Raw genomic sequence first — 57,671 nt, 5'->3', positions numbered from 1 at the left:
GGGACCGTTGCCGACCGGCTTCAGGCCGAAGGCCTTCGGGTCGTCGTAGAAGACCTTGGGAAGCGGGGCGAACGTGGTGTAGCCCAGCTTGTAGTTGAAGTACGGGACCTTGGTCTTCAGCTCGATGGTGAAGGTGCTGTCATCGAGGACCTTGAGGCCCGACATGGCCTCGGCCTTCGGGTCGCCCTTCTCGGGGTTCAGGTCGTCGTAGCCCTTGATGTCCGAGAACCAGTAGGCGTTCTTCTGCTTGTTCTTGGCGTTGGCGTACCAGTTCCAGGCGTCGACGTACGACTTGGCCGTGACGGCCTCGCCGTTGTGGAACTTCCAGCCGTCCTTCAGCTTGACGGTCCACAGCTTCGAGTCCTTGGTCTCCACGGACTCGGCGTTGGTGAGGACGATCTCGCCCTTGTCGTCGAACGACAGCAGCTGCGTGAAGAGCGCACGAATCGCGTAGCCACCGTTGGACTCGTTCGTGTCGGCCGGGATGAGCGGGTTCTGCGGCTCGCCGACGTCGATGGAGACGTAGCCCTCGGGCTTGCCCGCGGCCTTGCTGTCCTTCTTGGTCCCGCCGTCGCTCCCGCCACAGGCGGTCGCAGCCAGGGCGACGATGATCGCGCCCGTTACCCACTTGGCGCTCTTGGCACCGCGCATGGGTTTCCTCCTCATGAGTCCACTTGTCACTACGAGAAGGGCACTTCGAGACCTGCCGACACCCCTGACGGCGCTGATCCCCCGGTACCCCGAGTGTGCTCGTGAGTCGGCACTCCCCACAGTGCGTGACCCATTGACCCGAGCTCAATGCAGCCAACTATTAAGTACGTCCGGGCCGTAAACCACACTTAAGTGGTCTCGTTTTGACAACATCACCAAGGCCCCGGATACCGAAATCCGGACAAACTGAGCACAGACAGACACCCCCGAAACGGACCGTTAACACACGTACCGGAGAGCGATGACCGGAATCCGGACACATGGTCGAGGCAATGCGTTTGACGAAAAGGGCCTGGCCACTCGCACATGATGCGAGTGGCCAGGCCCTTGGTGTGAGATGCGGCTCAGCCGTTTTTCAGCCGTCGCTCAGCCGCTTTCCGGCCTTCGCCGGCGGCGCGTCAGCTGTTCTTGGCGCGCGAGGCGGAGCGGCTGCGCTCCTTCTGGTCCAGGACGACCTTGCGGATGCGGACGGCCTCCGGGGTCACCTCGACGCACTCGTCGTCGCGGCAGAACTCCAGGGACTGCTCCAGGGAGAGCTTGCGCGGCGGGACGATCGCCTCGAACGAGTCGGCCGAGGAGGACCGCATGTTCGTGAGCTTCTTCTCCTTGGTGATGTTCACGTCCATGTCGTCGGAGCGGGAGTTCTCGCCGACGATCATGCCCTCGTACACCTCGGTGCCGGGGTCGGTGAACAGGACGCCGCGCTCCTGGAGGTTGGTCATCGCGAACGCGGTGACCGCGCCGGCGCGGTCGGCGACCAGGGAGCCGTTGTTACGGGTCTGGAGCTGGCCGAACCACGGCTCGTGGCCCTCGTGGATGGAGTGGGCGATGCCGGTGCCGCGGGTGTTGGTGAGGAACTCCGTACGGAAGCCGATGAGGCCGCGGGACGGGACGACGAACTCCATGCGGACCCAGCCGGAGCCGTGGTTCGACATGTTGTCCATCCGGCCCTTGCGGACGCCCATGAGCTGGGTGACGGCGCCCATGTGCTCCTCGGGCACGTCGACCGTGAGGCGCTCGACGGGCTCGTGGATCTTGCCGTCGACCTCCTTGGTGACGACCTGGGGCTTGCCGATGGTGAGCTCGAAGCCCTCGCGGCGCATCTGCTCGACCAGGATGGCGAGCGCGAGCTCACCGCGGCCCTGGACCTCCCAGGCGTCCGGGCGCTCGGTGTCGAGGACGCGGAGCGAGACGTTGCCGATGAGCTCGCGGTCGAGGCGGTCCTTCACCTGGCGGGCGGTGACCTTGCGGTCCTTGACCGCGGACTTGGCCTCCGCGCCCTTGCCGGTGCCGCCGCGGCCGACGAGCGGCGAGGTGTTGGTGCCGATGGTCATGGAGATGGCCGGCTGGTCGACCGTGATCAGCGGAAGCGCGATCGGGTTCTCCGGGTCGGCCAGGGTCTCGCCGATCATGATGTCGGGGATACCGGCGACGGCGCAGATGTCGCCGGGGCCGGCGACCTCGGCGGGCTTGCGGGTGAGCGCCTCGGTCATCATCAGCTCGGTGATGCGGACGTTGGAGACGGAGCCGTCCCGCTTGATCCACGCGACCGTCTGGCCCTTGCGCAGCTCGCCCTGCTCGACGCGGAGCAGCGCGATGCGGCCGAGGAAGTTGTCGGCGTCCAGGTTGGTGACGTGGGCCTGGAGCGGGGCCTCCTCGTCGTACACCGGGGCCGGGACGTGCTCCAGGATCGTGGAGAAGAACGGCTCCAGGTTCTCGGAGTCCTGCGGGACCGTGCCGTCCTCCGGCTTGGTCAGCGAGGCGATGCCGTCGCGGCCGCAGGCGTAGACGATCGGGAACTCGATCTGGTCCTCGTCGGCGTCCAGGTCGAGGAAGAGGTCGTAGGTCTCGTTGACGACCTCGTCGATCCGGGAGTCCGGGCGGTCCGTCTTGTTGATGCAGAGGATGACGGGCTTGCGCTGCTGGAGGGCCTTGCGCAGCACGAAGCGGGTCTGCGGGAGCGGGCCCTCGGAGGCGTCCACCAGGAGGACGACCGCGTCCACCATCGACAGACCGCGCTCGACCTCGCCGCCGAAGTCGGCGTGGCCGGGGGTGTCGATGATGTTGATCGTGATCGGGGCCCCGCCGTCCTTGGGGTGGTACTTCACCGCCGTGTTCTTGGCGAGGATCGTGATGCCCTTCTCACGTTCCAGGTCGTTCGAGTCCATCATGCGGTCGTCGAGCTGCTGGTGGGCGGCGAAGGCACCGGCCTGCTTGAGCATGGCGTCGACGATGGTCGTCTTGCCGTGGTCGACGTGGGCGACGATGGCGACGTTACGGATGTCGTGGCGCGTGGGCATGGGTGGCTTGCGCTTCTCTCGGATCGTGGGAATCGGCGTCAGTTCCTCTTACGCCCGCCGGGCGGACGCGCCACGGCTATGTCCTATGGTACGGGGCTGCCGTGCAGGGGGCTTCCCCGGATCGATCCGAGAGGGTCTACTGGGACGTTTCAGGGTGGGTCACAGGGTGTGGGGAAGGTCATGCGGTCCGGGTCAAGGGGCCGACGCGATCCTGCCCGCCGGGGTCACCGGCGGGCAAGGAACTTGAGCTGGTTCTGAGGTTGTGACCTGTGGTTTCAGCGGTTCGACGGGCTACCCTTGGTCGTTTCGCTCTTCTTGAAACCGATGTCCTGGTACTGGGGGGCGGCGAAGCCCCAGGCGCCGGCGTTCACCACGTCCTCCCTGGCGGCCACCAGCTGGGGGCGCTGGTAGAGCGGGATGGAACCGGCCGCGGCCCAGATCCGGGCGTCGGCCTGGCGGATCAGATCGCCCGCCTCCTCCTCGTCGAGGGTGCCCGCGGCCTGGTCGAAGAGCTGGTCGATCCGGTCCGTGCCGACCCGTGAGTAGTTCTGCTCGACCAGCAGGGAGCCGTCCGAGGCGGGCTCGGGCTTGGCGAAGATCGGCCGGGCGTCGGTCGCCGGGTAGGCCGAGGCCGGCCAGGAGTAGAGGGCCAGGTCGTAGTCGCCGGAAGCGATGTGGTCCTTGAAGAAGCTCTCGTCGGAGACCTTGGTGACCTCGGTGCGGATGCCGACCGCGTCGAGCATCCGGACGATCTTGTCGCCGACCGCCCGCAGCGTCTCGGAGCCCGGCCCCGAGGGCAGGACGAAGCGGAGGCTGAGGGCCTTGCCGTCCTTGCCGAGGCCCTGGGGGACCGCGGGGGCGGCGGCCGGGGCGGCGCTGCCCAGGGGGGCGTAGGCGCCGGCGACACCCCGGTCCGGCTTGGTGTTGCCGGGGCGGGCGGCCCGGGCGCCGGTGTCGAGGGCCTCGGCGCGGGCGAGGAGGGCGGCGCTCTCCCGGGCGGCGGCGGGAGCCGGGGCGAGCACCCGGGTGCCGCTCTCGGGGCCGCCGGGGCCGATCCCGGGGGCGGCGGGGAGTTCGCCGGGCTTGTCGTCGCCGACGATGTAGAGGCCCTCGTCGGACGCCTTGTCCTCGGTGCCCGCGGTCTTCTTCGCGGTGCCGGCCGGCTTCTCGGCCGCCGCGTCCTCCTCCGGCTTCTGCTTCTCGGTCCCGGAGCCGGTCTTCTTCTCCGCCTCCGAGCCGGCCTTCTCCTCGGCCTCGGAGCCGGCCTTCTCCTCCGCCTCGGAGCCCGCCTTGGTGCCGGCCGGCTTCTTCTGGGCGCCGCCGGGGACCCAGCCGGCGTCGGCGAGGAGCGCGCGGGCCTCCTTGGTGTCCTGGTCGCCGAGGGCGTCGCTGCTGTCGGCGTAGGCGGCCTGTCCGACCAGGGCGAGGTGGCTGCCGGGCGGCTCGGCCGGGAGCCCGAGCGGCTTGAGCACCGACTCGGCCAGTTCTCTGCGGTCGAGGGCGCGGGCGACCGCGCGCCGGACCCGCTCGTCGGCGAGCGGCCCGGACTCGCCGTTCAGGGAGAGCTGGGTGTAGGCGGGCTCCAGGGACTTGCGGACGACGTAGTCGGCGAGGGTGTCCTGGTCCTTGGCGTAGCGGGCGGCGGCGGCCTTGTTCTCGGCGCGGGCGGCCCGGACCTCCTCGGCCAGTTCCTCGTCCTCGCCGTGGGCCAGCGCCCAGGAGCCGAGCGCCTTGCCCGGGGTGATCGACGAGCCGGGGCCGTGCAGCCGGGCGGCCTCGGCGCCGCTGCGGCCGGCGGCGGCGTCCTTGACGGCGAGGGCGATGCGCTCGGCGGTGGAGCGGTCGATCTCGGCGAGGTCGAGCTTCCCGCCGGCCAGGGCGGCCTCGCGGCCGGCGCGGGGCACGGCCCGCAGGACGAGGCTGTCGAGCTTGGCGGTCCGGCCCCACCAGCGGGGGTTGCGGGTGAGGGTGAGGTCGCCGGTCTTCGTGTCCGTCCTGCCGAGGAGGAACGGTCCCGCGGTGGCCTTGAGGGTGGTGCGGGCCCCGTCGTTGAAGGAGTTCGGGGAGCCCATCACCTGCTTCGGGTAGAGCGGGGTGAAGAGCGAGCGCCAGTCGGCGTAGGGCTTGGCGAAGGTGACCCGCACCTCCAGGTCGTTCTTGCCCTTCTCGATCTTCTCGATCCGCTCGTACCCGGCGTTCCTGGCGGTCCAGTAGGCGGTGTCCCGCCCGCTGAGGGCCCGCCACTGGGCGACGAAGTCGGCGGCGCCGATCTCGCGCCCGTCGCTCCACACGGCCTGCTGGTTGAGCTTGTAGAGGACGACCTGCCGGGGCTCGGTCTCGACGACCTCGGCGGTCTCCAGGTAGTCGGGGTTGATCCGGGGCCTGCCGCGCTCGTCCAGGGTGTAGAGGGCGGGCAGGACGGCGCCCGCGACGCGGCCGGTGCCGGCGTCGGCGTCGGCCTGGAAGGCGTTGAGGGTGGAGGGCAGCGCGTCCACCGCCCAGCGCAGGGTGCCGCCGTCGCCGACCAGGGCGCGCGCGGTGGGCGCGTTGTCCTGGGCGGCGGCCGGGGCGGCGTCGTCCTCGTCGGAGCTGCACCCGGCGAGGACGGTGACGGCGAGGACCGCGCTGGTGAGGGTGGCGACGGAGCGGAGTGTCCGGGAGCGGGGACTCCTGGACGGACCGGCCCATGTCCTCCCCCGGGGGGCGCCGACCTGGGACATGACTTTTACCCCTTCGTCCGGTTCGTGCCATGTGGGGATGATCAGACTCTCTTACTCATCCCACTGAACGGCACCCGGCGGACGCGGCCCCTCCGACACGGCGGCGGGCCCGGCAAACCCACTCGTGCGGCGCAACGGATCGGCGCCGGGACGGGGTTACGCGGCTCCCGCGCTCCACCGCCCGAGCACCGGCTCGGCCAGGGTGCGGGCGGGCCGGCACAGGGTCTGCCCGTACCGGTCGAAGAGCTCGTCGCGGGAGGCGAAGCGGCCCAGGTCGGCGCGGAGGTGCGCGGAGAGGTCGCAGGCGCCCGAGGCGCCGTCGCAGGCGGCCGGGGCGTCCCAGTCGACCCCGGTGCGGGCCACCGCCTCGAAGAGGGTCTCGGCGCCGCTGTTGGCGAAGCCGCCGGTGGGGGCGAAGCCGCCGCTCTTGGCGGAGCCGCCGGTGGGGGCGGAGCCGCCGGTGGGGGCGGAGCCGCCGGCGTCCTGCCGTGCCGGGTCCGGGCGGTCGAAGAGGTCCGCGATCGGGACCCAGGCCCCGTCGAGCCGGAACTCGGGCCAGGCGAGCAGCACCTCGGCGGGGACGAAGGGCCGCAGGCGCGGGAAGCGCGGGTACCAGAAGGAGCCGTCGACCAGCAGCCCGCGCACGCGCGTGGCGGTGCCCAGCGACCGGGCGACGGCCTCCAGGACCGCCATCCGCTGGCTGCACGAGCCGCGGCCGAGCCGCAGGGTGCGGGAGGTCCGGCGGCGGTCCTCCACCGAGTAGACGGGCCGCACCCCGGCGACGAGCAGCCGGTGGGCGGTCCTGAGCCGGCCCCGGTCGGTGCGGTCGCCCCGGGCCGCGGCCTCGTCCCGTACCCGCGCGGTGAAGGCCTCGACGAGCGGGTGTCCGAGGTCGAGGATCGCGGTCGGCCGGGTCGAGCCGGAGGTCGGGTCGGCGTCGGGGCCGACGGCGGGGCCGGACGCGGCGGGTCCGGCGGCCCCTCGGCTCCGGACGGGCATGAGCAGGCGACTCGTCATGGCGGCTTTCCCCCCTGGGCCGGCGGACGCCCGCCCGGGGCCATCCTCCTCCCCCGCCCCACGCGCCCGCGTACGCGGGGTCTCCCCCGCCCCACGCGCGCGTACGCGGGGGTCAGGCCGCCTCCCCGACGGTCACCCGCGCGGGCGCGTCAGCCGGTACGGGCCCAGCCGGCGCGGTAGGCGGCCCAGTCGCCCGGCTCCTCCGCGAAGTCCACGTACAGGGCGACGCCGAAGCGCTCCCGGCCCGGATCGGTCCGGCCGAGGCCGAGCCGGACGCCCCGCACGCCCGCGGCGACGGTCTCGGCGCTCTCGTGGTGGCCCAGGTCGTCCTCGTGGAAGAAGGGCAGCCCCATGAGCAGGTCGGTGCTCTCCGGGGTCACCTCCAGGGCGAGCGCGGTCTGCTGGGCGACGTACCCGCCGTACAGGGACTCCAGCGGCATCCAGGTGTCGTACGACATCACGGCGATCTGGTCCACCCGCCGGGCCACCTCGCCGAAGTACTCCTGCGACCACCACTTGCCGTTGTCCCCGAAGAGACGCAGCGCGGAGTGGGCCCCCGGGAGCGGGTCGATCTGGTGGGCCGCGACGGAGAGCAGGGCCTCGCGGGCCTTCGTGGTGCGCCGCAGGTCGTCGAGGAGGGTCAGGTGGTCGGCGTCGCCGGACTGGAGCGGCTCCAGGTCGAAGTGGACCCCGTCGAAGCCGGCGTCGAGGATCTGTCCGGCGGAGGCCGTGACGGCCGCGCGGGAGGCGCCGTCGGAGAGCCGGAGGCCGACCGGCCCGTCGTTGGCGAGGATGTCGCCGAGCCACGCCTGGACCCGGACCCCGGGCAGGGTCCGGTGGACGCCGTCGATCAGCCACTTCGCGCGCGGGTACCGGGCGGCCGGCAGGGTGCCGTCGTGTTCGAGTGGGCCCGCGTGGACGTAGAGGTCCTTGATCCCGGTGCCCTTCAGCCGCTCGGCGAGGGCCTTCAGATCCGCGTCCCGCTTCCTGCCGTCCACCCACGCGTGCCCGATCCAGTACGCGTCCTTGCCGCGCGTGCGGGCGTCGTCGCGGAGGTCGCCCGCGTAGCTGACGCGCAGGGCGAGCGCGCCGAAGAGCGGCGGCACGATCAGCAGCAGCACCGGCCCCAGCACCCACCAGCGCCTCTTGCGCCACATCCGTTTCAGTCGTCCGTCCACCCGTGCCCCCGAGGCGTCGCGGGTCTCCCCGTCTTCCGGAGACCACCGTAGAGATCAGCTCCGACAGGGACGCCCGCACCTCGACGGTCGGTTTCCGAAGCGGCTCGGCGCGGACGCGGGGGGGCGTCCGGTCGCGGAGGCGTTCCGTCGGCTCGCGGAGGCGTTCCGTCGGGTCGCGCAGGGGTCCGTCCGGTCGCGGGGGCTGTTCCGTCCGGTCGCGGGGGTGCGGACCAGTACATAACCTCCCCTTTGTGACCCGAAGAGCCACCCGAGCCCTGCTCGTGATGCTGGTGGCGGCGTGGTGGCTCGTGGCGCCCGCCGCGGCCGGCGCCCGCGCCGACGACCCCGTCGTCCTCCCCTCCGACGGGCAGATCCTCGACCGCGTGGGCGCCCTGCGCGACCGCAGGCCCGAGGTCGAGGCGGCCCTCGACCGGCTCTACGACGACCGGCGGATCCAGCTCTTCGTGGTCTACGTACGGGACTTCTCCGGCCGGGACGGACAGGACTGGGCCGACGCGACCGCCGAGCGGAACGGGCTCGGGCTGGACGACGTGCTGCTCGCGGTCGCCACGCACGACCGGCGGTACGGCTACTCCGCCGACCCCGACTCCCGCCTCTCCCAGGCCCAGCTCGACGACGTGGCCCGGACGGCGATCGAGCCGGCGCTCCGGGAGGACGACTGGGCCGGAGCGGCGATCGGCGCCGCCGACGGCTACTCCGCCGTCCTCGCCGGGCTGCCCGTCCCCGTCCCCTCGCTCACCCCGGGACCGGCCGACCCGGGCGGCCCCGGCGCCGTCTCCGGGACCGACCTGATCCTCCCCGTGGCGCTCGTCGGCGGAGCCGGGGCGGCGGCGGTGTGGGCGTACACCCGCCGGCGCCGGCGGACCGCCGGCCGCACCGCGCCCGACGGCGGCCAGGGCTGGGGGCGGCCGGCGCCGCCCTCCCTGGAGGAGCTCGACGGCGAGGCCCGGCGCACGCTGGTCGCCACCGACGACGCCGTCCGCACCAGCCGGGAGGAACTGGGCTTCGCCACCGCCCAGTTCGGCGAGGAGGCGACCCGGCCCTTCGAGGAGGCGGTGGCCTTCGCCGAGGAACGGCTGACCGCCTCCTTCCGGCTGCGGCAGAAGCTCGACGACGCCTTCCCCGAGGACGACGCCACCCGGCGCGCGATGCTCGACGAGATCCTGCGCCACTGCGCCGAGGCCGACGCCCGGCTGGACGCGGAGACGGAGGCCTTCGACCGGCTGCGGGCGCTGGAGCGGACCGCTCCGGAGGCGCTGGCCGCGGTGGAGACCGCCTTCCGCGAGCAGACCGGCCGGGTCTCCGGCGCCGAGGCGGCGCTGGCGGAGATGCGCGAGCGGTACGCCGGCACGGCGGCCTCGCCGGTCGCCGGCGACGTCGAGCAGGCCAAGGACCGGCTGCTCTTCGCCACCACCCACATCGGCCAGGCCCGCCGGTCCCTCGACACCGGCGACACCGGCCCGGCGGCCGTGCACGTGCGGGCCGCCGAGGGCGCGGTGGACCAGGCGGCCCGGCTGATCGAGGCGGTGGACCGGCGGGCCCGGGAGCTGGCAGAGGCCGCGGGCAGGCTGCCGGGAGCGCTCACCGAGACCGACGCCGACCTGGCCGAGGCGCGCGGACTCCTGGAAGGCGCCGCCGAGGGCGCCTCGACGGGTGAGCTGCGCGGCCGGATCGCCCGTGCGGAGACGGTGGCGGCGGAGGTGCGGCGGGCCGTGGAGGCGGGGCGGTACGACCCGCTGGACGCGCTGCGCCGGGTCGAGGAGGCGGACACGGCGCTCGACGCTGCGCTGGCGGGCGCCCGGGAGCGGGAGTCCGGCGACCGGCGCGCCCGGGACCTCCTCGGCCAGGCGCTGCTGAGGGCGCGTTCGGAGCTGGGGGCGGCCTCCGACTACGTCCAGACCCATCGGGGCGCGGTGGGCAGCGAGGCCAGGACTCGGCTGGCGGAGGCCGGGCGGCACCTGGAGCGGGCGGAGGCGTCCGCCGCGGACGGGCCGCAGGAGGCGCTGGCGGAGGCGCAGCGCGCGGACGGGCTCGCGCGGCGCGCGCAGGAGCTCGCGGAGCAGGACGTGCGGCGTTACGGGAACCCGGACGGGCTGGGCGGTGTATCAGGGAGGGGAGGGGGCGGTGGCGGCGGGCTCGGCGGGGCCGTGCTCGGCGGCATCATCCTCGGCGGGCTGTTCGGCGGGGGTTCCGGCGGAGGAGGGGGCGGGCGTGGGGGCGGATTCGGGGGTGGCTTCGGGGGCGGAGGTTTCGGCGGCGGGCCGGGCAGCTTCGGCGGCAGCGGCACGCGCGGCCGGCGGGGCGGCGGTGGCCGCTTCTGAGTTCCACGTCCACGACACCCTGCAAGGAGCGGTGCATGAGCAAGCAGACCATCCTCGGTCGCGTCACCCAGCTGGCGAAGGCGAACATCAACGCCCTGATCGACCAGGCGGAGGACCCGCAGAAGATGCTGGACCAGCTGATCCGCGACTACTCGGGCAACATCTCGGAGGCCGAGGAGGCGGTGGCGGCGACCATCGGCAATCTGCGGCTGATGGAGCAGGACCACGCGGAGGACGTGGCCGCGGCGGCCGAGTGGGGCGGGAAGGCGCTGGCGGCCAGCCGGAAGGCGGACGAGCTGCGGACCGGCGGGCGGGCGGAGGAGGCGGACCGCTTCGACAACCTGGCGAAGGTCGCGCTGGGCCGCCAGCTCCAGTCGGAGAAGGAGGCGCGGACGGCCGAGCCGACCATCGCCGCGCAGACGGAGGTGGTGGACAAGCTGACCTCCGGCCTGGACCGGATGAAGGCCAAGCTGGTCGAGCTCCAGGCCAAGCGGGACGAGCTGGTGGCGCGCTCCCGCTCGGCGCGGGCGCAGAACACGATGATGGACGCGGTCGAGAGCATCGACGTGCTGGACCCGACGAGCGAGCTGAGCCGCTTCGAGGACAAGGTGCGCAGGGAGGAGGCGCGGGCGCTGGGCAAGCAGGAGCTGGCCGCGTCCTCGCTGGACACCCAGTTCGAGCAGCTGGACGCGCTCGGGGACGAGGCGGAGATCGCGGCCCGGCTGGCCGCGCTCAAGGCGGCCTGACGGGCCCGGGCGCGGCGTCCGGGACCACGCGCGCGGGCCCAATCCCCGCTCAGAACATGCTGAGGAGCTGGTCCACGGTGGGCTCCGCCGCGGGCCCGCCGTCGGGCAGGGGCAGTTCGAACCAGACGGTCTTGCCGCGCGGGGTGCGCCGTGATCCCCAGGACGCGGAGAGCAGCCCGACGAGCTGGAGGCCGCGGCCGCCCTCGTCGGTGTCCTTGGCGCGGCGGCGCCGGGGCTGGACGAGTCCGGCGTCCCACACCTCGCAGACGAGGGTCCGGTCGCGCAGCAGGCGGAGCCGTATCTCGCCCTCGCCGTACCGCAGGGCGTTGGTGACGAGTTCGCTGACGAGGAGTTCGACGGTGTCGACGAGGGCGTCGAGGCCCCAGGCGACGAGCCGGCCGCGGGCGAGCTCCCTGGCCCGGCCGACGGAGCGGGGCTCGCGGGGCAGCCGCCAGTCCCCCACCGCCTCGGCGGGCAGTCCCCGGATACGGGCCATCAGGAGAGCGATGTCGTCCTCGCCGTGGCCGGTGTCGAGGGTGGTGAGGACCCGGTCGCAGACGTCCTCCAGGGGGCGCTCCCGGTCGGCGAGGGCCCGCCGGAAGGCGCTGAGGCCCTCGTCGAGGGGGTGGTCGCGGGATTCGACGAGTCCGTCGGTGTAGAGGGCGAGGAGGGAGCCCTCGGGGAGCTCGACCTCGACCTCCTCGAAGGGCTCGCCGCCGACGCCGAGCGGCATCCCGGGCGGCACGTCGAGGAGCAGCGCCTCTTCGCCGGGTTCGACGAGGACGGGCGGGAGGTGGCCGGCGTTGGCGAAGGTGCAGCGCCGGGTCACCGGGTCGTAGACGGCGTAGACGCAGGTGGCGAGGTAGACCTCGGCGAGCTCGGGGCCGCGGTTCTTGTGGGCGCGGGACTGCTGGGCGCCGATGGGGGCGCCGAGGCCGCGGGCGATCTCGTCGAGGTGCGAGAGGACCTCGGCGGGTTCGAGGTCGAGCTGGGCGAGGGTGCGGACGGCGGTGCGCAGTTCGCCCATGGCGACGGCGGCGCGCAGGCCGCGGCCCATGACGTCGCCGATGACGAGGGCGGTGCGGTGGCCGGGGAGTTCGATGACGTCGAACCAGTCGCCGCCGACCTCGGCGGCGTCGGTGCCGGGGAGGTAGCGACAGGCGATGTCGAGTCCGGCGGCCTCGGGGTCGCCGGGCGGGAGGAGGCTGCGCTGGAGGATGAGGGCCCGCTCGTGCTCGCGCCGGTAGAGGCGGGCGTTGTCGATGCAGACGGCGGCGCGGGCGGCGAGTTCGACGGCGAGGGCCCGGTCGCGTTCGCCGAAGGGTTCGCTGCCCTTGGTGCGGGAGAACTGGGCGAGGCCGACGACGGTGTCGTGGGCGAGCATCGGGACGACGAGGGTGGAGCGGACGAGGTCGCCCTCGCCGCCGGGCACGGTCCGGACGCGGCCCGTGCGCAGCGCTCCGGCGCTGGGCGAATTGAAGGGGTAGCGGTGGACGGCGCCGACCTCGACGGGGGCCGATCCGCCGATGTCGCCGGCCGGTCCATGGCCCTCGTCGGTCCTGAGCGGGGTGTCGGAGACGGCGCTGGCGAAGGCGACCCGGCGGAGTTCGGCGCTGCCGGCGCCGTAGCCCACGTCGTGGGAGCTGCCCCAGCGGCCGGGCGGGGCCTCGTCGCCGGTGAGGAGGCCCTGGTAGAGGTCGACGGAGGCGAGGTCGCAGAAGCCGGGGACGGCGACGTCGAGGAGTTCGCGGGCGGTGGCCTCCAGGTCGAGGGAGTTCCCTATGCGGGCTCCGGCCTCGTTGAGGAGGGCGAGGTTGCGGCGGGCGCTGGCGGCCTCGCGGGCGGCGTTCTGCCGGCGGGTGACGTCGACGCCGAGGCCGGCGACGCCGATGGGGCGGCCGGAGCCGCTGTGCACCCGGTAGAGGTTGATGGACCAGTGGCGGCGGATCCGGGCGCCGGGGGCGGCGCCGGTGATCCGGAGGTCGGTGACGGACTCGCCGGTCTCCAGGACGCGCCGGAGGGCGGTGGTCATCCGGTCGGCCTCGGGCTTGGCGAGGTAGTCGTGGACGCTCCGGCCGCGGTGGTCGTCGGCCTCGCCGCCGAAGACGGCGGCGAAGCGCTGGTTGGCGCGCTTGACGGTGAGGTCGGTGCCGAAGAGGAGGAAGCCGAAGGGGGATTGGCCGAAAATCGCCTGGGAAGCGGCGAGGTCGGTCTCGATCCGCCGCAGCGCGCGGACGTCGACGACGATGCAGAGGGCGGCCCGCTCACCGGTGCCGGTCTCGCTCGGCATCACGTACATCTCGGCGATGCCGTGCGGCCGGTCCCGCCCGGGGGTGCCGGTGGGGTTCGGGATGCCGGAGGCGGCGGGGATACGGAAGGGGACCAGGCCGGTCCATTCACGCCCGTCCAGGACCTCCTTGACCCGCTGGTGGCCGCGGTCGCGCAGCTCGGCGGGCATGAACGCCTCGACGGGGTCCTTGCCGCGGGCCTCCTGCGCGGACACCCCGAAGAGGTCGGCCGCCCGGCGGCTCCACTGGTCGACGCGCCCGTCGGGCCCGAGGGAGAAGGAGGCGACCCGGATGTAGTCGTAGATCGAACCGGGCGGGCTGCTCTGCCACACGACGCCGCCCGTCGTCTCGGATATCTCGCTCACGCGACCGTCCCCTCCAGCTCACCGCACCGGACCGGCCATGCTCGCAGTATTCAGCACGGCGGGCTCCGGCGGCACGACGTCCACGATCACAGGGTGGTCTCGGTCGGCTCGTGACCCGCTCCCGTGATCGTCGTCCCTCTCTCTTTACTCACCAGGGAGAGCCAGCTCGAACCATACGGTTTTCCCGGCGCCGCCCTGCCGGGTCCCCCAGCGGCGTGCGGAGCAGGCCACGAGACCGAGCCCGCGGCCCCCTTCGTCGTCGGGTCCCGCGGGCCGCTCGGTGGGCGGATCCGGAAGCGGATCGGAGACCTCCACGAGGAGGGCGGAGTGCCGGGGCGGGTCGGCGGAGGCACCCTCGGACCGCAGGATCCGCACGCCGATCGGCCCGGAGGCGTACCGCAGCGAGTTGGTGACCAGCTCGCTGACCAGCAGGACGGCCACGTCCCCCACCGCCGGGTCGATCTCCCAGGAGCGGAGGGTCTCGCGGACGGCGTGGCGGGCGGTGCGCACGGCGTCGGCCTCCGCCGGGAAGTTCCACTCGGCGCGGAGGCCGTCGGTGTCGATCACGCGCGATCACTTCCCCAACCGTGGTGCAGCAGGAAGAGGATCACCCTCTCCCGAGGGGCCAATGGGGACATACCCGTAATAAGGGACGAAATATCCCTCTGGGGGCGGCTACCGGCGCACGGTGGCACGAACGGCGTAGGCGGCGGCCCGCATACCGGGATCAGGGGCGCTCGGCGGGGAGCCTGAGCGCCGCCTCCGCGACCGCGGGGCGGTCCTGGTCGAGCCAGTCCACGGCGTCGAGTTCGTGGCGGGCGAGCCAGCGCAGCGCGTCGTGGTCCTCCAGCGGGCGGGGCTCGCCGGAGAGGAGCCGGGCGGTCCAGACCCTCAGGACGTAGCCGGGCTTGAGGGGCCATTCGCCGGGGATCCGCTCGCCGGGCTCGGCCTCGACGCCGAGTTCCTCGCGCAGTTCGCGGACGAGGGCGTCCTCCGGGCGCTCGCCGGGCTCGACCTTGCCGCCGGGCAGCTCCCAGCGTCCGGCGAGGTCGGCGGGGGCGCTGCGGCGGGCGGCGAGCAGCCGGCCCCGGTCGAGGAGGGCGGCCGCGACGACGACCACGGCACCGGTCCCGCGTTCGGGTCCGGTGCCGTGGTGTGTGGTGCTTTCGGTCATGCCCGCGAGGGTAGCCGGGGCATCAGGGGGTGGGCGCGACGCGTTCGACCCAGTAGATCTGCTTGTGGCCGCGGGAGTCGAGCGTGTCCGCGATCTTCTGGGCTTCGTCCTGGGTGGCGTACCGCCCCACCCGGTAGCGGTTGCCGTTGTCGTCCTGCCGTATCACGAGCCACGGTTGGACGACGCCGCTGTCGGTCATCAGGCTTCTCCCTCCGCCGGGCCAGACAACACCATGGATCTCCCGGAAACCTCGATCCGCATATGCCTGAGCTTACGCCTGACCTTCACACAGCGGATACGGATTTTCACCAAGAGATACGGATCGGCCGGGAACCGCCCCATGGCGGCCGAAGCGTCCGCGCCGGGCACGGGGAACGGCCCGGGAACACGCCGCCGCCCCGGCCGGTGTCGGCGGGGGCGGCAGGCGGCAGGCGGCGAACAGAAAGCAGGGAGCGGGGAGCCGGGAGCGGGCGGGGCTAGCGGACCGGGAGGTGGTACGCCAGGCGGAAGCGGTCGGCGGGGACGACGACGTCGGCGGTCTCGACGGCGCGGCCCGAGGCGTAGAAGGTGCGCTCGACGACCATCACCACATGGCCGGGCACGCCGCCGAGGACGAGCAGTTCCTCGGCGAGGCCGGGACGGGCGCCGACCTCCTCGACCACGTTGTCCACGACGACGTCGATCGCGGCCATCCGCTCGACCACGCCGCAGCCGCCGAGCGGCCCCTCCTCGGGGAGCATGACGGGGGTGCGGCCGGTGACGGCGAGCGGCTCCCAGGAGGTGGCGATCATCATGGCCTCGCCGCCGTCCCGGTAGACGTACCGGGTGCGCATCACCCGGTCGCCGGGCTCGATGGACAGCCGGGCGGCGATCTCCCGGCCGGCCTCCTCCTGCTCGCTGCGCGCGTCCCAGGTGCCGCGCGCGCCCTCGGCGGCCTGCTCCTGCCGGAAGGGGGTGGCGCCGGAGGCGGGGCGGTAGCCGGAGCGGGCGACGCGGCGGGGCACGGGGCGCTCCCGGACGTACGTCCCCGAGCCGGAGCGGCCCTCGACGAGCCCCTCGGCCATGAGCACCTTGCGGGCCTCCAGCGCGACGGTGTCCGACACCCCGTACTCCTCGCGGATGCGTGCCTGCGAGGGGAGGCGGGTATGCGGCGGGAGCGAGCCGTTCGCGATCTTCTCCCGCAGATCGCTCGCCACGCGCAGATAGGCGGGCTGCTCACCGAACGTCACTGGACACTCCCCTCAGGTTGACGGACAGCTACAGCCTGACAACCGAGTGTCGCCATCCGCAAGCATGGGCCAGAGTTTCACTCGAAGTGATGAAGCTGAATCCCCACCCCCCAACCCCTTGACCCCTATTGGTCTGGACCAATAACTTCCTGCCTGCGCGTCCACGCTCCATCCCGCCTCGCACAGGAACGAGCCCATGCGTCCCAGAGTCCTGACCAAGCTGACCCTCGGCACGGCCGCGGCCGCCGCCCTCGGCCTCCTCGCCACACTGGCCCCCGCCGCCGACGCCCACCCGCACCACCCCACCCCCCGGCCGCCCGCCGCCGAACACGCCCTCAAGCGGATCGGCTACTTCACCCAATGGGGCATCTACGGGCGGAACTTCCAGGTCAAGGACCTGGACACGAGCGGCTCCGCGGCCAAGCTGAGCCACATCAACTACGCCTTCGGCATCGTCGACAAGGCCGGCAAGTGCGTCATCGGGCCGGTGCCCGGCTCCGACCCCTGGGCCGACTACGTGCGCCCGGTCGACGCGGCCACGTCGGTGGACGGCGCCGCCGACACCGCCGAGCAGCCGCTCGCCGGCAACTTCAACCAGCTGCGCGAGCTGAAGGCGAAGCACCCGAAGCTCAAGGTCATGATCTCACTGGGCGGTTGGAGCGGATCGGCGTACTTCTCCGACGCCGTGCGCACCCCGGCCTCCCGCAAGGCGCTGGTCTCCTCCTGCATCGACCTGTACATCAAGGGCAACCTCCCGCAGGACGGCGCCCGCGGCGGCGCCGGTGCGGCCGCCGGCGTCTTCGACGGCATCGACCTCGACTGGGAGTGGCCGGGCTCCGAGGGCAACCCGGGCAACATCATCCGGCCCGAGGACAAGGTCAACTTCACCGCGCTGGTGCGGGAGTTCCGCAACCAGCTGGACGCGTACGGGCGTTCGCTGCCGAAGCGGAAGCACTACGAGCTCAGCGCTTACGTGCCCACCGCCCCCGCGAAGATCGACGCGGGCTTCGAAGTCGCCAAGATCATGCGGGACTTCGACTTCGTGAACCTCCAGGGCTACGACTTCCACGTCTCCGGCGAGACGACCGCCAACCAGCAGTCCGCGCTCTTCGCGCGGAACGACTGGAGCGTCGAGGGGACCGTCAAGTCCTGGCTGCGGCGCGGCGCCCCGGCGCACAAGCTGGTGGTCGGCATGCCGTTCTACGGCCAGGGCTGGACCGGTGTGACCGGCGGCGGCGACGGCCTCGGCCAGCCCGCGGCGGGCCCCGCCCCGGCGACCTGGGCGCCCGGCTCCGAGGACTACAAGAACCTCAAGAAGCTGGCGGAGTCGGGGACGTACAAGCTCTACCGGGGCGAGCGCAACGGGCACGCCTGGCTCTTCGACGGCACCACCCTGTGGACCTACGACGACCCGTCCGTGCTGCGCACCAAGTCCGCGTGGGTCCGCACCCACGGACTCGGCGGCGCGATGATCTGGTCGCTCGACGGCGACACCGCCGACGGCGAGCTGATCAGCGCCATCGACCGCGGCCTCACCCGCCGCTGAACCACCCCGCTCCCCCGGGAGCCGCCCGCGGGCGGCTCCCGCGGGGCCGCGGACCGGTCCGCCGCCGAAGGCGTCGCCGGGGCACGGGACGGCGGCTGGTCACGGGCCGCCGTCCCCGCCCCGGCGCCGCGTCCCGGCGCCGGGCCGGTCCGCGCACACGACGGGGCCGGGCCCCTCGCGCGGGGACCCGGCCCCGTCCGCGTACGTCCGAGTCCGCGGGCCGGGCGGGCGGAGGCGCGTATGCCCCGGGCCACCGACCGGTCGGGCGGAGCCGCGTACGCCCGGGGCCGCGGGCCTGCCGGGCGGAGCCGCGTACACCCGGAGCCACCGACCGGTCAGGCGGAGCCGTGGCCGCCCGGGGCCGCCGGGCGCTCCGCCGTGAGGCCCAGGGCCTCGCGGACCTCCGCGCCGCCGTCCTCCGGCAGCAGCTCCACGGCGCGGTCGTACTGCCCCCAGAACGCGTCCGCGTCCTTCGCCGCGGCCAGCTTCGCCCACTGCCGCGAGGCGGCGTCCAGGCTCGTCACGTACGCGGCCATGGGGGCGCGCGCGGACTGAGGCCAGGTACGGGCCTTCAGCCCGGTGCGGGCCCGGTCGATCGCCTCGCGCACGTCGGCCGCCCAGGCGCGGTCCGTCTCGACCCCGTCCTCGGGGCCGGTGTCCGGCTCCGCGAGGAGGGCGCCCTCGACGGGGTTGACCTGGGTCAGGAAGGCCAGCTGGTCGGGGGTGAGGGTCGTGCGGTCGGAGCGCAGCGAGCCCTTCGTCCGCTCCTCGCCGCCGAGGGCGCAGGCGATGCGGTGCTCGCCCTCGGTCCACGACCGCCGGTCCGGGAAGTAGGAGAGGCTCCACACCTCCTCGCCGAGCGTCCAGGTGTCGAGGGCGTACGCGGCGCCCATGGTGTCGCAGCGCTCCTGGCCGATCCGCTCCAGCTCCTTCTCGCCGGGCCAGCGGTCGAAGCCGGTGACCTCGAAGCGGCCGGTGATCTCGCCGTCGTGGGGCGCGGCGCAGTCGACGACCCGGACGCCGAGGGTGTACTCGCCCTCCTCGGCGTCGTCGAGGAAGCACTGCCCGGTGCGCAGGTCCATGGGCATGCGGGCGGTCGCGGCCTCCCTCATGCCCTCGTTGAAGGCCCTGAAGGCCTCCTGTATCTGGCCGGTGAGCAGGCCGAGGAGGACGAGCAGGGTGCTGAGGGAGGAGAGGACGATGCCGGCGACGGCGAGGCCCTTGCCGTTCTGTCCGCGCTTCCTGATCTGCCGCAGCGACAGGACGCCGAGGACGAGGCCGAGCGGCGGGAGGCAGCAGACGATGCCGCTGACGAGCGAGCCGATCGCGAGGCCGTTGGTGGTCGCCGGAGCCTGTCCGTACGGCCCGTAGGGGCCGGGGAGGCCGGCGTAGGGCATGCCCGGCGAGGTGTACGGGCCGGGGGCCGCGTACGGGCCGGGGGCGGGGTACGGGCCGGGGGCCGGCTGGGCGGCCGGAGCGGGGGCGCCGGGCGGCACCGGCTCGGACGGCTGGGGCGGCGGGGTCGGCTCCACGGACACGTGCTCCTGTTGGGGCGGGACGAACAGACGATCGGGCGCGCGCATCGTACGTGGTCGGGTCGGACCGGCCGCGACGCGGGGCACGGCGAAGGGGCGGCCACCGGGTGGTGGCCGCCCCTCGTGAGGGTGCCGCTCAGGGACTCATGTCCGGGCGGAGGCGCGGGCCCGGGCGGGCCCGCGTGCCCGGGTCAGAACTGGAGCGCCCAGGAGTCGATCTTGCCGGTGTCCGCGTTCGCGTTGTCGGTGACGCGGAGCTTCCACGTGCCGTTGGCGACCTCGGAGGAGGCGTTCACGGTGTAGGTGGTGTTGATGTTGTCCGCGCTGCCGCCGGTGCCGAAGGCCTTCAGCGTGTAGGCGGTGCCGTCGGGGGCGATCAGCTGGACCTGGAGGTCACCGATGTAGGTGTGGACGATGCTCACCGGGACCTGGAGGGCGGACGGGGCGTTGCCGGTGACGCCGCTGACGGTGACCGGGGACTCGACGGTCGCGTTGTCGGCGATGGCGTAGTCGGCGGTGTTCTCGAACTTCTTGCCGGGCGGCGGGGTGGTGCCGCCGCCGCCGACGAAGAGCAGGCGGTTCGGGGAGCCGGTGCCCGGGTTGGTCACCACGTTGGGCGTGGCGGAGTTCACCAGGGCGGTCCCGACCTGGGCCGGGGTGGCCGTCGGGTTGTCCCCGAGGTAGAGCGCGGCGGCGCCGGCGACGTGCGGGGACGCCATCGACGTGCCGGAGATCGTGTTGGTGGCGCTGTCGCCGGTGTGCCAGGCCGAGGTGATGGAGGAGCCCGGGGCGAAGATGTCCACGACGGAGCCGTAGTTCGAGAAGCTGGAGCGGGCGTCCGTGTTGGTCGTGGAGCCGACCGTGAGGGCCTCCGACACGCGGGCCGGGGAGTAGTTCGACGCGTTGGCGTTGCTGTTGCCGGCGGCGACGGCGTAGGTGACGCCGGACGCGATCGAGTTGCGGACGGCCGCGTCGAGGGTGGCGTCGGCGCCGCCGCCGAGGCTCATGTTGGCGACGGCCGGCTTGACGGCGTTGCGGGTCACCCAGTCGATGCCCGCGACGACGCCGGCGGTGGTGCCGGAACCGTTGTTGTCGAGCACCCGGACGCCGACGATCTTGGCCTTCTTGGCCACGCCGTAGGCGGAGCCCGCGACGGTGCCGGCGACGTGGGTGCCGTGGCCGTTGCCGTCCTGGGAGACGTTGTCGTTGTCCACGGCGTCGAAGCCGTTGAAGGCGCGCCCGCCGAAGTCGGCGTGGGAGATCCGTACACCGGTGTCGATGATGTAGGCGGTGACGCCCTGGCCCGCGGTGTCCGGGTAGGTGTAGCTCTGGTTCAGCGGGAGGGCCCGCTGGTCGATCCGGTCCAGACCCCAGGACGGCGGGTTGGGCTGGGTGGCGTTGATCTTGAAGACGCGGTTCTGCGCCACGGACTTCACGGCGGGGTCCGCCGCGAGCTTCCTGGCCTGCGCCTCGGACAGCTCGACGCTGTAGCCGTTGAGGGCGGAGGTGTACGTCTTCTTGATCTTCGCGCCGTACTCGGCGGCGACGGCGCGCCCCTCGGCGGTCTCGGCCTGCGCCGACTCCTCCAGGGTGACGATGTAGCTGCCGGCGATGGCGCCTTCGGCCCCGGCGTTCTGGATGACGCCCTCCGGCGCCGCCGGCGCGGCGACGGCCGGGAGGGCGGAGAGGGATCCGAGGGCGACGGCGGCGACGGCTATGGCCGCGGCGGTGGAGATTCTGCGGCGCGAGTCACGCATCACTGACATGCGAGGTGTCCTCCTCGTGGGGGGTGCTCCTGTGGGGGTGGAGCCCGAGTGACCTTCACTCAAGACAGGGACATGACAAGGCCGTACGGGGGACCGACACGAACCCCGCGGCTTCCGGCAGCCCTGCCGTCGACCGAAAGATTGACCGATCCATAGGAATCACACAAGGGCGCGCACACGACCGCAACACCCGTGCCACAGAGCAGACATGATTGATCGTCAGTTCGCTCATGGGCGACTCGCCGCGCTCACCTGCGAGGTTCCGCGTCGGCCCGACTCCCCGCGCCTCCCGCCCGGCCCGCGCGAATTCACAGCCCGGAAACGCGGCGGCGGGCCCGTCCCCGATCCCCCGGAGACGGACCCGCCGATGCGGAAGGGCTCAGAACTCGTCCGCCCTGTTGCGGAGTTCGGGCGTCCAGTAGCCGGTCTTCGCGACCTTCTCGTCGACGGCGATCCCGCCCGCCGGAGCCGCGACCACGACGCTGCCCTCGGCCGGGCCGTCGGCGGCGAAGAGGTTCACGGTGAACTCCTTCACCACCTTGTTGTCCTCGTGGACACCGCCGAGGGAGACCCGCACGTTGGCGTAGGCGGGGGCGCCCGGGTCCAGCACCACCGGGGCCGCCGGCCTGCTCTTGGCGACCGGGGGCACGTCCTTCGCCGTCTGGATCTCGCCGAAGGCGATCAGCGGGTGGTCGAGGAGCAGGCAGGCGCGGCCGGAGGTGTTGGTGGCGGTCAGCACGATGTGCTCGGTGGGCACCTCGTCGGCCTTCGCCGCGGTGACCTTCACGTCGCCGTGGACGCAGACCGGCACCTTGGCGTCGGCGCCCGTACCGCCCGCCCCCTCGCCCTTCGCGGCGGCCGGGGCGGCGGACGCGGTCGCGGACCCGCCCCCGGACCCGCCCGTGGTGCCGGACCCGCCGGTGGAGCCCGAGGCGTCCGTGGAGCCCTTGGCGTCCGTCGTGCCCGTGGCGCTCTCCCCGGAGCCGGGGGTGGCCGAGGCGGCCGGAGCGGCGGTCGTTGTCCGCGGCGCCACCGACCCGGTCGTCGTCGCGCTGCCGGCGTCCTTCGCGCCGGTGTCCCCTCCCCCGCAGGCCGTCAGCGAGAGCGAGGCCGCGGCGAGGGCGGCGAGGAGCAGGGTCGTCCTGGTCGGGCGGTGAGTCGTACGCATGCGGTGTTCCCCCGTGAGGCGTGAAGCGGTCGGTCGTTGCCGAGTACAGACTCCGCCCCGGCCCTGCCGTTCCGCTTGCGTACCGCTAACGCCCCGCCGCCAGCCGCGCAAGCTGCTCCGCCGCCCGCGCCGAACCTTCCGTGAAGCCGGCCGCCTCGGAGTCGGCGGCGGCGCGTTCCAGCTGGTGGGCCGCCTCTTCGAGCCGTCCGATGCCGGCCAGCGCCTCGCCCCGCACGATCCGCAGCTGGGCCTGGACGACCACCGCGTCGGGCGCGACGAGTTCCCCGGCGCGAAGGACGTGCGCCAGCGCCTGCTCGTACTCCTCCGCGCCCAGGCAGTGCGCGGCCAGGTGCTGGAGGGTCAGCACCTGCGTCGACGGGTGCCCGATCCGGTCGGCGAGCGCGACCGCCTCCGTCATCAGGGCGCGGGCCCGCGCGCACTCCCCCGTCGCGTCGAGGACGGCCGCGTGGTTGACGACGGCGATGGCCTCGCTGATCGGATCACCGGCCAGCGCGGCGAGCCCCGGCGCCAGCTCCAGGTGGACCAGCGCCTCCGCGTGCCGCTCCTCCTGGTGCAGGATCCAGCCGAGCAGCGCCCGCGTCCTGGACTCCGCGTCGGGGTCGCCGGCCGCGACCGCCGAGGCCAGTCCCGCCTCCAGGAGCGGGGTCCAGCCGTCCTGGAGCCGCATCAGCATCAGCGGCCAGGCCACCAGGGCCAGCCGCCAGGCCCGGTCGTGCAGCCCGAGGGCGGCGGAGGCGGCCACCGCCCCCTCCAGGGCGGGGCGCTCGGCCGCGTACCAGTCGAGCGCCGCCGACCGGCCCTCGAACTCCGGGACCGCGGCGGGCCGGCGCACGTCGGCGGGCAGCGCGTAGCAGGGCTGCGAGCCGGGTTCGGCCGCCGCGTCGGCCGCGAGCCCCGCGTACAGGTAGTGGTCGACGAGCCGGCGCAGCCCCTCGGGGTCGGCCTGCGGCGCGAGGCCGCGGGCGTAGAGGCGTACGAGGTCGTGCGGGGTCCAGCGGCCGGGCACCGCCTCCGTCAGCAGGTGCGCGGCGGCCAGCCGCTCCAGGTCGGCCGTGGCGCGCGCCGGGGTGGTGCCGGTGAGCGCGGCGGCGGCGAAGTGGTCCAGGTCGGAGCCGGTGTGCAGGCCGAGGGCGCGGAAGGCGCGGGCGGCGGACTCCGGGAGCTGCTGCACGGTGAGCCGCAGCGCGGCGGAGACGCCGACGTCCTCGACGTCGAGGAGGGCCAGCCGGCCCTGCTCGTCGGCGAGTTCGCCGGCCATCGCGCCGAGGAGCCGGCCCGGCCGCTCGGCCAGCCGGGCGGCCGTCACCCGCAGCGCGAGCGGCAGCCCGTCGCAGAGTCCGGCGAGCCGGGCGGCGGCGACCGGCTCCGCGGCGACCCGCGCCTCGCCGAGCACGGTCGCGAGGAGCGCCGTCGCCGCGTCCGGCGGCAGCTGGCCGAGCGGCACCGGGCGGGCCGCGTCGGAGGCGATGAGACCGCCGAGCCGGTCCCGGCTGGTCACCACGGTCACACATGCCTCGCCACCCGGCAGCAGCGGCCTGACCTGCTCCGACGAGCGGGCGTTGTCGAGGACGACGAGCATCCGGCGGCCCGCGGTGAGGCTGCGGAAGAGCGCCCCGCGGCCCATCGCGGTCTCCGGCACCCGCTGCTGCGGCACGCCGAGCGCGAGCAGGAACTCGCGCAGCACGACGCCCGCCTCGGGCGCCGGGGTGTCGCTGAAACCGCGCAGGTCGGCGAAGAGCCGCCCGTCGGGGAAGTCGTCCGTCCGCCGGTGCGCCCAGTGCACGGCGAAGGCCGTCTTGCCGACCCCGGCGGGACCGGTCACCAGGCAGACGGGTCCCTCGCCCGCGCCGGCCGCCCGGTCGAGCAGCCGGGTCTCCGCCTCCCGTCCGGTGAACCCGCGCGGCGCCCTCGGCAGCAGTTCGGGCACGACGGAGGACTCCGGGGCGGGCGGCTCGGGAAGCGGCTCCGGCACCGGGGCGAGGACCGCCCCCTGATCGCGCAGCAGCCCCGCGTACGTCTCGCTCAGCGCCCCGCCCGGGTCGACGCCCAGCTCCTCGGCGAGCAGCCGGCGGGTGCGGTGGTACCAGTCGAGCGCGTCGGAGCGGCGGCCCGCCCGGGCCAGCGACGTCATCAGCGCGGCGGCCAGCGACTCGCGCAGCGGGTGCGCGACGGCCTCGGTCCGCAGCACGGCGGCGGCCCTGCCGTGCTCGCCCAGCTTCCCGTACGCCTCCGCCAGCGCCTCCACCGAGGAGAGCCGCAGCTCCTCCAGGGCGGTGGCGGCCGCCTCCAGCGGCCCGCTCGGCACGGTGCCGGTGAGCGCGGGGCCCTGCCAGTACGACAGCGCCTCGCGCAGCATCCGTACGCTGTCGGCGGCGTGCCGCTGCGCGCCCGCGAGGCCCACCAGCTCCTCGAACCGGTGCGCGTCGACCAGCGATTCCGGCATCCGCAGGAGATACGCGGAGCCCTGCGTGGTGAGTTCGACCCCGTACGCCTCCGCCCCGTGCGCGGCGAGCAGCGCCCGCAGCCGCGAGACGTGGCCCTGGAGCACCGTCTTGGCGTGCGTCGGGGGCTCGTCCTCCCACAGCGCGTCCATCAGCGCCGTCACGTGCACGGACGTGTTGGGGCGCAGCAGCAGCGCGGCCAGCAGGCTGGTCCGCTTCGCGGGCCCCGGGGCGACGTCGCCGCCCTCCGTCACGACCCCGACGGATCCGAGCAGCCGGAACTCCACCCGTACCTCCGCGTTCCCTGTCCGCCGCCACCGGCAGTCGAGAATACGCGTCGCGTCCGCCCCGACCTGCACCGATCCCGCCGCCGTCTCGGGATTCGGCCGAAACGGGACGTTCGGTCAGCCGGCGTCGGGGGGCGCCGCCCGGCTCAGCTCGCGCTCCAGGGCGCGCTCCACCTCCGTCAGGGGGACCTCGGGGCAGAGGCGTTCGGGGTGGCCGTCGGGCGGCGGGCGCAGGGGCTCGGGCGGCGGGGACGGGGGCGGGAGCCAGGGCGGCGGCGGGCCCGTCCCCGCGAGCCCGAGCCACATCCAGCCCGCCGCGGACAGGGCCCGGCCGACCGCGGCGAGCAGACGGCGGACAGCGGTCACGCGGGGACCGCCAGGGTCGCGGGCGTGCGTGCCCGGTCGGCGGACCAGCTCCACAGGCCGGACACCGCGCGCATGTCCAGGTCGTGTCCCTCGGTCCAGACGCGGGCCGCCGCCGTGAGGACCGACTGGCGGTCGGCCTCCTGCGTGCCCGGGCGGGCGGGCAGCAGCGGGGTCGCGGCACTGGCGCCGAGGCGCACCGCGCGGTGGCGGCGGGCGAAGGCGGTGAGGGTCTGCCGGGGGCCCGCCTCGATCAGCAGGACGTCCTCGATCGCGAGGAGTTCCTCCAGGGCCTCCTTGAAGCGGACGGTGTCGGTGATCTGTCGGGCCCAGAAGCGCGGGTCGAGCGCCTGCTCCGCGCCCATCAGGGTCCCGGTGTAGCCGGAGTAGAGGGGCAGGACGGGCTCGCGCAGCGGGATGCGGCGGTAGTCGGCCTCGACCCGCTCGGCGGCCGGTGCCATGGCGGGCGAGTGGAACGGGCTGGAGGCGGGGACCTCGACGACGGTGTGCCCGTCGGTCCTGAGCCGGCCGCGGACCTCGGCCAGCGGCGCCGCCGGGCCGGCGAGCATGACCTGCTGGGCGGTGTTGACCGCGGCGACGACCACGTCGCCGGTCAGATAGGGCGCCACCCGCTCCTCGCTCGCGGCGACCGCGAGCATGCCGCCCTCGGGGATCCTGACCGCCTCGCGGACCCGGGACATCACCATGGAGACGGCGTCGCCCAGGGAGACCACCCCTGCGAGCGTCGCGGCGACCAGCTCACCCGCGCTGTGTCCGAGCAGCGCGGCCGGGCGCACCCCCCAGCTCAGCACGAGCCTGCCGAGGGCGTAGTCGACGGCGAACAGCAGCGGCTGGGCGCGCCGTACGTCGTCCACGGGGATCCGGGGGCGGCCGGGGGTCAGCCAGTCCTCGCGCACCCGTCGGCCCTCGTCCCCCATGTGGGCGAAGACGGCGTCGACGGCGGCGGTGAAGACCGGGTCGCGGCCGTACAGGCCGGTGGCCATGCCGGTGTGCTGGGATCCCTGGCCGGGGAAGAGGAGGGCGACCGGGCGGGGCCGGCCCGCCCGCCCGGCCCGCGCCTTGTGGACGCTCGCGGCGGCCAGCGCGGAGACGGTCACGGCGGCCCCGCGCACCGGGCCCACCGGGACACCGCAGGGCACGGCGGTGGGCAGGGCGGGAAAGGCCTCGCTGTGCGATCCGTCCAGCAGGGCGAGCAGTTCGCCGCGCACCCGGGCCTCGTCCTCCTCGTCGCGGCCCGACCACAGGAGCAGGCGGTGGCGCTCGGGTCCGGTCTCGCGGCGGCCGTGGACGAGGGGGCGGACGGGCGGGAGGTCGTCCTCGGCGTCCGCCGTCAGGTCGAGCACGCCGACGATCCGCTCGGAGTCGGCGACCGCCTCGGCGGCGCGGCGGACGGCGTGGACGGTGACGGTGCCGGGGTCGGGTTCGCCGAAGCCCGCGACGACGGCGAGGTCGGTGGTCCCGTCGTGCAGTTCGCGTGCCGCGCGGCGCAGGGCGCGACCCGCGCTCGGCTCGGTGCGGACGGTGAAGCCCTCGTGCACGGAGGGCAGTTCGCCGAGGGGGCAGCCGATGTAGACGGTGGTGCGCACCGGCAGCCGGTCGAGCGGGCGGCCGAAGGCGCGCAGCACGGCGGAGAGGGCGGCGGGAGTGGCGACGAGCCGCTGCGGCTCGGCTTGCGGGTGGGTGTGACCGGTGCTGACGATCAGCCTCCGGACGACCGCGCTGGACGAGGTGAGCGACATGGTCCCTCCTGCGGGCGCATGGTCCTGGTGAACGGGGAGGTGCGGCGGCCGGCCCGCCCGAGGGGGGATGCCCGGGCGGGCCGGCCGGATCGGGGGCCGGTCAGGCCGCGGCGGCCTGCCCGGCGTTGACGAGGGCGAGGAGCGCCCTCGGGGTCTCGGCGTCGACCACGGCGTCGTCCGGTATCTCGATGCCGTAGTCGCGCTGGATCTGGCCGATCACCTGGAGCAGGGCAAGCGAGTCGTAGCCGAGCTCCATGAACGGGGTGTCGATGACGTCGCCGTCCAGGTCGACGCCCTCCTCCTCGCCCGCGCTCTCCCGCAGCATGCGGGTCAGGTCGGCGAGGGTGACGGCCGTGGTGGTCGTGGAGGCGCTCATGGTGGGTCCTTTCGTCTGATGGTCGGCGTGCCGGGTGTGCGGTGCGGTGGGTGCGGGTTCCGGGGTGGGGGTCGGGTGCGGGGTGGGGGGCGGGTGGCGGGTCGGGGCGGTCAGGGCCGGCGTACGACGAGCGCCGAGTTGAATCCGCCGTGGCCCCGGGCGAGCACCAGGGCGGTGCGCAGCGGGGCCTCGCGGGCCTCGGTGACCAGGTCGACCCCGTGCTCGGGGGCGGCCTCCGTGACGTTGGCGGTCGGCGGGACGACCCCGTCGCGCAGGGCGAGGAGGGCCGTGGCGACGTCGAGGGCCGCGCCGCCGGCCAGGAGACGGCCCGTCATCGTCTTGGGGGCGGTGACGGGTACGGCTCCGGGGCCGAAGATCCCGGCGAGGGCCGCCGACTCCGCGCGGTCGGCGGCCGGGTCGCCCGAGGCGTCGGCGAAGACCACGTCGACGTCCTCGGGGCGGACGCCCGCGTCGGCGAGGGCGCTCTCCGCGGCGCGGCGCAGCCCCGGAGGGCGGCCCGAGCCCGGGGCCGGGTCGAGGGTGGCGGCGTATCCGGCGATCTCGCCGTACACCTGGGGCACTCCGCGTCCGCGGGCCGAGCCGGCCTCCTCGATCAGCAGGATCGCCCCGCCCTCGCCGGGGACGTATCCGGCCGCCCGCGAGGAGAACGGCAGGTAGGCGCGGTCCGGGTCGTGCACCGTGCTCATGAGGCCGGAGGCGATCTGCGGCACCCAGCCCCAGGGGCAGAGCGGTGCGTCGACCCCGCCGGCGATGGCCGCGGGGAAGCCCTTGCGGATGTAGCGGCGGGCCTGGCCGATCGAGTCGATGCCGCCGGCCTGTTCGGTCAGCAGGACGCCGCTGGGGCCGCGCAGCTTGTTGCGGATGGAGATCTGGCCGGTGTTGACCGCGTAGAACCAGGCGAAGGACTGGTAGGCGCTGACGTACTCCTTGCCCTTGCTCCACAGGTTCTGGAGCTCGCGCTGGCCGAACTCGACCGCGCCCCCGGAGGCCGAGGTGACGCATCCGACGCCGTACTCGGGGAGTTCGGCGGGGTCCATGCCGGCGTCGGCGAGCGCCCAGTCCGCGGCGGTCAGCGCGAGCCGCGTCATGTGGTCGGTCTGCGGGATGAGCCGGCTGGGGATGTGCTCCTCGGCGACGTATCCGGGGACCTCCCCGGCGATCCGGGAGGGATAGCCGGAGGCGTCGAAGCGGGTGACGGGGCCGAGCCCGGACTCGCCCGCCAGCGTGGCCTTCCAGTACTCCTCGGTGCCGAGGCCGTTGGGCGCGGTGATGCCGAGGCCGGTCACCACGGCGGGGCCGCTCATACGTTTCTCCTCTCCGGGCGGGCGAGCACCATGGCGCTCTGGAAGCCGCCGAAGCCGCTGCCGACGCTGAGCACCGCGTCGGGACGCGCCTCACGTGCCGTCAGCGGGATGTAGTCGAGGTCGAGTTCGGGGTCCGGCTCGTGGAGGTTCGCGGTGGGCGGCAGGATTCCGTGCTCCATCGCGAGGGCGCAGGCGGCGATCTCCAGGGCGCCGATCGCGCCGAGCGAGTGCCCGATCATCGACTTGATGGAGCTGATGGGGGTGCGGTACGCGTGGTCCCCGAGGCTCCGCTTGAAGGCGCCGGTCTCGTGGCGGTCGTTCATCTTGGTGCCGGAGCCGTGCGCGTTGATGTAGCCGATGGCGTCCGGCGCGAGCCGGGACTCGCGCAGCGCCACGTCGATGGCCTCGGACATCTCGCGCCCGTCGGGCTTCAGCCCGGTCATGTGGTACGCGTTGCAGCGCGAGGCGAAGCCCGCGATCTCGGCGTAGATGTGCGCGCCGCGCCGGCGCGCGCTCTCCAGCTCCTCCAGGACCAGGACGGCCGCGCCCTCGCCGAGCACCAGACCGCTGCGGGTCCGGTCGAACGGGCGGCAGGCGCTCTCCGGGGTGTCGTTGCGGGGGGTGGTGGCGTGGATGGCGTCGAAGCAGGCGGAGGTGATGGGCGAGATGGGCGCCTCCGTGGCGCCCGCGATCATCACGTCGGCGGTGCCCTCGCGGATGAGTTCGACGGCGTGGCCGAGGGCGTCGAGGCCGGAGGTGCAGCCGGTGGACACGACGGCGGCGGGACCCTCGGCGCCCGCGGCGCGTCCGACCTCGGCGGCCATGGAGCTAGGCACGAAGTGCCGGTAGAGCTCGGGCACGGCGTAGGTGTGGTCGACCGTCCAGTCGCGGCCGCCGTTGCTGACGACGACGTACTCCCGCTCCAGGCTGGTGGTGCAGCCGACCGCGCTGCCGAGCGAGGTGCCGATGCGCCCGGGGTCGAGCGCGGAGGTGTCGAGACCGCTGTCGGCGAGGGCCTCGCGGGTGGAGACCACCGCGAACTGCGCCGCCCGGTCGAGCCGGCGGATCTCCTGCGGGGTGAGCCCCGCGGCGGCGGGGTCGAAGTCGCATTCCGCGGCGACCTGGGAGCGGAAGGGCGAGGGGTCGTAGAAGGAGATCCTGCGGGTGGCGGTGCGTCCCGAGGTGAGCAGGTCCCAGTACTCCTTGACACCCACCCCGCCCGGCGCCACGGCGCCCAGGCCGGTGATGGCGACTCTGCGCACGGCTACCTCGCCTCCGACGGGGCCGGGTGCGCCGCTGCGCACCGGCCGAATGGAACTGTGGGGGTCACTGTCGATCCCTTCGTCCGTGACACTCCTGAATCGATGCGGCGACCGGGATGGTTCAGGGTCAGGGCCTCCCCGTCCCGGCCGGCCGGTACCGGTCCGGCCGTGCGCTCGTGGCGCGCCGCCGTCCCCGGTGCAGTCATGGAACGGCGGGGCTCTCGACCGAGGCTCGCGTGCGCGTGGACCTGTCGGGACCCGGTGCCGCCGAGCCGCTTCCACGGCCTACGTGGGGACGTTGCCGTGCTTGCGGGCGGGCACCTCGGCCTTCTTCGTCCGCAGCATCGCCAGGGAGCGGATGAGCACGCTTCTCGTCTCGCCCGGTTCCACGACGTCGTCCACGAGTCCGCGCTCGGCCGCGTGGTACGGGTGCATGAGTTCGCTGCGGTACTCCTTGATGCGCTGCTCGCGCACCGCCCCGGGGTCGTCCGCGGCGGCGATCTCGCGGCGGAAGATGACGTTGGCGGCGCCCTCCGCGCCCATCACCGCGATCTCGTTGGTGGGCCAGGCGAAGGAGAGGTCGGCTCCGATGGACCGGGAGTCCATGACGATGTACGCGCCGCCGTAGGCCTTGCGCAGCACGAGGGAGACGCGGGGCACGGTCGCGTTGCAGTAGGCGTAGAGCAGCTTGGCCCCGTGCCGGATGATGCCGTTGTGCTCCTGGTCGACGCCGGGGAGGAAGCCCGGGACGTCGACGAGGGTGACGAGCGGGATGTTGAAGGAGTCGCAGGTGGAGACGAAGCGGGCGGCCTTCTCCGAGGCGTTGATGTCGAGGACGCCGGCGAGCGAGGCGGGCTGGTTGGCGACGATGCCGACGGGCTGCCCGTCGAGGCGGGCGAGCGCGCACACCACGTTCGTCGCCCAGGCCTCGTGGATCTCCAGGTACTCGCCGTCGTCCACGATCTCCTCGATCACCCCGCGGATGTCGTAGGAGCGGCCCGGGTCGGCCGGGACGAGGGCGGTGAGCGCGTCGGTGCGCCGGTCGGCGGGGTCGTCGCCGCGGGCGGTGGGGGGCAGTTCCCTGTTGTTGGCGGGCAGCAGCGCCAGCAGGAAGCGCACGTCCTCCAGGCAGGACGCCTCGTCGTCGTGGACGAAGTGGCTGACGCCGGAGGTCGTCGCGTGCACGTCGGCGCCGCCGAGGCCGTTGTGGGTGATCCGCTCGCCGGTGACGGCCTGGACGACGTCGGGGCCGGTGATGAACATCTGCGCCGTGTCGCGCACCATGAAGACGAAGTCGGTCAGGGCGGGCGAGTAGGCGGCGCCGCCGGCGCAGGGGCCGAGCATGACGCTGATCTGGGGGATCACGCCGGAGGCCGCCACGTTGCGCCGGAAGATGCCGCCGTATCCGGCGAGCGCCGTGACACCCTCCTGGATCCGGGCGCCCGCGCCGTCGTTGAGGCTGACCAGGGGGGCGCCGGACGCCTCGGCGAGGTCCATGATCTTGTGCACCTTGGCGGCGTGCGCCTCTCCCAGCGCTCCGGCGAAGACCCGGAAGTCATGGGCGTACGCGAAGACCGTCCGTCCGTGGACCAGGCCCCAGCCGATGACGACGCCGTCCCCGTGCGGCTTGCGCTCCTCCAGGCCGAAGCCGGTGGCGCGGTGCCGCCGCAGGGGTTCGATCTCGGTGAACGTCCCCTCGTCGAAGAGGAGTTCGAGGCGTTCGTGGGCGGTCAGCTTGTTCTTGGCGTGCTGCCGGACGGTGGCCGCGGGGTCGGGCCCGCGGCTCACCTCCTCCTTGAGGCGGCGCAGTTCGTCCGAGGCGCGCGCCAGGTCGGGGGCGGCCGGGGTCACCGTGAGCTCGTCGAGGATCGTCATTGACCGAACGTAGGAACGTCACCTCAAGGCACGGTGGAGCACTCCGCCGCCCCCGGGCGGCGGCTCGCGCGGCTCCGGGCGGCGGCTCGCGCGGAGCGCGGGGGCTCCGGGCGGCGCCGAGGACGCCGGGCGGCTCCGGGCGCTCCGGGCGCTCCGGGGTTCAGCCGGCGGTGACCTCCAGGTCGAGCGCGGGGTCCGCGGCGAGGACGGCCTGGTGCAGGCGCTGGAGGCGCGGCGAGGGCTCCAGGCCCAGCTCGTCGATGAGCGTGGTGCGCAGCCGCTGGAAGGACTCCAGGGCCCGCCAGGAACTGCCCGCGCGGTGCTGGGCGGTCATGAGGTGGGCGCAGAAGTTCTCGTGCATGGGGTTCCTGGCCACCAGGACCCGGAGCTCGGGGACGATCTCGCGGTGCCGGCCGAGATGCAGGTCCGCGTCGATGCGCCGCTCCAGCGCGGCCATCCGGTCCTCCTCCAGGCCCAGCACCTCCAGTTCGAGGACCCGGCCGACGCGGACGTCGACCAGCGCCGGTCCCTGCCACAGTTCGATCGACCGCCGCAGCAGTTCGGAGGCGGTGCGGTAGTCGCCGGCCTCGTGGGCGTCGCGTCCCGAGGCGGCGAGCCGGAGGAACTCCTGGGCGTCGACCCGGCCGGGCTGCACCTGGAGCAGGTAGCCTCCGTGCTGGGTGACGAGCACCTCCTTGGCCTGCCGGTGCGGGTCCTCCGCGAGGGCGGTGGCCAGCTTGCGCCGCAGTTGCAGGATGTACGTCTGCAGGGTGGTCGCCGCGCTGCGCGGGATCTCCTCGCCCCAGATCTCCTCCATGAGCGTGGGCACGGTCACGACCCGGTCCGCCTGAAGGGCCAGCAGCGCGAGGATCTGGCGAGGCTTGCCCGCTGTGGGGACCACGGAGACTCCGTGCTCCGTGGCGGTGAGCGGCCCCAGTACATTGATCTCCATCGTCCGTCATCTCCTCCGCGTCGGCTCCCCGTCGCACGAGCGCCTGGCATGTGGCGCTCAGCGTCCTACGAGCCTCGCATCCCCGGTGCCCCGCGCCCCAGTGAGCGGATCACGAAGGGGAACGTGAAAATGTCATGCCGGGTTGATGAACACGGCACTGGGCCTCGCCGGGAGCGCATCGCAGAATCCTGTCTCACGCAACGTCGAACGCGGACGTGGAGGGGCCGCCGGCCAAGACCGGCCCATGACGCCCCGGGACACAGTGTCCGACCGGCTCAGGAGGGGAACCCGTGATCGGCTCGACCACCATCGCTCCCGCACCTCACCAGCACCCCGGCACCGCGGACCCGCAGCGGACCGCCGAACGGCTCGCCCTGCTCACCGCCCGCACGGGCCTGGAGCCCGAGCTGGCGCAGCGCTACATCAGCAACCCGATGTCCGTCCTCGTCGAGTTCGGACTGGCCGCCGAGCCGGTCTACATGGAGATGACGGCCGGCGGGCCCGCGGGCCTGTCCCTGGAGGACCTGGACGGCGCGACGGCCGTCGAGGCCTCGTTCTGCAACTTCACCCACTCGCCGGCCGCGGCGGCGTCGTTCTGCCACTTCACCCACTCACCGGCCGCGGCGGCCTCCTTCTGCCACTTCACCCACGTGCCGGACGCCGTGGCGGGGCGCTCGTGACGGTCACCGATCGGGCGCCCGCCGCGCTCCCGGTGGGGTTCAAGCGCCATCTGCGGGTCGAGACGGTCAGCGGGGAGGCGGTCTACCTCCTGTCGGAGCGCGGGACGACCGCCCTGCGGGGCACTCAGGTGGAGATGCTGGCCCCGCTCCTGGACGGCACGCGGACGCTGTCCGCGGTGATCTCCGAGGCGGCCTCGATGGTGTCGGCCACCGACGCGGGGCAGCTCATCGCCGCTCTCGCCCGCGCCGGTCTGGTCGGCTACCGCGACCCGCGGGCGGACTCCGCCGCGGCGGCGTACTGGGAGCTCGCGGGTCTCGGCAGCACCGACGTCGACGCCGCGCTGGGGGCGACGCCGGTGCACGTGGTGGCGCTGGGCCGTACCGACGGCGGCGCGGCCCGGGCCGAGTGCGCCGCGGCGGGCCTCGCGCTCGCGCCGGACGTGGAGAGCGCCGGCTTCGGCCTGGTGCTGTGCGACGACTACCTGGAGCCCGGCCTCGCCGCGACGGACGCCCGGTTCAGGGCCGCCGGACTGCCCTGGCTGCTGGCCCGGCCGGGTGGGCCCGAGGTGTGGGTGGGGCCGGTGTTCGGCACCCCGGACGGGCCCTGCTGGTCGTGTCTGGCGCAGCGGATGCGCGGCCACCGCTCGTCCCAGGCCCCCGTGCGCCACGCGCTGGGGCTGCGGGGGCCGGTGCCGCTGCCGGAGGCGTCGCTGACGGCGGTCCGCATGATGGGGCTGCACTCGGCGGTCCTGGAGACCCTCAAGTGGGTGGCCGCGCTGCGGTACGAGGGGCAGGGCGCCGTGTGCAGGCTCGACACCTGGACGCTGCGCAGCACCCATCATCCGGTGACGCGGCGGCCCCAGTGCCCGCAGTGCGGCGATCCGGGGCTGGTGGCCGCGCGGGGCCGGCGGCCCGTGGTGCCGGAGTCGCGGCCCAAGGCCGCGGCGGAGGGCGGCAACCACCGGGCGCTGCCCGCGGCCGAGGTGCTCGCCCGGTACCGGCACCTGGTCGATCCCGTGACCGGCATCGTCGCCGGGCTGAGCCCGGCCCCGGGCACTCCCGACGGCCTCGACCGCTGGGTGTCGGGGCGGAACCTCGCCTGGCGGGGCCACGCGGCCGAGGGACTGCGGAGTCACAGCGGCGGCAAGGGCGTCACTCCGCAGGAGGCCGAGGCGGGCGCCCTCTGCGAGGCGGTGGAACGTTACTGCGGCACCCGGCAGGGCGATGAGGCGGTGGTCGAGGAGTCGTTCACCGGACTCGGGGACGCCGCCGTGCACCCCGACACCGTGCAGCTCTTCGCCGACCGGCAGTACCGCGACCGCAACGCCTGGAACGCCACCCACGGGGCGATGCACGCGGTGCCGCCGCGCTTCGACGGGCGGGCGACGCGCGAATGGACCCCGCTGTGGTCGCTGACCGGACAGCGGGAGCGGCTGCTGCCCACGTCGATGCTGTACTTCGGCCAGGGTCCGGACGGCGTCGAGCGCGCGCCCTGGGCCGACTCCAACGGCAACGCGGCCGGCTCCAGCCGGGAGGACGCCATCGTGCAGGGCTTCCTGGAGCTGGTGGAGCGGGACGCGGTGGCGCTGTGGTGGTACAACCGGCTGCGCCGCCCGGGGCTCGACCTGGACGCCTTCGACGAGCCGTGGCTGGCGCGGACCAGGACGGTGTACGAGAGGAACGGGCGGTCCCTGTGGGCCCTCGACCTGACCTCGGACCTCGGCATCCCGGTGGTGGCCGCGATCTCCCGGGTCGAGGGGGACGGCGAACAGCGGATCTCTTTCGGATTCGGGGCGCATTTCGATCCCCGTCTGGCGCTGCGCCGCGCGGTCACGGAGATGGCCCAGCTTCTTCCGCCCCCCACGCCATCAGGAGAATCCCTGGATGCGCGGGCGGAACTGCCGGCGGAACTGCGGAACTGGTGGTGCGAACGGACCGTGCAGAATCAGCCATATCTCCTTCCCGACCCCTCGGAGTCGGGACGGGTCCCGTCGAGCCATCACTACATTCCGCGCCCGGACCTCAAGGCGGACGTGGAGGCGGCGGAGGCGGTGGTCCGTGCTCACGGCATGGAAATGCTCGTGCTGGACCAGACGCGTCCCGATGTGGAGCTACCGGTCGTGAAGGTCGTCGTGCCGGGGCTCCGGCATTTTTGGGCCAGATTCGGCGAGGGGCGTCTCTTCGATGTTCCGGTGCGCATGGGATGGCTGCGGAAACCGACGCCCTACGCCGAGTTGAATCCGGTGTTCCTCTTTGTCTGATTCTCGGATTCTCACCGTCATCTGTGGTTAGCGGTGGTCTGCGGCCATTAGCATGCTGATTCCCGCAGATACTGGGCCAGGAGACTCGATGCCGGACCGGATCCGTACCGCGCCCGATCCCTCCATCGCGGAGGGGAGCCGCCAGACCGACCTGCCGGCCCCCCTGCTGGCCCGGGCGATCACGGTCACCGCGCTCGTCTGCTACGCCGCGGTGACGATCCTCAACGTGCTGCGGTGGGGCGAGGCGAGCACCGTGCGCCTCGCCGTCTGCATCGGACTCGTCCTGCTGGTCTTCAGCGTCCAGTACGCGGTCTCCGCGCCCTCCGCCCGGTCCTGGGGGACGCGGCGGCGGATGGGGGTGCTGGGGCTCCAGGTCGCGCTCACCTACCTGCCCCTGTTCTGGTACGGGATCTCCTGGGGCAGCATGGAGGGGCCGCTGGCGGCCTCGGTGCTGCTGACCCTGAAGCCCGCCGTGGCGTGGCCGGTGTACGCGCTGGTGGTGTCGAGCATCCCGGCGTACTCGCTCGCGCTCGGCCACCCGGTCGCCCAGGCGGCCTACTTCCTGATCGCGGGCATGCTCTGCGGCATCGTGATCTACGGGCTCAGCCGGCTGACGGACCTGGTCCACGAGGTCCACGAGACCCGCGAGAACCTGGCCCGGATGGCGGTCGGCCGGGAGCGGCTGCGGTTCGCCCGCGATCTGCACGACCTGCTCGGCTACAGCCTCTCGGCCATCGCGCTGAAGGGCGAGCTGGTCCACCGCCTCATCGACGCGCGCCCCGAGCGCGCCCGGACCGAGACCGAGGAGCTGCTGGTGGTGGCGCGTCAGGCGCTCGCCGACGTACGGCTGGTGTCCAGCGGATACCGGGACATGTCCCTGCGGGACGAGGCGACGTCGGCGGCGGCGATCCTGGCGGCGGCCGACATCCAGGCCGACGTGGCCATCGACTGCGGCCGGCTGCACCCGGTCGTCGACACGGTGCTCGCCACGGCGCTGCGCGAGGGCGTGACGAACATCCTGCGCCACAGCAAGGTCCGACGGTGCAGCATCTCCGCGACCGTCGACGAGGAAACGGTCCTGCTGAGCATGGTCAACGACGGTGCCGGCCGGCCCGGCCCCAGACCCGCCGGCCGGACCACGCGCAGCAGCGGGCTGCACAACCTGGAGGCGCGTTTCACGGAGATCGGCGGTGGACTCACCGTCGGCCTGCGGGAGACGGGCCGTTTTCATCTCGAGGCGTACGCTCCCCTCAGACCGCCGACGGTCGAGGCCGGTGCGCACGACGGCTTCCGCACCGACCACAGGGTCGCCCGTCGGAGCCGACCCATCCGACAGAAGTGAAGAGCCCGGGGGAACACGTTGGCGCGCTTGAAGGTGCTCATCGCCGAGGACATGCACATGATCCGGGGAGCGCTCGTGGCGCTGCTCGAACTGGAGCCCGACTTCGAGGTCGTGGCGTCCGTGGACCGGGGGGACACCATCGTGAAGGCGGCACTCGCCACCCCGCCGGACGTGGCGATCATCGACATCGACCTGCCCGGCACGGACGGGCTCACCGCGGCCGTCGACCTGCATGAGCAGCTGCCCAGCTGCCGCACCCTCATCCTCACCAGCCTCGGCCGCCCCGGCACGCTGCGGCGCGCGCTGTCCGCGCAGGTCACCGGCTTCCTGCTGAAGGACTCGCCCCCGCAGCAGCTCGCGGACGCCGTGCGGGCGGTGGCGGCGGGCCGCCGGGTGATCGACCCCCAGCTCGCGCTCAGCGCCTGGGACTCGCCGCAGAACCCGCTCTCGCCCCGGGAGCTGGAGGTCCTCAGACTCGCGGCCCAGGGGGCCGACGCCGCGGAGATCGCCGGCTGCCTCTTCCTGTCACAGGGGACCGTCCGCAACTACCTCACCGCCATCGTGGCCAAGCTCGGCGCGCGCAACCGGATCGACGCCATCCGGATCTCCGAGGAGGCCGGCTGGATCCCCTGACGGAGTCCGGTGCCGGGGCCGCCCCGGGCGACCCGCCGCGCCGGCGAGCAGGGTGTCCAGCAGTCCCTCGTCGAACATGGTCGTCACCGACACGTCCGCGAGACCCCCGAACCCGGTGTCCTGGACCGCCGCGCTGACCACGTAGCGCTCCCCCACCGCGAACGTGCCGAACGTCCAGTCGCCCGCCGCGGCGGGCGAGCCGTCGGGACGGACCAGCCGCGCCGCCGCGCCGTCCAGGTCGAACCCGAACTCGGTGAACCGGAAGCGCAGTCCCTGTCCGCACGCCTTCGTGTACGCCTCCTTCAGCGTCCACAGCCGCACCATCGAACTGTTCCGCGCCGCCTCGCCGCCCGCGTCCAGCCGCTCCTTCTCGTACGGGGTGCAGGCCTGGAGCTCGGAGCCGGTGCGGGCGATCCTGCGGTCCGCCCGCTCCACGTCGACACCGATCCGGCCGCGCCGGGTGACCGCGACGACCATCATCTCCTCGGTGTGGCTCAGGCTCACGTCGATCTGGTCGCAGCCCCGGACGTAGGGCCGGCCGCCCGGCTGGTACGAGAGGTCCACCAGGTCCGGGGTGGTGTCCAGGACGGCGGCCGCCGTGTAGCGCAGGAACAGCCGGGACGCGACGAACCGGTCCCGCATCCGGGGGCGGTCCAGGCTCTCGTAACGCCCCCAGTCGCGGCCGAGCAGCCGGCGCACCACGTCCAGGTCGCTCCGGGGCAGCCAGCCCGGCATCGTGCCGTACACCAGGACGCTGCCGGTGGCGGCGAGGGCGCTCCCGACCGGGTCCCACGGTCCCCCGGGCCCCAGCGCGGGCACCGGCCGGCCGATCGCGGCGGCCACTCAGGCCCCCGCCGGCTCGGCGGCGAGCGGGCCGGCGTCCAGGGCGGAGATGACACCCGCCAGGTCCACCGCGTCGCAGTCCGCCCGCGGGCACACCGGGATGCAGCGGGGACTGCCGAGACGGCGCAGGTACGGGGTGAGCACCGGCCGCGGGCCGACCTCGACGACATGGGTCGGTTCCTGCTGGCCCAGCATGGCGCGCACCGCGTCGGCGAAGCGGATGGGCGAGGTGAGCTGCCGCGACCAGTGCGGGGCGTACAAGGGTCCGCTGACGAGGCCGCCGTCCACGGTGGAGTACAGGGGCAGTCGCGGGCTGCCGCCCGGCACCCGGCGCGCGGCCGCCTCGAACTTCGGCACCACCGGGGCCATCTGCGGGGAGTTGAAGGCATGGGTCACCGGGAGGTGGCGGCAGCTGATGCCCCGGGCCGCCAGGTCCGCCTCGATCCGGTGGAGTCCGGCGATGTCGCCCGAGAGCACGGTGGACCGGGCGGCGTTGAGCACGCCGACGTCCACGCCCGGCTCCCTGGCCACCAGGGGCGCCACCTCGTCCGGCGAGGCGCAGGCCGCCATCATCCCGCCGCCGGGCGGCAGGTACTCCGTGAACGCGGCGCGCAGGGCGATCAGCCGGGCCGCGTCGGACAGCGCCAGCGCCCCGGCCACCGTCGCCGCGGCGAACTCGCCGATGCCGTGCCCGAGGACCGCCACCGGCACCACGCCGGAGGCCTCCAGGGTGCGGGCGAGCGCGTACTCGACGGCGAACAGCGACACCTGGGCGTACGCGGTGTCGTGGATCCGCGGGTCCTCGCGCAGGATCAGGTCGACGACCGAGGTCTTCAGCAGCGGGAGCAGGGCGTCGCTCACCTCGTCCAGGTGGCCCCGGTAGGTCGCCGAGTCCAGGTAGAGCCCCGCCGTCATGCCCGGGTACTGGCAGCCCTGGCCGGTGAACACGAAGGCGGCCCGCACCTGGCGGGGGAAGCGCCGCATGTCCCGGTAGGCCATGTGCCGGGCCAGGTCGCCGATCGTCCGGTGCGACCAGATGTCGTCCAGGTCGATGATCGGCCCGAACTCCTCCTCGATGTCGCCGTACAGGCTGAGCGCGGCCACCGAGTCCAGCTCGCAGCCGACGAGCGGGTCCGTCGCCTCCACCGCCCGGCCGAGGTAGTGGGCGAGCCGCTCCAGCAGCCATTCCCGGTGGGCCGCACCCTGACGGCCGGGTCCTTCAGCGGACATGAGTTGTTCTCCTTCGGAGGGAACCGCGGCGAGCGGGGGCTCTCAGGCGAGGGGGGACGCGTACAGGTCGTAGCTGCGCCGGCCGCGCAGGCGGGCGAGCACCTCGGCGAGGGCGCGCTGCTCGGCGGCGGCCGGTCGGTCCGGGAGCGCCAGGCCCAGCCTCCGGCCCAGCCGGTAGAGGACCGCCGAGGGCCACGCGGTGTCGGAGAGGAACGGGTCGGCGAAGGCCCCCGCGTTCTGCTGCTCCCGCCACACGCCGAGGCAGGCGGCGGCCGCGAGGACCAGGGTGTAGCGGTCGGCGAGGCCGAGGCTGTGCGGGCTGGCGAGCCACCGGCGGTCGCTGAAGCCCACGTCGCCGAACGCCTTGCGCAGGTCGTCCAGTTCGATGGTGAACGCGCGGATGAGGAAGCGCAGGACGTGCGCGTCGCGGCCCCGGCGGGGCAGGCCGGTCTCCTCGAACAGGTCGGTGCTGGCCACCAGCGTCGCCGCGAGCGGGTCGCCGTCCCCGAGGAGGGCGGGCTGCGACAGGTCGAGCGGGGGCAGTCCGTCGTGCAGCCGGAAGAGCTCGGCGGGCGCCTCCGGGTCGGCGAACCAGGCGTGCTGGGCGAAGAACGGCAGCTGCGGCAGGATGCTGACCTGCCGGCCGGCGCTGCCGGAGTGCCCGAGCGAGGTGACCGGCAGGTCCCGGAGCTGCTTCTGGAACATCCCGTACGCGCCCTCCTCGGCGAAGGTCGCCTCGCCGAGCACCGCCGACATCTCGTCCATCGCCTCGGCGGTGAGCTTGGGCGCGAGATAGGCGGCCGCGGCCGCGTACACGCTCATCTGCCGGGGCAGCAGGTGCAGGGCCCTGGTCGCCACCAGCGCCAGGCAGTCGATGATCAGCAGGTCGAGCAGGGCCCCGGTCAGCACGTCCCGCACGTGCTGGACGTCGAGGGAGGAGCGGCCGCCCGGGCGGGGCCTCGCGGCGAACGCGGCGACGGTCCGCAGCGCCGTGTCCGCGCCGGCGAGCACGATCGAGGGGATGAGGCCGCGGATGACCAGGGAGGAACGCAGGGACAGCTCGTAGCCGTCGCCCTCCGCTCCGACCAGGGCGCTGTCCGGGACCGGGCACGCGCGCAGGCGCAGACCGCCGAACTCCGCGCTGCGCATCCCGCTGGTGGCGCGCCGGTCCAGGTCGCTCACCCGGTCCGGCGGGAGGGCCGCCCGGTCGAGCAGGAGCACGCTGTGGGCGCGGGGGTGGCCGGGCTCGCCCGTGCGCGCGAAGACGACGAGTCCGCGGGCCCGGGAGGCGTTGGCGATGCCCGTCTTGCTGCCGTCGAGCAGCAGGCCGCCGCCCGGCGCGGCCGTGGCGGTGAACTCGTCGCGGACGAAGTCGTTGCCGTGCGCGACGCCGTGGCGGGCGACGGCGACGCGGTCCCCGCCGAGCAGCAGGCCGGCGGCGAGCCGGCGCTGCCGCTCGTCGCCGGCGGTCCACACGGGGGTCGCGGCGAAGAAGCAGTTGAGCCCGTACCCGAAGCCGAGGGAGGCGTCGCGGCGGAAGACCGGACGCAGCAGACGGCCGAGTTCGTCCATGCGGCGCAGCCGTCCGCCGAGCTCCGCGGGGACGAACTCGGCGTTCAGCGCGTGGGCGTCGAGCACCCCCTCGGCGGCGGGCAGCACCTCCCCGGCCGTGTCGGCGGCGACGAACGCTCCGCCGCCCAGCGGGTTGGCCGGGTCGTCGAGCGGTCCGAAGGCGCTCTCCAGCGCGTCGATGCGGTCGGCCACGGTGGTCATGCACGGACCCCCGCGGTCAGGAGCCGCTCGACCTCGGCGTCGAGGCGCTGGTACAGGGGGCGCAGTTCGCCGTTCAGGAACATCCGGCGCATCGCGGCGCGCTCCACCTTTCCGCTGGTCGTCCGGCGGACCGTGCCGGGGCTGACGAACAGGAGGCCGGCGGTGTGCACCTCGTGCTCGTCGCCGACGCGGGCCGCGACCTCGGCCGCGAGCGCGGCGAAGTCGACCTGGTAGTGGCTGCGGGCCCGGACCTCCTGGACGAGCACGACGTGCTCCCGCTCCCCCGGTACGGCGAAGACGGACGCGGGGCCGAACATGCCGCTGACCTGCTGGACGGTCCGTTCGACGTCGTGCGGGTGGACGTTGCGGCCGGCGATCACCATGACGTCCTTGAGGCGTCCGGTGATCCGCAGGCGGCCCGCCCCGTCGAGCGTGCCGAGGTCGCCGGTGCGCAGGAAGCCGGAGGGCCCGCCGGTGACCCGGGCGTTGAAGGCGGCGGCGGTCTCGGCGGGGCGGCGCCAGTAGCCGCGGGCGACGCTGTCGCCGCGCACCCAGACCTCCCCGGTCCGCCCCGGGGCGCACTCGGTCCCCTCGTCCGGGTCGACGATCCGCACCTCGGCGTCCACGGGCGCGCCGCAGGCTCCCGGGGCGCCGGGGTCGTCCGGGCGGGCGGCGGAGACCAGCAGGGTGGCCTCCGCCAGTCCGTAGGCGGGGACGAGGGCGCCGGGGCGCAGGCCCGCGGCGGCGAAGCGGTCGGCGAAGGCGGTGGCGGTGGCGGGGTCGACGGGCTCGCCGCCGTCGACGGCGGTGCGCCAGGCGGTGAGGTCGAGGCCGGCGATCTGGAGGTCGTTGACGCGGCGCAGGCACAGCTCGTAGCCGAAGTGCGGGCCCCCGCTGACCGTCAGGCCGTAGCGGGAGACCGTGTCGAGCCAGCGCAGGGGCGCTCTGACGAACGCCTGCGGGGTCAGCATCACCGTGGTGGCGCCGAGCCAGAGCGGGTGCAGGAGCTGGCCCACCAGGCCCATGTCGTGGTGGAGGGGCAGCCAGCCGCCGAAGCGGGAGGCGGGGCCGGTGTCCAGGGCGCGGTGGATCGCCGTCTGGTTGGCGACGAGGTTGCGCTGGGTCACCATCACGCCGCGGGGCTCGCGGGTGGAGCCGGAGGTGTACTGGAGGTAGGCGACGTCGTCGGGTCCGACCGGGGCGGGCTCCGGGCCGGCCGCGTCCGCCGGCTCCGGCGCGTGGTCGGCGAGCAGGCAGGTGACGTCCGTGAAGCCGGCGCCGGCCAGGAGCCGGGACGCCTCGGCGGCGTGCGCGCCGCCGGTGAGGACGCAGCTCGCCGCGGCGTCCTTGACGATGCCCGCGATCCGCTCGTCGTGGTGTCCGCGCCCGCCCGGGGGCGCCACGGGGACGGCGACGCGCCCGGCGTGGAGGCACGCCAGGAACGAGGCCGCGAACAGCCGGCGGGAGGACTGGAGGACGAGGACCCGGTCGCCGGGGGCGGTGTAGGCGCCGATGCGCCCGGCGAGCCGCCGTACCTGGCCGGCGAGCTCGCCGTAGCCGACGGCCTCGGGGACGAGGCGGCCCTCGCTCTCGGACAGCAGCACGAGCGCGTCGCGTTCCGGTGCCTCGGCGGCCCTGGTGTGGAAGGTGTCGATGAACGCGCGGAAGCCTGTCACTGCGGTCCCCTCCCGGGTCGGGCGGACCAGGACACCGGGCCCCGGCCGCCGGTGTCCTTGACGATCCAGTCGGCGCGTGCGGCCGGCGCGGGGGTGTCGGGGGGCGCGCCCCGGTCGCGGAGGAGCGCCATCAGCACGGCGGTCACCGCCGCGATCTCCACCGCGTCCGGCCGGCCGCGCACCACGGTGATGCCAGTCTCGTCTGCCATGTGGGTAGCGTGCGCCCCTCCGCTCGAGGGCCCCTGGGTCCCTCTCTCGGATCGCGCTCGACCCGGGAGGAGGGGCCCAGGGGCCCTCGGCGTTCACGCGTTCCGCGCCGGCACGACCCGCTCGTAGGCCAGGTGGCGGCTGCGCTCGCACCGGACCTGGGCGGGCCCGTCGAGCGCGGCGAGCGCGCGGCGGCCCTCGGCGGAGCCGAGCGCCCGGTCGCAGTGCTCCTCGTCGCGCCACCACAGCACGCCGGTGTACCGGGAGGGCCGTACGGTCGAGCGGAGCAGGTCGCTCCCGCCGAAGCCGCGTCCCTCCGCGTGGATCCGGCAGAGCTCCGCGTACGCCTTCTCGAACTCGGCGTGGTCCTCGCGCACCTCGGCGGAGAGCAGGACGACGCTGCTGTCGCCGGCGGCCGCGTCCTCGCTGAGGACGCGGTCGACGCTGAGCGCCTGGTCGGCCTCGGTGCGGACGAGCCGGCCCACCCGGTGCACGTGCCCGGTGAAGGTGTCGTCGTGCACGGTGTCGAGCCAGCCGCTCAGCCGCTGCCAGTGGGCCAGGTGGACGTACACGTGGGGTCGTTCCACCAGCCGCACCGTGACCAGGAAGTCGAATCCGGGCCGTCGGCGCAGGAACTGGCTGTGGGCGGAGAACTCCCGCTCGAAATCGGCGAGTCCGCCCGTGACCTCGAACCGGTTGATGACGGTCACCGGTCGGGTCGGGTCTCTGTCGGTCACGCGTGGTCCTCCGCGTAGTCCTTGGCGTGTCGCAGGGTGGTGGAGCTGTTGGTGCCGAGCGCCTTGCGCACCAGGGCGCGGGCCTCGGCGAGGGTGGCGTCCGGTCCGAGGGCGGTGCGCACGCCCTCGGGGTCGAGGGTCACGGTGTGCCAGGAGGTGGCCCTCACGGTGCCGTCGTCCTGCGGTTCGACGGTCCAGCGGCCGGTGTGGCTGCTCAGGGCGGCGGGGACCTTGAGCTGCTTGTAGACGATGCTGTGGCGCTCCTCGAAGCAGACCCGGATCGAGGTGGTGTTGTGCAGCGAGCCGTCCGGACTGCGGGTGTCCATGTCCATCCGCTGGACGCCGTTCTCCTCCTCGACGAGGTCGAGGCGGGCGACGTGCGGGAGGCGCTCGGGCCACAGGTCGGCGCGGTCGAGGAAGCCGTAGACGTCGCCGGCGGCTCCGGCGATGGTCAGCGAGTCGTGGAAGCTGAAGTGGAGTTCGGCGCGGTCGGGTCCCTGCTCGGCGGCGTGCTTCAGGGCGGTGAGTTCGGCGCGGCTGTTGCGGTCGACGGCCTGCTCGATGAGCTCCTCGGCGGCCGGGTCGTCGCCCACCGCGCGGTAGTCGTGCAGGAGGACGACCCGGGTCGTGCCGTCGCCGGCGGGTTCGACGCGCCACTCCCCGCCCATGGAGGCCACCGGGGCGGCGGTGACGACCTGGCGGAAGCGGACGGTGCGGGCCACGGGGTCGAGGGTCCGGCGGGAGGTCCAGGTGCGGACCTGTCCGTTGGCGATGGCCCAGATCCGCAGGTGCTGCTCGCCGCCGCCGGGCGGGGCCTCGTCGAGCACCTCGACGTGGACCGTGGGTCCGAAGACCTGCGGCCAGGCGGAGACGTCGGCGATGAGGTCGTAGACGGCCGCCGCGGGGGCGCCGACCGTGACGGTGTGCTCGGTGAGGCGGTCCCTCGCGGTCGAGGGGGTCGTAGCGGGCGCCACGGCGTACCTTCCTTTCGGCGGCCGTGAGAACGGCCGCACCAGAGTGGCAGGGATGGGCTCGAAGAGGACTTGAGCGGTGGTGGACCGCGGTCAGCGGGCGCCGGCCCAGTCGGGCCGGTCGGTGATCTCGACGACGGCGCAGCCCCAGCTGTACCCGGCGCCGACGCTCACGAGGACGCAGCGGTCCCCGGGCGCGGCCCGGCCGGTGGTCACCAGGTGGTCGAGGCCGGCGAACTGGTCGCCGGCGCCGAGGTGTCCGACGGTCCGGCTGAACTCCCAGGTGGTGCGCTCGGGTTCGATGCCGAAGGGCGTGTAGTAGATGGAGGTGAGCCGGCGGCGGCCGAAGTGCGGCAGGACGATCCACCGCGCCTCGTCCAGTTCGATCTCCGCGTCGGCCAGGGCCTGCTTGATGACGGTCTGCTGGCCGGCGTGCGCCCGGGTGATGGCGTACGAGAGGCCGTTGCGCTGGACGAAGGTGCGCTTGGCCGCGTCGAAGTCGACGGGCATGCGGTGCCCGAACGGGGCGTCGGTGAAGGGCTCGTCACCGCGGTGCAGGGGTTCGAGCTCGGGGTCGGCGTGCAGGGCCAGGGAGAGCAGCCGGGCGAAGCCGCCGCGCCGGGAGAGCACGAGGGCGGTGGCGCCGTCGGCGTACGGGGTGCCGGGGTCGGTGCGCCAGCGGTCGATGCCCGGGGCGCAAAAGCGGTCGGCCGTGGTCAGCAGGGCGTCGCGGCTCCCGTGCCCGGCGGCCAGGTAGGCGGTGGCGAGGTCGAGGGCGGCGAGGCCGCCGTTGGACATCTGGCGGATCTCCAGGGCCGGGCAGGAGTTGCCGAGGGCCGCGCGCTGGATGTACGACGCGACGGGCCACAGGTCCTGCCCTTGGTGGTAGGTGTCGGCGTGCAGGACGAGGTCGACGTCCCCGGGTGTGGACCCGGCGCGGTCCAGCACGGTGCGGGCCGCCGCGGCCGCCATCTCGGCGGCCGACTCGTCGGGCGAGACGGCGACCGACACCGCGCCGGTCTGTGCGGCGGTCCCCGGCGGGCACTCCCCGGCGGCGACGGCGTCGGCCACCGCGAGCGTGCGGGGCAGCCGCACCGCCGTCCCACGCAGGTAGGTGTTCTCCACTCGCACAGCTACTCCCTCGTGGTCACGGGCGGTTCAGCCGGCCGAGGCGATCGTCAGGGGGGCCTCGGACCGGTCGGGGGCGACGTCCTCGTCGCGGAGCACGTAGCGGACGGCGTCCAGCAGGGCGCGCCAGCTGGCGGTGACGGTGTTCCCGTCGACGCCGACGGTTCCCCAGCGCCGCTCGCCGTCGTGGTAGCCGATCAGGACCCGGGCGCGGGCGCCGCTGCCCGTGTCGCCGGTGAGCACCCGCACCCGGTAGTCCACCAGTTCGAGACGGGCGAGCTGGGGGAAGAACGGGTCGAGCGCCTGGTGCAGGGCCCGGTCCAGGGCGTTGACGGGGCCGTTCCCGCTGCCGGTGGCGGCGAGCGGGACACCGTCGATCCGCAGCCGCACGGCGGCCTCGGTCCGTTCGGAGCCGTCCCGCCGGCGGGCCACGGACACCTGCCAGGACTCGACGTCGAACGGGGCGCGTTCGGGCCCGCCCGCGAGCTCCTCGCGCAGCAGGAGCTCGAAGGAGGCGTCGGCGGACTCGAAGCTGTAGCCCTCGTTCTCCAGCTCCTTGATCCGCGCGGCGGCGCGGGCGACCTCGCCGGAGCCGGCGGCGACCTCGTAGCCGAGTTCGCGCGCCTTGAGCTCCACCGAGGAGCGGCCGCCCATGTCGGAGACCAGGGTGCGCATGGCGTTGCCGACCCGGTCCGGATCGATGTGCTGGTACAGGTCGGGGTCGACGCGGAGCGCGGCCGCGTGCAGCCCGGCCTTGTGGGTGAAGGCGGCGGCGCCCACGTAGGGGGCCGAGGAGCGGGGCGGGAGTCCGGTGATCTCGGCGATCGCGCGCCCGGTGTCGGCGAGCCGGGCGAGCTGTTCGGGAGCGAGGATCTCCCGGCCCTGTTTGAGGGCGAGGTTCCCGATGAGGGTGAACAGGTCGGCGTTGCCGCAGCGTTCGCCGTATCCGTGGGCGGTGCCCTGGACGTGGACGGCTCCGGCGTCGAGGGCGGCCATGGAGTTGGCCACGGCGCACCCGGTGTCGTCGTGGCAGTGGATGCCGAGGGCGGCACCGGTCCCGGCGAGGGTGTCGGCGACGGTCGCGGCGACCTCGTGGGGCAGCGATCCGCCGTTGGTGTCGCAGAGCACGACCGCCTCGGCCCCGGCCTCCGCGGCGGTCCGCACGACCTCCAGGGCGTAGTCGCGGTTGAGCCGGTGTCCGTCGAAGTAGTGCTCGGCGTCGAGGAAGACCCGCCGGCCGGCGTGCACGAGGTACCGCACGGTGCTGCCGATCATCGCGAGGTTCTCGGCGAGCGTGGTGCGCAGGGCCCGCTGGACGTGGCCGACGTGGCTCTTGCCGACCAGGGTGATCACCGGGGCGCCGGAGACCAGGAGGGCGCGCACCTGGGGGTCGACGGTCACCGGGACCTCCGGCCGCCGGGTCGCCCCGAAGGCCGCGAGCCGCGCGTTCCGCAGCCGGAGCTCCTTCTTCGCGCGGGCGAAGAACTCGGTGTCCCGGGGCACCGCCCCCGGCCAGCCGCCCTCGATGAATCCGACCCCGAGGGCGTCCAGGTGGCCGGCGACGGCGAGCTTGTCGTCCACCGTCAGGGCCATGCCCTCCTGCTGGCAGCCGTCGCGCAGGGTCGTGTCGTACAGCTGAGGTCTCGCCTCGGCCATGGCCCCTCCTCCTTCGCACCGCGCGCGCCCGTCGCGCCGCGGTTCTGGGCGGTCACCGTCCGGTGACCGGCTCGGGCAGAGCTGGAGTTCCGGTCGACGTCGCGGGGGTGCCGGCGCCGCCCGCGCCGGCGCCGGGAGGCCCCCACCAGTGCGGATGGTCCCGGTACCAGGCGACGGTGTCCGCGAGGCCCCGGTCGAAGGGCACGCGGGGCGCGTAGCCGAGCTCGTCGCGGATCTTGCGGTCGTCCAGGGCGTACCGCAGGTCGTGCGCCTTGCGGTCGGGGGCCGTGCGCACCAGCGCCGGATCGGCGCCGCACAGCTCGACGAGCCGGTCGGCCAGCCGCCGGTTGGTGGTCTCGTTGCCCCGGCCGATGTTGTAGATCTCGCCGGCCCGCCCCCGGGTGAGGACGGTGTGCACGGCCCGGCAGTGGTCGTCGACGTGCAGCCATTCGCGGACGTTGCTCCCGTCGCCGTACAGGCCCACCGGGAGTCCCCGGAGCAGGCGGGTGACGAAGAGCGGGATCAGCTTCTCGACGTACTGGTGGGGCCCGTAGTTGTTGGAGCAGCGGGTGACGGAGAGGTCGAGGCCGTGGCTGCGCCAGGCGGCGCGGGCCAGCAGGTCGGACGCCGCCTTGGAGGCCGCGTACGGCGAGTTCGGCAGCAGCGGCCGGTCCTCGTCCCAGGAGCCGTGCTCGATGGAGCCGTAGACCTCGTCCGTCGAGACGTGCACCACGCGCGGCACCCGGGCCGCGACGCACGCGTCCAGGAGCGTCTGGGTGCCGAGGACGTTGGTCCGGACGAACTCCGACGCCCCGGTCAGCGACCGGTCCACGTGGGACTCGGCCGCGAAGTGCACGACCGCGTCGTGCCCGGGCAGCAACTCCCGGAGGAGGTCCCGGTCGCAGACGTCGCCGCGGACGAAGGTGAGCCGGGGCCCGTCGGCCGGCAGGTTGGCCCGGTTGCCCGCGTAGGTGAGCTTGTCGAGGACGGTCACCCGGGCGCCCTCGGAGCCCGGGTGACCGTCGGCGAGGAGCGTACGGACGTAGTGCGAGCCGATGAAGCCCGCGCCGCCGGTGACGCAGATCCTCATGCCGCCACCTCGACGCTCGCGTGGTCGCCCACGAGGAGCCGGTGCCAGCCGGGCACCCCGCCGGCGGTGACGGTGGCCTGCCGGCCGATGACCGAGCCGCGCACCGAACCGACCCCGACCACCTGCGCCCCGTCCAGGACGAGGCTGTGCTCGATCACCGAGGAGCGCACCTCGCAGTCCTGCCCGATGGTCGTGCAGGGGCCGACGCCGCTGTCCTCGATCACCGATCCGGCGCCCACGATCACCGGCCCCACGAGGCGGGAGCGGACGATCCGCGCGCCGGGTTCGACGACGACGGCGCCGATCAGCTCGCTGTCGGCGTCGACCTCGCCGCGGACGGAGGGGACGAGGTCCTTGAGGAGTTCGCTGTTGCACTCCAGGACGTCCTCGACCCGCCCGGTGTCCCGCCAGAAGCCCTCGTAGACCCGGGCGCGGACGTCCTCGCCCCGCTCGACGAGCCACTGGATGGCGTCGGTGATCTCCAGTTCGCCGCGGGCGCTGGGCCGGATCGCGTCCACCGCCGCGTGGATGGCCGCGGTGAAGAAGTACACGCCGATCACGGCCAGGTCGCCGCACGGTTCGCGCGGCTTCTCCACGAGCCGCAGCACCCGGCCCTCGGCGTCCACCTCGGCGACGCCGAACTCGCTGGGGTGCGCGACCTTGTGGACGACGATCTGGGCGGCGGGCCGCCGGATGACGAAGTCCCGGGCGATGTCCTGCACGCCGTCGGTGAGCATGTTGTCGCCGAGGTACATCACGAAGTCGTCGTCGCCGAGGAAGGGGCGGGCGATGGCGACGGCGTGGGCGAGTCCGCGCGGCGCCTCCTGCGGGATGTAGGTGAGCCGTACGCCGAACCGGGCGCCGCTGCCGAGCGCTCCCTCGATCTTCCCGCTCCGGTCGCCGACGACGACACCGATCTCGGTGGCCCCCAGATCCCGCAGGGCCTCGACGACGTGGACCAGCACCGGCTTGTTCGCGATCGGGATCAGCTGCTTGGGCATCGAGTGGCTGAAGGGCCTGAGCCTGCTGCCCAGTCCCCCGGCCAGAATCAGTGCTTTCATGCGGAGCCTCCTCAGAACTCCCCGAGGACGTCGCGCAGGGCCGAGATCACCCTGTCCTGCACGTCCACGGGGAGTGACGGGTACATGGGGAGCGAGAAGATCTCGCCCGCGGCGGCCTCGGTGGCCGGGAGCGCGCCCGGGGCGTAGCCGAGGTGGGCGAAGCCGGTCATGGTGTGGACCGGCCAGGGGTAGCTGATGTTGAGCGCGATGTCGTGGCGCTTCAGGCGCTCGATGATCTCGTCGCGCCGGGGGTGGCGCACGACGTAGACGTAGTAGACGTGCTCGTTGCCCGGGTTGGTGACGGGCAGCCGGAGGCCGTCCGGCGCGACCAGGTCGCCGAGGCCCTCCTCGTAGCGCCGGGCGACGGCGCGGCGGCCCTCGACGTAGGAGTCGAGCCGGGTCAGCTTGCGCCGCAGGATCTCGGCCTGCACCTCGTCCAGGCGGCTGTTGTGGCCCGGGGACTGGACCACGTAGTAGACCTTCTCCATCCCGTAGTAGCGCAGCCGGCGCAGGGCCGCGTCGGTGCCGTCGTCGTTCGTGACGACCGCCCCGCCGTCGCCGTACGCGCCGAGGACCTTGGTCGGGTAGAAGGAGAAGGCCGCGGCGTCGCCCATCGTGCCGGCGAGCCGTCCGTGGTGCCGGGCGCCGTGCGCCTGGGCGCAGTCCTCGACGACGGCGAGGCCGTGCCGGGAGGCGATCCGCTCCAGCGGGGCCATGTCGACGCACTGGCCGTAGAGGTGCACCGGGAGCAGCGCCTTGGTGCGGCGGGTGACGGCCGCCTCGACCTGCGCGGTGTCCATGAGGAAGTCGGACTCGTCGATGTCGACGAAGACGGCGCGGGCGCCGGTGCCCTCGATGGCGACGACGGTCGGCGCGGCGGTGTTGGAGACGGTGATGACCTCGTCGCCGGGGCCGACACCGAGCGCCTGGAGCGCCAGCTTGACGGCGTTGGTCCCGTTGTCGACGCCCGTGCAGTGCCGGACGCCGTTGTAGGCGGCGAACTCCTCCTCGAAGCCGCGCACGCTCTTGCCGAGCACGAGCTGGCCGGAGGAGAACACGGTCTCCACCGCGTCCAGCAGATCCGCGCGCTCCTTCTCGTACTCCGGCAGGTAGTCCCAGACGTGGGTGGTCATGGACGGATCAGCCTCCATCGGTCTCTCCGGTCGAATGGAGGGGAGGTTGAGCCAGGGTGGTCGCGCCTCGCTCAAGCCGTGGTGTCGCGCCGCGCCCGTGCGGTGGCGCGCGGGCCGCTCAGGCCGTGGTGCGGCGGGCCGAGGGCGGGTGGTCGTGGGCCGCTGAGGCCGTGGGGCAGCGGGGGGCGAGCGGCTCGTCGTCGGACGCTCAGGCCGTGGTGCGGCGGGCCGAGGGCGGGTGGTCGCGGGCCGCCCGGGCCGTGGTGCAGCCGGGGGCGAGCGGCTCGTCGTGGGACGCCAGGGCGGTGCCGCGGGCGATCAGGGCGTCGATCTCCGAGGGGGTGAGCCCGCTCTCCGACAGCACCTGGCGGGTGTGCTCGCCCGGGGTCGGCGCGGGCCCCGGGTCCGGCGCGGGGGTCCGGTCGAAGCGGGGCGCGGGGGCGGGCTCGGTCCCCGTACCGGTGTCGATGTAGGTGCCGCGCGCGCTCAGCTGCGGGTGGCCGGCGGCCTCCGGCAGGGTGAGCACGGGGGTGACGCAGGCCTGGGTGCCGGCGAAGGCCTCCGTCCAGGCGTCCCGGCTCCTGGTCGCGAACCGGGCGGCGAAGGCCTCGCGCAGGTCGGGCCACCGGGTGCGGTCCGCGCGGTCGGGCAGGGAGTGGGCCGGGAGGCCGAGTCCGGCGAGCAGGTCGGCGTAGAAGCGCTCCTCCAGAGCGCCGACGGCCACGTGGCCGCCGTCCGCGCACGGGTAGGTGGTGTAGAAGGGGGCTCCTCCGTCGAGCAGGTTGGCTCCGCGCGGGCCGTCCCAGGACCCCTCGTCGCGCATGGCGAGGAGCATCCCGAGGAGCGAGGCGGTGCCGTCGACGATGGCGGTGTCGACCGTCTGCCCGAGCCCCGACCTCCGGCGCTCGTGGAGCGCCGCGAGAATCCCGCAGACCAGCAGCATCCCGCCGCCGGCGAAGTCCCCGAGCAGATTGACGGGCGGCACCGGCGCGCCGCCGTCGGCGCCGATCGCGTCCAGCGCCCCGGTCAGCGCGATGTAGTTGATGTCGTGGCCCGGCGCGCTCGCCAGCGGTCCGTCCTGGCCCCAGCCCGTCATCCGGGCGTAGACCAGGGCGGGGTTGCGGTCCCGGCAGGCCTCGGGCCCGATCCCGAGCCGCTCGGCGACCCCGGGCCGGAAGCCCTCGACGACCGCGTCGGCGCGGTCGGCGAGGCGCAGCACCGCGGCGACGCCCTCGGGGTCCTTGAGGTCCAGGGCCACCGAGCGGCGGCCCCGGTCGAGCACCCGGTGCCAGCCGCCGAACGGCCTTCGGCCGTCCGCCCGGTCGACCCGGATCACCTCGGCGCCGAGGTCGGCCAGCATCATGCAGGCGAACGGCACCGGGCCGATCCCGGCGAGTTCGACGATCCGCAGCCCGGCCAGCGGTCCGCGTCGCGGACCGGCCCCTCCCGTCGGCGGGCCCGTGGGCCGCGGACCGCGGAAGCTCGTCCCTGTCGTCTCCATGGCCGGGGACGGTAGGAGCCGCGGCTATGAGCGGGCTCGAGCCGACTTCGAGCCCGGGGTGGCACCTTCCGGCCCACTCGCATCCCCGGTTCCACGATCAGAAGGAGTCCGCTCATGAGCGACCCGACCCGCGCGACGGAGACCAGCGCGGCCACGTGCCGCATCTGCGACGGCGAGGTGACCGAGTTCCTCGACCTGGGGCGGCAGCCCCTGTCGGACGCCTTCCCCGAACCGGCGCGCACCGAGGGCGAGTTCTTCTACCGGCTGGCCGTCGGCGTGTGCGCCGACTGCGCCATGGTCCAGCTCACCGAGGAGGTGCCCCGGGAGAAGATGTTCCACGAGGACTACCCGTACCACTCCTCGGGTTCCTCGGTCATGCGCGAGCACTTCTCCGCCACCGCCCGCGGCTTCATCGAGAAGGAGCTGACGTCGGCGGACCCCTTCGTCGTCGAGATCGGCTGCAACGACGGCATCATGCTCCGCACCGTCAGCGAGGCCGGCGTCCGGCACCTGGGCGTCGAGCCGTCCGGCGGTGTGGCCAAGGTCGCGGCCGCCTCGGGCATCCGGGTGCGCAACGACTTCTTCGAGGAGCGGACGGCCGCCGAGATCCGCGCGGAGGACGGCCCGGCCGACGTGATCTTCGCGGCCAACACCCTGTGCCACATCCCCTACATGGACTCCGTCCTGCGGGGCGTCGGCGAACTGCTCGGCCCGGACGGCGTGTTCGTGTTCGAGGACCCGTACCTGGGCGACATCGTGGAGAAGACGTCCTTCGACCAGATCTACGACGAGCACTACTACTTCTTCACGGCCCGCTCGGTGTCCGCGATGGCCGCCCGCTTCGGCCTCGAACTCGTCGACGTCGAGCGGCTCACGGTGCACGGCGGCGAGGTGCGCTACACCCTCGCCCGGTCCGGCGCCCGCACCCCCTCGCCCGCGGTCGCCGCGCTGGTCGCCGAGGAGGCCGGGCGCGGCCTCGGCTCCCTGCCGACGCTGAAGGCCTTCGCCGCGAACGTCGAGCGGATCCGCACGGAGCTGGTCGCCCTGCTGTCCCGGCTGCGCGCCGAGGGCCGCACGGTCGCCGCGTACGGGGCGACCGCCAAGAGCGCCACCGTCACCAACTTCTGCGGGATCGGGCCGGACCTCGTGGACTACGTCTGCGACACCACGCCCGCCAAGCAGGACCGGCTCACCCCCGGGGCGCACATCCCGGTCGTGCCCGCGGAGCGGTTCTCGGGCGACTACCCCGACTACGCGCTTCTCTTCGCCTGGAACCACGCCGAGGAGATCATGCGCAAGGAGCGGGGCTTCCAGGAGAGCGGCGGCAAGTGGATCTTCTACGTCCCCACCGTCCACGTCGTCTGACCCGGCCACCGCAGCGGAGGAGGTAGCCCCACCATGCCCGAGAAGACCTTCGAAGGCCGGACCGTGGTCGTCACCGGCGGCGGCACCGGCATCGGCCGCGCGGCCGCGCTGGCGTTCGCCGGACTGGGGGCGGCCGCGGTGATCGTCACCGGCCGCCGCAAGGAGCGGCTGGACGAGGTGGCCGCGCTGAGTCCGGCCGTCGTCCCGGTCGTCGCCGACGTGACCACCCAGGAGGGGGCGCGCGCCGTCGCCGAGGCGGTCGGCACCCACGGCGGCGGGACGCTGGACGTCCTGGTGCACAACGCCGGCGTCTTCCGCTTCACCCCGCTGGCGGCGCTGGATCCCGGCACCGCGCGGGAGGTCCTGGACACCAACGTGCTCGGACCGGTGCTGCTCACCGCCGAGCTGCTGCCCCTGCTGCGCTCCCCCGGCGGCACCCTGGTGCTGGTCTCCAGCCGGGGCGGGCACAACCCGGGGGTGGACAGCTCGCTGTACTCCGCGAGCAAGGCCGCCGTGGACAGCTTCACCCGGAGCTGGGCCGCCGAGCTGGCTCCGCGCGGCATCCGCGTCAACGCCGTCGCGCCGGGCTTCGTCCGTACGGAGGCGTACGCGGCGAACGGCCTCGGCCCCGAGCAGGTGGAGGGGCTGTTCGCCGGGGTCGCGGGGACGATCCCGCTCGGCCGGGTCGCGGAGGCCGACGAGGTGGCACGCTGGCTGACCTTCCTCGCCGACCCGGCGAACGCGCTGGTCACGGGCCAGGTCGTCACGATCGACGGCGGGCTGGACATCGCCGGCGGCTGAACCGGAACCGGCAGGCGGGTGGGCGCCGTCCGAAGCGGAACGACCGCTCCGGACGGCGTCCGCACGTGTGTTCCCGTGGACACGCGTTCCGGCGCGTCGTGTCCGCGTTCCGCCGGAGCGGCCCGCGCGTCGATGAGACTGGCCCGGCCACCCGTCAGTCCGTGTCGGCCGTGACGCCGGCTCCCAGCGCAGGAGACGAACATGAGGATTCTGGTGACAGGCGCGACCGGCGGCGTCGGCCGGTACGTGGTCGACCAGCTGCTCTCGGCAGGGGTCCGGGTCCGGGCCCTGACCCGCGATCCGGCGAGGGCCTCGCTGCCGCCAGGCGTGGAGGTCGTCCAGGGGGACCTCTCCGTGCCGGACGGACTCGCACCCGCCTTCAAGGACGTCGACGGGCTGCACCTGTTCCCGGTCGAGGAGACCGCCCGGGAGGTCGTCGGCCTGGCCCGCGAGGCCGGTGTGCGGCGCGTCGCGGACCTCTCCGCGGCGGCCGTCACGATCGGGCTGTACGAGAGCCCGACCGAGAAGGCGATCGAGGAGTCGGGGCTGGAGTGGACCCACGTCCGCCCCGCCGAGTTCATGACGAACCGCCTGCACCTGTGGGGGCCGGACATCCGCGCCCGGCGGGTGGTCCGCTACCCCTTCCCCGACGAGACGGGCGTGCCGGTGCACGAGGCGGACATCGCCGCCGTCTCCGTCGCCGCGCTGCTGGAGGACCGGCTCCTCGGCCGGGCGCTCACCCTGACGGGGCCCGCGCCGATCAGCGCGCGCGAGCAGGTGCGGGCGATCGGGGACGCGCTGGGCGAGGACGTGCGGCTGGAGGAGGTGAGCCGGGAGGAGGCGCTGCGGCTGATGCGGGCGCAGGGCGGGTTCGCCGCCGAGAACGCCGAGTTCCTGCTCGGCTACCAGGACTACACGGGCGAGGACGGCGCGGGCGAGGACGGCCTGTCCGACCAGGACTACTCCGCGCTGACGCGCCCCTGGCCCGACGTCGAGGAGGCGACGGGGCGGCCGGCGCTGGACTTCGCCCGGTGGGCGCGGGACCACGCGGACGACTTCCGCTGAACGCCGCCGGCCCGATGCCCCGGCCGGTGGGCGGGACATCGGGCCGCGTGGGGGGCGGGGCGGTCAGCGGCCGGCCAGTTCCTCCAGCTTGCGCACGATCGCGGAGGTGCTCGGCAGCGCGGCGATCTCCTCGGCCAGGGCGCGGGCCCGCTCCCGGTACGAGGGGTCGGTGAGGATCGCGCGGCCCGCCTCCTCGATCCGCTCCGGGGGCTCGACCAGGTTGAGCGTGATCGAGGCGCCGTACGCGTCGAAGCGGCGCATCGGGATGGCCGAGGCCAGCATGTCGGGGAAGACCAGCTGGGGGACGCCAGCGGCGGCCGCGTACATGCAGGTCTGGCCTCCGCCGTGGTGGATCAGCAGGTCGCAGGAGGGGACGACGGTGTCGAGCGGCACGTAACCCGCCCGGATGCCGGGCCACTCGGCGCGCAGCGCCTCGGCGACCGGCTCCTGGGTGGCGACGATCAGCTCCACGTCCTGGAAGACGGGGTTCTCCAGGACGGGCCGGAAGAACGCGACGCCGAGCGTGTCGATCATGGCCGCCCGCGAGCCGGAGGTCACCAGGACCCGCTTGCGCTCGGTACGCCGGTAGACCCAGGGCTCCAGCGGGAGCTGGGTGGAGCCGGGCGTCCACCGCATGTACTGCGCGGGCTCGGCGCCCTCGGGCCGGAGCGACGCCGGGGTGATGTGGACGTACAGGTCCTCCCGGGGGAAGGTGTCCAGACCGAGCTTCTCCAGCTCCGGACGGAGCTCGTCGGCCACGTACTCCAGGTCCTGCGGGTCCCGCTCCAGGGCGTCCCACGCCTGGCAGACGTAGGGGACCTTGGCGTGGTGGGCGATCAGCGCGGCACCGTAGTTGCGGGTGCCGCCGACGACCAGGTCCGGACGCCAGTGGTCCGCCAGGTCGGCCACCCGCTCGAAGCTGTCCGCCGCCATCCGGGCGAAGCCGCGGCTGGCGAACTCGCACTCGGCGGCCTCGCCCCGGGGACGGTCCAGCTTGTTGCCGTCCCGGTCCCAGAACATGGCCTTGAAGACGCCCATCTCCGACATCGCGAAGGCCGGCAGGCCGTGCTCGGTGACGGCGGCGACGTCCTCCTGCGGCGCGGCCACGATCACCTCGTGGCCCTCGGTGCGACACGCGGACGCGAGGGGCAGCAGGGCGTGGACCGTCGCTCGGCCTCCACCGGTGAAGAACAGGATGCGCACGATGACTCCTTACGGATTGGCTGGGCTGACGCGCAGGGCTTCGGCCTCGACCTCGACGCTCGCGGTCACCCGGTCGTCGGGGTCGCGGACCGTGGAGACCCCGCTGCTGGTGAAGGTGTCGCCGGTCAGGACCGCGTGGTGGTCGATGTCCACCCAGCCGAGGTAGGCGCCCTGCTCGTCGATCAGGCGCTCGGCTATCCGGTAGGAGAACCGGCCCTCCCCGGTCGCGGTCCAGGTGCCCGCGCCGCCGCCGCCCGGCGCCGGGCCGGCCAGGATGAAGGCCCGGCCCTCGGGGGTGAGGTGCAAGGTGCTGACGAACTCCTTGCCCTCCAGGCGGAACCGCTCCGTCCAGGTGCCTTCCGGTCCCGGCGTGCTCGCTGCCGACTCGTCCACTCTGCTCCTCCCCTTGCCCATGGCTGGTCCGGCGACGCTAGGCCGCCCGCCTCGACGCCCGCTCGAACCGTCGTCGGGCCCCCGGTCGGCCCGGGGGCCCCCCCCGGTAGCGCGGGGGGGGGCACGCGGGGCGCCCCGCCATACCCCCCACCCCCCCGGCCCCCCCACCCGCACC

The 57,671-nt window shown here is 74.1% G+C and carries 46 protein-coding genes (1 of these 46 cut by a window edge); 10 read left to right on the top strand and 36 right to left on the bottom strand.

All coding sequences use genetic code 11. The annotated features are described in order from the left end of the window. The 5 genes from ACF1BN_RS33675 to ACF1BN_RS33655 form a co-directional block, all read right to left on the bottom strand. Positions 1-651, bottom strand: the beginning of a protein-coding gene (locus ACF1BN_RS33675) for an ABC transporter substrate-binding protein (RefSeq protein WP_392335387.1). Its footprint begins 966 nt before the window's first position; 651 of the gene's 1,617 nt are visible here — the first part of the coding sequence; the start codon lies at positions 649-651; the stop codon falls past the left edge of the window. 458 nt (positions 652-1,109) lie between these two features. After that, a complete protein-coding gene (gene typA / locus ACF1BN_RS33670) occupies positions 1,110-3,011 on the bottom strand; it encodes a translational GTPase TypA (protein WP_392335386.1) in 1,902 nt (633 codons plus the stop codon). Positions 3,012-3,286: 275 nt separating this feature from the next. Next, the gene (locus ACF1BN_RS33665; RefSeq protein ID WP_392335385.1) at positions 3,287-5,731 is read right to left on the bottom strand and encodes an ABC transporter substrate-binding protein; all 2,445 of its coding nucleotides are present in this window, start codon (positions 5,729-5,731) and stop codon (positions 3,287-3,289) included. Between the two features lie 156 nt (positions 5,732-5,887). Continuing rightward, positions 5,888-6,748 (bottom strand): transglutaminase domain-containing protein, encoded by an 861-nt coding sequence (locus ACF1BN_RS33660; protein WP_392335384.1) that lies wholly within the window; start codon positions 6,746-6,748, stop codon positions 5,888-5,890. 149 nt (positions 6,749-6,897) lie between these two features. Then, entirely contained in the window at positions 6,898-7,905 is a 1,008-nt protein-coding gene (locus ACF1BN_RS33655; protein WP_392335383.1) for a hypothetical protein, read from the bottom strand. A gap of 305 nt (positions 7,906-8,210) precedes the next feature. Between ACF1BN_RS33655 and ACF1BN_RS33650 the strand changes: the two genes are divergently transcribed. Together ACF1BN_RS33650 and ACF1BN_RS33645 are read left to right on the top strand one after the other, a co-directional pair. After that, a complete protein-coding gene (locus tag ACF1BN_RS33650; RefSeq protein ID WP_392335403.1) occupies positions 8,211-10,268 on the top strand; it encodes a TPM domain-containing protein in 2,058 nt (685 codons plus the stop codon). A gap of 35 nt (positions 10,269-10,303) precedes the next feature. Then, entirely contained in the window at positions 10,304-11,014 is a 711-nt protein-coding gene (locus ACF1BN_RS33645; protein WP_392335382.1) for a PspA/IM30 family protein, read from the top strand. Between the two features lie 49 nt (positions 11,015-11,063). Here the strand turns inward: ACF1BN_RS33645 and ACF1BN_RS33640 are convergent, their stop codons facing one another. The 5 genes from ACF1BN_RS33640 to ACF1BN_RS33620 all read right to left on the bottom strand — a co-directional run bounded on the left by ACF1BN_RS33640 (position 11,064) and on the right by ACF1BN_RS33620 (position 16,070). Then, complete coding sequence (locus ACF1BN_RS33640) at positions 11,064-13,667, bottom strand: SpoIIE family protein phosphatase (RefSeq protein ID WP_392335381.1); 2,604 nt, start codon at positions 13,665-13,667, stop codon at positions 11,064-11,066. Positions 13,668-13,811: 144 nt separating this feature from the next. Beyond that, positions 13,812-14,234 (bottom strand): ATP-binding protein, encoded by a 423-nt coding sequence (locus ACF1BN_RS33635; RefSeq protein ID WP_392335380.1) that lies wholly within the window; start codon positions 14,232-14,234, stop codon positions 13,812-13,814. A 160-nt stretch (positions 14,235-14,394) separates the two neighbouring features. Beyond that, the gene (locus tag ACF1BN_RS33630) at positions 14,395-14,841 is read right to left on the bottom strand and encodes a (deoxy)nucleoside triphosphate pyrophosphohydrolase (protein ID WP_392335379.1); all 447 of its coding nucleotides are present in this window, start codon (positions 14,839-14,841) and stop codon (positions 14,395-14,397) included. A 22-nt stretch (positions 14,842-14,863) separates the two neighbouring features. Beyond that, positions 14,864-15,040, bottom strand: coding sequence for an SPOR domain-containing protein (locus tag ACF1BN_RS33625; protein ID WP_392335378.1), 177 nt, complete (start codon positions 15,038-15,040; stop codon positions 14,864-14,866). A gap of 277 nt (positions 15,041-15,317) precedes the next feature. Next, on the bottom strand, positions 15,318-16,070 hold the full coding sequence (locus ACF1BN_RS33620) for a GntR family transcriptional regulator (protein ID WP_392335377.1): 753 nt from the start codon (positions 16,068-16,070) through the stop codon (positions 15,318-15,320). A gap of 196 nt (positions 16,071-16,266) precedes the next feature. Here ACF1BN_RS33620 and ACF1BN_RS33615 point away from each other — a divergent pair, with 196 nt between their 5' ends. Then, positions 16,267-17,616 carry a glycoside hydrolase family 18 protein gene (locus tag ACF1BN_RS33615; protein ID WP_392335376.1) on the top strand — a complete coding sequence of 450 codons (1,350 nt, stop codon included), beginning with the start codon at positions 16,267-16,269 and terminating at the stop codon, positions 17,614-17,616. Positions 17,617-17,951: 335 nt separating this feature from the next. On the opposite strand, the gene ACF1BN_RS33610 is transcribed toward ACF1BN_RS33615, so the two are convergent. The 11 genes from ACF1BN_RS33610 to ACF1BN_RS33560 form a co-directional block, all read right to left on the bottom strand. Then, on the bottom strand, positions 17,952-19,148 hold the full coding sequence (locus ACF1BN_RS33610; protein WP_392335375.1) for a DUF4190 domain-containing protein: 1,197 nt from the start codon (positions 19,146-19,148) through the stop codon (positions 17,952-17,954). Between the two features lie 194 nt (positions 19,149-19,342). Next, complete coding sequence (locus ACF1BN_RS33605; protein ID WP_392335374.1) at positions 19,343-20,917, bottom strand: S8 family peptidase; 1,575 nt, start codon at positions 20,915-20,917, stop codon at positions 19,343-19,345. Positions 20,918-21,296: 379 nt separating this feature from the next. Further along, the gene (locus ACF1BN_RS33600; protein ID WP_392335373.1) at positions 21,297-22,085 is read right to left on the bottom strand and encodes a DUF4232 domain-containing protein; all 789 of its coding nucleotides are present in this window, start codon (positions 22,083-22,085) and stop codon (positions 21,297-21,299) included. 85 nt (positions 22,086-22,170) lie between these two features. Beyond that, the gene (locus ACF1BN_RS33595) at positions 22,171-24,834 is read right to left on the bottom strand and encodes a BTAD domain-containing putative transcriptional regulator (protein ID WP_392335372.1); all 2,664 of its coding nucleotides are present in this window, start codon (positions 24,832-24,834) and stop codon (positions 22,171-22,173) included. A 117-nt stretch (positions 24,835-24,951) separates the two neighbouring features. Further along, positions 24,952-25,200: a DUF6059 family protein gene (locus tag ACF1BN_RS33590; RefSeq protein WP_389169818.1), complete on the bottom strand. Its 249-nt coding sequence runs from the start codon at positions 25,198-25,200 to the stop codon at positions 24,952-24,954. Next, positions 25,197-26,957, bottom strand: a complete 1,761-nt coding sequence (locus ACF1BN_RS33585) for an acyltransferase domain-containing protein (RefSeq protein WP_392335371.1) — start codon at positions 26,955-26,957, stop codon at positions 25,197-25,199. The genes ACF1BN_RS33590 and ACF1BN_RS33585 overlap by 4 nt, the downstream gene beginning before the upstream one ends. A 100-nt stretch (positions 26,958-27,057) precedes the next feature. Further along, positions 27,058-27,333, bottom strand: coding sequence for an acyl carrier protein (locus ACF1BN_RS33580; protein ID WP_392335370.1), 276 nt, complete (start codon positions 27,331-27,333; stop codon positions 27,058-27,060). A 110-nt stretch (positions 27,334-27,443) separates the two neighbouring features. Then, positions 27,444-28,658, bottom strand: coding sequence for a ketosynthase chain-length factor (locus ACF1BN_RS33575; protein ID WP_392335369.1), 1,215 nt, complete (start codon positions 28,656-28,658; stop codon positions 27,444-27,446). Beyond that, on the bottom strand, positions 28,655-29,920 hold the full coding sequence (locus tag ACF1BN_RS33570; RefSeq protein ID WP_392335368.1) for a beta-ketoacyl-[acyl-carrier-protein] synthase family protein: 1,266 nt from the start codon (positions 29,918-29,920) through the stop codon (positions 28,655-28,657). Before ACF1BN_RS33570 ends, ACF1BN_RS33575 begins: the two co-directional genes overlap by 4 nt. A gap of 285 nt (positions 29,921-30,205) precedes the next feature. Then, entirely contained in the window at positions 30,206-31,795 is a 1,590-nt protein-coding gene (locus ACF1BN_RS33565; RefSeq protein WP_392335367.1) for an acyl-CoA carboxylase subunit beta, read from the bottom strand. A 160-nt stretch (positions 31,796-31,955) separates the two neighbouring features. Beyond that, positions 31,956-32,747, bottom strand: coding sequence for a BTAD domain-containing putative transcriptional regulator (locus tag ACF1BN_RS33560; RefSeq protein ID WP_387278185.1), 792 nt, complete (start codon positions 32,745-32,747; stop codon positions 31,956-31,958). Positions 32,748-33,037: 290 nt separating this feature from the next. On the opposite strand from ACF1BN_RS33560, the gene ACF1BN_RS33555 reads away from it, so the two are divergent. The 4 genes from ACF1BN_RS33555 (at position 33,038) to ACF1BN_RS33540 (ending at position 37,663) form a co-directional block, all read left to right on the top strand. Next, positions 33,038-33,427, top strand: a complete 390-nt coding sequence (locus tag ACF1BN_RS33555; protein WP_392335366.1) for a hypothetical protein — start codon at positions 33,038-33,040, stop codon at positions 33,425-33,427. Continuing rightward, entirely contained in the window at positions 33,424-35,688 is a 2,265-nt protein-coding gene (locus ACF1BN_RS33550; RefSeq protein WP_392335365.1) for a TOMM precursor leader peptide-binding protein, read from the top strand. Before ACF1BN_RS33555 ends, ACF1BN_RS33550 begins: the two co-directional genes overlap by 4 nt. An 88-nt stretch (positions 35,689-35,776) precedes the next feature. Beyond that, positions 35,777-37,030, top strand: a complete 1,254-nt coding sequence (locus ACF1BN_RS33545) for a sensor histidine kinase (protein WP_392335364.1) — start codon at positions 35,777-35,779, stop codon at positions 37,028-37,030. Between the two features lie 18 nt (positions 37,031-37,048). Beyond that, positions 37,049-37,663 (top strand): DNA-binding response regulator, encoded by a 615-nt coding sequence (locus tag ACF1BN_RS33540; RefSeq protein WP_387278193.1) that lies wholly within the window; start codon positions 37,049-37,051, stop codon positions 37,661-37,663. Here ACF1BN_RS33540 and ACF1BN_RS33535 read toward each other — a convergent pair. The 13 genes from ACF1BN_RS33535 to ACF1BN_RS33475 all read right to left on the bottom strand — a co-directional run bounded on the left by ACF1BN_RS33535 (position 37,556) and on the right by ACF1BN_RS33475 (position 52,669). Then, positions 37,556-38,506 carry a 4'-phosphopantetheinyl transferase family protein gene (locus tag ACF1BN_RS33535; protein ID WP_392335363.1) on the bottom strand — a complete coding sequence of 317 codons (951 nt, stop codon included), beginning with the start codon at positions 38,504-38,506 and terminating at the stop codon, positions 37,556-37,558. The two genes, ACF1BN_RS33540 and ACF1BN_RS33535, sit on opposite strands and share 108 nt — an antisense overlap. Next, positions 38,507-39,736 carry an acyltransferase domain-containing protein gene (locus tag ACF1BN_RS33530; protein WP_392335362.1) on the bottom strand — a complete coding sequence of 410 codons (1,230 nt, stop codon included), beginning with the start codon at positions 39,734-39,736 and terminating at the stop codon, positions 38,507-38,509. 42 nt (positions 39,737-39,778) lie between these two features. Continuing rightward, entirely contained in the window at positions 39,779-41,509 is a 1,731-nt protein-coding gene (locus tag ACF1BN_RS33525) for an acyl-CoA dehydrogenase family protein (protein ID WP_392335361.1), read from the bottom strand. Beyond that, the gene (locus ACF1BN_RS33520) at positions 41,506-43,185 is read right to left on the bottom strand and encodes a fatty acyl-AMP ligase (protein ID WP_392335360.1); all 1,680 of its coding nucleotides are present in this window, start codon (positions 43,183-43,185) and stop codon (positions 41,506-41,508) included. The genes ACF1BN_RS33525 and ACF1BN_RS33520 overlap by 4 nt, the downstream gene beginning before the upstream one ends. Beyond that, positions 43,182-43,394, bottom strand: coding sequence for an acyl-CoA carboxylase subunit epsilon (locus ACF1BN_RS33515; protein ID WP_387278202.1), 213 nt, complete (start codon positions 43,392-43,394; stop codon positions 43,182-43,184). Before ACF1BN_RS33515 ends, ACF1BN_RS33520 begins: the two co-directional genes overlap by 4 nt. Positions 43,395-43,487: 93 nt before the next feature. Further along, complete coding sequence (locus ACF1BN_RS33510; RefSeq protein ID WP_392335359.1) at positions 43,488-44,129, bottom strand: antibiotic biosynthesis monooxygenase; 642 nt, start codon at positions 44,127-44,129, stop codon at positions 43,488-43,490. After that, complete coding sequence (locus ACF1BN_RS33505; protein ID WP_387278206.1) at positions 44,126-45,103, bottom strand: aromatase/cyclase; 978 nt, start codon at positions 45,101-45,103, stop codon at positions 44,126-44,128. Before ACF1BN_RS33505 ends, ACF1BN_RS33510 begins: the two co-directional genes overlap by 4 nt. Positions 45,104-45,193: 90 nt before the next feature. Continuing rightward, positions 45,194-46,231: a ketoacyl-ACP synthase III family protein gene (locus ACF1BN_RS33500; protein WP_392335358.1), complete on the bottom strand. Its 1,038-nt coding sequence runs from the start codon at positions 46,229-46,231 to the stop codon at positions 45,194-45,196. 27 nt (positions 46,232-46,258) lie between these two features. Continuing rightward, complete coding sequence (gene cimA / locus ACF1BN_RS33495; RefSeq protein WP_392335357.1) at positions 46,259-47,884, bottom strand: citramalate synthase; 1,626 nt, start codon at positions 47,882-47,884, stop codon at positions 46,259-46,261. A gap of 52 nt (positions 47,885-47,936) precedes the next feature. After that, positions 47,937-48,974, bottom strand: coding sequence for a dTDP-glucose 4,6-dehydratase (gene rfbB, locus ACF1BN_RS33490; protein WP_392335356.1), 1,038 nt, complete (start codon positions 48,972-48,974; stop codon positions 47,937-47,939). After that, positions 48,971-50,035: a glucose-1-phosphate thymidylyltransferase gene (locus ACF1BN_RS33485; protein ID WP_392335355.1), complete on the bottom strand. Its 1,065-nt coding sequence runs from the start codon at positions 50,033-50,035 to the stop codon at positions 48,971-48,973. Before ACF1BN_RS33485 ends, rfbB begins: the two co-directional genes overlap by 4 nt. Positions 50,036-50,046: 11 nt before the next feature. Then, entirely contained in the window at positions 50,047-51,168 is a 1,122-nt protein-coding gene (locus ACF1BN_RS33480) for a DegT/DnrJ/EryC1/StrS family aminotransferase (RefSeq protein ID WP_387278216.1), read from the bottom strand. A gap of 208 nt (positions 51,169-51,376) precedes the next feature. Then, positions 51,377-52,669, bottom strand: coding sequence for a CaiB/BaiF CoA transferase family protein (locus tag ACF1BN_RS33475; protein ID WP_392335354.1), 1,293 nt, complete (start codon positions 52,667-52,669; stop codon positions 51,377-51,379). A gap of 114 nt (positions 52,670-52,783) precedes the next feature. Between ACF1BN_RS33475 and ACF1BN_RS33470 the strand changes: the two genes are divergently transcribed. From ACF1BN_RS33470 to ACF1BN_RS33460, 3 genes are all read left to right on the top strand, one after another. After that, positions 52,784-54,034 carry a methyltransferase domain-containing protein gene (locus ACF1BN_RS33470; RefSeq protein WP_392335353.1) on the top strand — a complete coding sequence of 417 codons (1,251 nt, stop codon included), beginning with the start codon at positions 52,784-52,786 and terminating at the stop codon, positions 54,032-54,034. A 33-nt stretch (positions 54,035-54,067) separates the two neighbouring features. Next, positions 54,068-54,835, top strand: coding sequence for an SDR family NAD(P)-dependent oxidoreductase (locus ACF1BN_RS33465; RefSeq protein ID WP_387278222.1), 768 nt, complete (start codon positions 54,068-54,070; stop codon positions 54,833-54,835). 201 nt (positions 54,836-55,036) lie between these two features. Next, a complete protein-coding gene (locus tag ACF1BN_RS33460; protein WP_392335352.1) occupies positions 55,037-55,900 on the top strand; it encodes an NAD(P)H-binding protein in 864 nt (287 codons plus the stop codon). Between the two features lie 63 nt (positions 55,901-55,963). Here the strand turns inward: ACF1BN_RS33460 and ACF1BN_RS33455 are convergent, their stop codons facing one another. Continuing rightward, a complete protein-coding gene (locus ACF1BN_RS33455; RefSeq protein WP_392335351.1) occupies positions 55,964-57,103 on the bottom strand; it encodes a glycosyltransferase in 1,140 nt (379 codons plus the stop codon). Positions 57,104-57,112: 9 nt separating this feature from the next. After that, positions 57,113-57,496 (bottom strand): hypothetical protein, encoded by a 384-nt coding sequence (locus ACF1BN_RS33450; RefSeq protein WP_392335350.1) that lies wholly within the window; start codon positions 57,494-57,496, stop codon positions 57,113-57,115. Positions 57,497-57,671: the final 175 nt, after the last annotated feature.

Origin of the sequence: Streptomyces sp. NPDC014861 (genome assembly GCF_043081625.1) — a bacterium.
Lineage (GTDB): Bacteria > Actinomycetota > Actinomycetes > Streptomycetales > Streptomycetaceae > Streptomyces.
This window is presented reverse-complemented; position numbering and strand designations above follow the sequence as displayed.

What these genes read in the sequence shown, in the direction of transcription:
- typA (WP_392335386.1), bottom strand. Translation starts at nt 3,011, where the DNA reads ATGCCCACGCGCCACGACATCCGTAACGTCGCCATCGTCGCCCACGTC.
- ACF1BN_RS33665 (WP_392335385.1), bottom strand. Translation starts at nt 5,731, where the DNA reads ATGTCCCAGGTCGGCGCCCCCCGGGGGAGGACATGGGCCGGTCCGTCC.
- ACF1BN_RS33660 (WP_392335384.1), bottom strand. Translation starts at nt 6,748, where the DNA reads ATGACGAGTCGCCTGCTCATGCCCGTCCGGAGCCGAGGGGCCGCCGGA.
- ACF1BN_RS33655 (WP_392335383.1), bottom strand. Translation starts at nt 7,905, where the DNA reads ATGTGGCGCAAGAGGCGCTGGTGGGTGCTGGGGCCGGTGCTGCTGCTG.
- ACF1BN_RS33650 (WP_392335403.1), top strand. Translation starts at nt 8,211, where the DNA reads ATGCTGGTGGCGGCGTGGTGGCTCGTGGCGCCCGCCGCGGCCGGCGCC.
- ACF1BN_RS33645 (WP_392335382.1), top strand. Translation starts at nt 10,304, where the DNA reads ATGAGCAAGCAGACCATCCTCGGTCGCGTCACCCAGCTGGCGAAGGCG.
- ACF1BN_RS33630 (WP_392335379.1), bottom strand. Translation starts at nt 14,841, where the DNA reads ATGACCGAAAGCACCACACACCACGGCACCGGACCCGAACGCGGGACC.
- ACF1BN_RS33625 (WP_392335378.1), bottom strand. Translation starts at nt 15,040, where the DNA reads ATGACCGACAGCGGCGTCGTCCAACCGTGGCTCGTGATACGGCAGGAC.
- ACF1BN_RS33615 (WP_392335376.1), top strand. Translation starts at nt 16,267, where the DNA reads ATGCGTCCCAGAGTCCTGACCAAGCTGACCCTCGGCACGGCCGCGGCC.
- ACF1BN_RS33605 (WP_392335374.1), bottom strand. Translation starts at nt 20,917, where the DNA reads ATGTCAGTGATGCGTGACTCGCGCCGCAGAATCTCCACCGCCGCGGCC.
- ACF1BN_RS33600 (WP_392335373.1), bottom strand. Translation starts at nt 22,085, where the DNA reads ATGCGTACGACTCACCGCCCGACCAGGACGACCCTGCTCCTCGCCGCC.
- ACF1BN_RS33585 (WP_392335371.1), bottom strand. Translation starts at nt 26,957, where the DNA reads ATGTCGCTCACCTCGTCCAGCGCGGTCGTCCGGAGGCTGATCGTCAGC.
- ACF1BN_RS33580 (WP_392335370.1), bottom strand. Translation starts at nt 27,333, where the DNA reads ATGAGCGCCTCCACGACCACCACGGCCGTCACCCTCGCCGACCTGACC.
- ACF1BN_RS33575 (WP_392335369.1), bottom strand. Translation starts at nt 28,658, where the DNA reads ATGAGCGGCCCCGCCGTGGTGACCGGCCTCGGCATCACCGCGCCCAAC.
- ACF1BN_RS33565 (WP_392335367.1), bottom strand. Translation starts at nt 31,795, where the DNA reads ATGACGATCCTCGACGAGCTCACGGTGACCCCGGCCGCCCCCGACCTG.
- ACF1BN_RS33560 (WP_387278185.1), bottom strand. Translation starts at nt 32,747, where the DNA reads ATGGAGATCAATGTACTGGGGCCGCTCACCGCCACGGAGCACGGAGTC.
- ACF1BN_RS33545 (WP_392335364.1), top strand. Translation starts at nt 35,777, where the DNA reads ATGCCGGACCGGATCCGTACCGCGCCCGATCCCTCCATCGCGGAGGGG.
- ACF1BN_RS33530 (WP_392335362.1), bottom strand. Translation starts at nt 39,736, where the DNA reads ATGTCCGCTGAAGGACCCGGCCGTCAGGGTGCGGCCCACCGGGAATGG.
- ACF1BN_RS33525 (WP_392335361.1), bottom strand. Translation starts at nt 41,509, where the DNA reads ATGACCACCGTGGCCGACCGCATCGACGCGCTGGAGAGCGCCTTCGGA.
- ACF1BN_RS33515 (WP_387278202.1), bottom strand. Translation starts at nt 43,394, where the DNA reads ATGGCAGACGAGACTGGCATCACCGTGGTGCGCGGCCGGCCGGACGCG.
- cimA (WP_392335357.1), bottom strand. Translation starts at nt 47,884, where the DNA reads ATGGCCGAGGCGAGACCTCAGCTGTACGACACGACCCTGCGCGACGGC.
- rfbB (WP_392335356.1), bottom strand. Translation starts at nt 48,974, where the DNA reads ATGAGGATCTGCGTCACCGGCGGCGCGGGCTTCATCGGCTCGCACTAC.
- ACF1BN_RS33485 (WP_392335355.1), bottom strand. Translation starts at nt 50,035, where the DNA reads ATGAAAGCACTGATTCTGGCCGGGGGACTGGGCAGCAGGCTCAGGCCC.
- ACF1BN_RS33480 (WP_387278216.1), bottom strand. Translation starts at nt 51,168, where the DNA reads ATGACCACCCACGTCTGGGACTACCTGCCGGAGTACGAGAAGGAGCGC.
- ACF1BN_RS33475 (WP_392335354.1), bottom strand. Translation starts at nt 52,669, where the DNA reads ATGGAGACGACAGGGACGAGCTTCCGCGGTCCGCGGCCCACGGGCCCG.
- ACF1BN_RS33470 (WP_392335353.1), top strand. Translation starts at nt 52,784, where the DNA reads ATGAGCGACCCGACCCGCGCGACGGAGACCAGCGCGGCCACGTGCCGC.
- ACF1BN_RS33465 (WP_387278222.1), top strand. Translation starts at nt 54,068, where the DNA reads ATGCCCGAGAAGACCTTCGAAGGCCGGACCGTGGTCGTCACCGGCGGC.
- ACF1BN_RS33460 (WP_392335352.1), top strand. Translation starts at nt 55,037, where the DNA reads ATGAGGATTCTGGTGACAGGCGCGACCGGCGGCGTCGGCCGGTACGTG.